Below are 54,916 nucleotides of genomic sequence, written 5' to 3' on the forward strand. Positions count from 1 at the left end.
AGCTGGCCGTTCCGCTGCCCGTGGCCGAAACCATGGCCGCCAATCGCCTGCTTGCCGCCGCGGACCTGCCGCTGGCCGAAGGCGCGGCCGGACTGGCCCGCGCCGACGATCTCAAGTTGGAAGGTGGCCGCCTGACGGGCACGGTTGCCCGCGTCGCCTGGGGCGAGAATCTGGATTGCCTGGCCCTGGCCGTGGGGGACACGCTGTACCGCGTCCCGCGCAGTGGCTGGTCGCTGGCCGAAGCGGGCACCTCGCTCAATTTCCATCCCCGTCCCACCCTGGCGATCGACTGGACGGTCGATGCATCGGCACCGCTGCCCTATTGCCCGCTGGCGGCAGGTGCCACCGTGCGCGCCTTCCAGATCGCCGGCGCGCTCGAATCGGCGCTCGACATGACGCTCGACCACACTGCCACCCGGGTTCAGTTCGGCAAGCCGCTGCAGAAGAACCAGGTGGTCCAGCACGAGCTGGCCAAGTTGGCCGGAGAGCTGGCCTGCGCCACCGCCGCGGCCGATCTGGCCGGCGAGGCCTTGGCCCGCGGCGACGTGCTGGGGGTTGCCGCCGGATCCCTGCGCGCGCGCGAAGCCGCGGGCAACGGCGCGGGGATCGCAACGCAAATGCATGGCGCCATCGGCTTTACCCGCGAGCATCGCCTGCACCTTTACACAACTTCCCTGTGGACCTGGCGCGATGAGTTCGGCGGTCAGGTTTTCTGGGCAACGCAACTGGGCCGCGCTGCGATGGCGGCTGGCGGTGATGGATACTGGCCGATGGTGACATCCCTATGAGCGCGATACCCTTCCCCGCCCCGCCGGCCGACAGCGACGAAGTCCTCGCGCTGCGCACCGAGTTCCGGTCCTTCCTCGATCAGCAGCTGGGCCACCGCAGCCCGCGCCAGCGCAGCGACAACTGGTACGGTTTCAGCCGCGAATTTTCGCTGGCCATGGGTCAGGCCGGATACCTTGGCATGACCTGGCCCAAGCAATACGGCGGTCATGAGCGCAACGCCTACGAACGCTACGTCATCGTGGAGGAATCGCTCGCCTATGGCGCTCCGGTCGGCGCGCACTGGATCGCCGATCGCCAGTCCGGTCCATCGATCATCAAGTTCGGCACGCAGGAGCAGAAGGAAACGATCCTGCCGCGCATCGCCGCGGGCGAGCTGGCTTTCGGCATCGGCATGAGCGAGCCCGATTCCGGCAGCGACCTGGCCGCCACGCGGACCAAGGCGGTGCGCGACGGCGATATCTATCGCGTCACCGGAACCAAGGTCTGGACCAGCTTCGCGCACGAGGCCGACTATGTCATCCTGTTCTGCCGCACCAGCGGCACCCCGGCCGACCGGCACCAGGGCACCAGCCAGCTTTTGGTCAACCTCAAGAACACTCCAGGTTTGACAATCCGGCCGATCATCGACCTGGCCGGACAGCATCATTTCAATGAGATGCACTTCGAAGATGCCGTGGTTCCTGCAAAGAACCTGCTCGGCGCAGAAGGCGATGGCTGGAACCAGGTGATGAGCGAACTGGCCTTTGAACGCTCCGGCCCGGAACGGTTCCTGTCCTCGATCGAGCTGATGTACCAGCTGCTGAACGCGCTGAAGGGCCGCGAAGACGATGCCGCGCTGGCGACCATCGGCCGGCTTACCGCGCAGCTTGCGGTGCTGCGCCGCCTGTCGCGCTCGGTCGCAGCGATGCTGCAGAACAAGCAGGATGCGGGACTGCAGGCTTCGATCGTCAAGGATGTTGGCGCGGTGTGGGAACAGACCCTGCCCGATTTCGCCCGCCAGTTGGTCGACGCCGAACCCGATCCGCGCAGCCAGGCGGCCTATGCCGGTGTGCTGGCCAACATCGTCCACAACGCACCCAGCTGGTCGCTGCGAGGCGGCACGCGAGAGATCCTGCGCGGGATCATCGCGCGCGGTCTCGGCACCCGCTAATCCGGTTGCATTGGTAACCGGTTCGGTCGATGGTCGCGCCATGACCGAACCCATGACCTATGCGCGCTATCTGGCGCTCGATGACCTGCTGGCCTGCCAGCATCCGCGGTCCGATGCCGATGATGAACTGCTGTTCGTCATCATCCACCAGACCAAGGAACTGTGGCTCAAGCAGATGATCCGCGAGCTGCGGCTGGCGGTTGCCGAGGTCCGCGCCGATCAGCTGGTCCCGGCCTACAAGGCACTGGCCCGGGTCAGCCGGATCCAGGCGGTGATGACGCTGAGCTGGGACGTGCTGGCGACAATGACGCCGAGCGACTACACCCGCTTTCGCGACGTGCTGGGTCCATCGAGCGGGTTCCAGTCGGACCAGTTCCGAACGGTCGAATATATGCTGGGGCTGAAGGACGCGCGGTTTCTCGACTATCAGAATGATCGTCCTGAAGCTCGCGCGGCGATGGAGCAGGCGCTCGCCGCGCCCAGCTTGTGGGACGAGGCGATTGCCGCCGCTGCCCGCGCCGGACTGGCGATCCCTTCCGAAGTGCTGGAGCGCGATGTGACCCAATCCCATGCCCCGCATCCAGGAGTCGAGACGGCCTTTTTGGAGGTCTATCGCGACACGCAGCGCTATTGGGAGCTGTACCAGCTGGCCGAAAAGCTGGTCGATCTCGACGATGCCATGGCCACCTGGCGGCACAAGCACGTGCTGACGGTCGAGCGCGTCATCGGCGGCAAGCGCGGCACCGGCGGGACCGCCGGGGCCAGCTATCTCCAGTCGACCCTGGGCAAACGCGCCTTCCCCGAGCTGTGGTCGCTGCGGACCGCGCTGTGAGCTGGAAACACCTGTTCTCCCGCAGTCTGTCCGCCGCACCCGGCCGCCTGCATTTTGCCGCGCACAGCCATCACCTGTGGCCCGATGCCAGCTGGGACGGACAGGCGCAGGCCTTGGACGATGCTGCACGGCTGGCTGATTACAAATGGGACCACATCTTTGCCGAAGTGATCCCCGAAGCCCAGCAGCACATCGTGCGCGAGCTGGCGCTGCCCGATCCGGCATCAATCGCCTTTGCGCCGAACACGCACGATTTCCTGGTGCGGATCGTGTCGGCCCTACCAATGGCGCAGCCCCGCGTGCTGGCCAGCGACGGCGAGTTCCACTCGTTCCGCCGTCAGGCGCTGCGCTGGGCCGAAAGCGGGCGGATCGCCCTTACCACGGTGCCACTGGAACGACTGGCTGCCGAGGCCGAAGGCGGCGCTTACGACCTCATCTTTGCCAGCCAGGTCCAGTTCAATTCGGGGCAGGCACTGGACGGGATCGAACGGCTCGCCACGCTGGCCCGCCCAGAGGGACCGTTGGTAGTGATCGACGGCTATCACGGCTTCATGGCCACGCCGACCGACCTGTCGGCACTGGCCGAGCGGATCTTCTACCTGTCGGGCGGATACAAATATGCCATGGCGGGCGAAGGCGCGTGCTTCCTTCATGCGCCGCCAGGCTTTGCCCCGCGCCCCGAAGTGACCGGGTGGTATGCCGCCTTCGACGATCTGGCCGCACGGCAGGGCGGGGTCGGCTATGCCCCGGACGGGCGCCGTTTTCTGGGCAGTACCTTCGATCCATCGGGGATCTACCGCTTCAACGCGGTCCAGCGGATGCTGGCCAGTGAAGGCCTGACGACCGCACAGATCTCGGCCCATTGCAATACGCTCAAGGCGCGGTTTCTGGCGGCCGACCCCTATCCCGATCTTCACGTCATCAGCGGCAAGCAGGCGCGGTTCTTAGCGTTGCAGGGTAGCCGAGCGCCCGAACACTATGCGAGCCTCAAGGCTGCAGGCGTCGTCACCGATCTGCGCGGCGACGTGCTGCGCATCGGCTTTGCACTCTACCAGGACGATGCCGACATCGATGCGCTGCTGGCGCGGATCGCACCGTGAAACGAAAAGCCCCGCCGGATCGCTCCGGCGGGGCCTGCGTTCAGCCGTTCGGCCGGATCAGAACTTGACGCCGACCTCGACCCCGAACACGCGCGGTTCGTTGACCATCGCGGTCAAGTTGTTGAAGTCGATCCCCGACACAGCCGAGACATCGTTGGTGACGTTGCGGGCAAAGCCGGCGATGTCATATCGCCCGGTGCGATAGCCCAGGCGGACCCCGCCTTCGAGCATGTTGTCGTCGCTGAATTCGACCGATTCATACAGGAAGAACTGGATCTTCGAGCGATAGGCCCAGTCGGTGAAGACATAGACTTCGCCATTGCCGACCGGGGCGGCGTAACCTGCCGTCCAGTTGGCGGTCCACCGCGGGCTCTGCGGCAGCTGGTTGCCGTTGATCGAAAAGACCCCCGGGCTGCCGACGCGGACCGGATCGAGCACGGTACAGGCGGCGGCGCAGCCAGCGACGTAAAGGCCCGGATCCTTGATCTCGTTGTGGTTGTACGAAACCCCGGCGGTCAGCGTCAGGCCGCGGAGCGGGCGGGCTTCGAGTTCCGCCTCGAAGCCATAGCCGTCGACCTTCTTGGCATTGAGCAGCGTGGTGAAGTTCGACGCACCGCCCACCGCGGTCAGCTGCATGTTGTCGGTGGTGAAGTAGAACCCGGTCAAGTTGAACCGCGCCTTGCCGCCGGCGAAGGACGACTTGAGGCCGCCTTCATAGCTCATTGTAGTTTCGCTATCGGCCACCGAAAGCGTGCGACCAAACACCAGGCGGCCCTGGATCGACGGCGCGCGGTAACCCTTGGCGACGCGGGCGAACAGGTTGACCTGCTCGTTCAGCGGCATGGTTGCGGCCAGGTCCCAGGTCAGCACATCATCGCCGACGCTGGCGGTCTGCGGCGCAACCGGTCCGCCAAAGCCCAGGAAGCCGGGGCGGACATCAAGCGGGCGTGACGCGGTCAGCGTGCGCTTGTCATGATTGTACCGTGCTCCGGCCTGCAGCTTCAGTCCGGAATCGAATTTGTAGTTGAGCGACCCGAACACGCCCAGCGCATCGCTGTCCTGGCGCTGGAACGCCGCGGCTGCCGGCGTTACATCCGTCGGGCTGCCATAGTCATAGCTGGCGATATCGAGCTTCTCGTTGAAGTAGAAAACGCCGAGCTGGTAGCCAAGCCCGCCATCGTTGTTCGAGGCGATCCGCAGTTCCTGGGTGAACTGGTCAAGGCTGGGCACGTCATCGCGCGACTGGGCCGAAAACGGGATGATGCCCGGGCCCATCGTCGGCGCGAACTGGTTGCCAAAACCTCCATCGATATCGCCGCGGCTCTGCAGGTTGCCGTTCCACAGGCTGCTGACCGAGGTTATGGTTACGGGGCCGGCATCGTATTCGGCGGTAAAGGCACCATTGATATTCTCCAGGTTCTGGAAATTCAGTCCATCGGCGCGGGTCTTGCTGCGGTCGAAGGTCGACGTGGGACCAGTCAGGCCAATCAGCTTGTTGCTACCGGTGGCGAAGGCATTGGCGCGGAACAGGCGCGCGGTGCCTTCGAACAGGCGGGCCTGCAGCACGGCGCGCAGGGTCAGCGCATCGCTCGGCTTGGCCTGGATCTGGAAACGTGCGGCAAAATCGTCGAACCCTTCAAGGTTCTTGTCACCGGGCTGGTCGATATTGTCGACCCAGTTGTCGCGGTGCTGGTAGATCGCCGAAACGCGGGCCGAAATCACGTCACTGGCATCGCCGCTGCCAATACCGGCTTCGGCATTGATCGTGTTGAAGCTGCCATAGCTGGCCTTGACGTAGTTGCGGCCCACGGCGTCGGGACGAACGGTGTCGAACTTGACGATACCCGCCGGGGTGTTGCGGCCGAACAGCGTGCCCTGCGGCCCGCGCAGCACTTCGACCTGCTTGACGTCGAACACCGGAAAGCCCTTGAGGATCGGGTTTTCGAGCACGACGTCGTCATAGACCAAGCTTACCGGCTGCGACGCATTAAGGTCGAAGTCGGTGTTGCCCAGACCGCGGATGTAGAAGCGCGGGAAGGTGCGGCCGAACGAGCTTTCGATGTTCAGGCTGGGGACGCGGCCCGCCAGGGCGCGGATATCGGCGCCGGCACCGGTTGCAGCGGCCAGCGCGTCGCCGCTAAGCGTCGCGACCGAGACGGGGACGTCCTTCTGGTTTTCCGACACCCGCTGGGCGGTGACGATGATTTCCTGCAGGCCTTCCTCATCGGCCGACTGGGCCAGCGCCGGGGCTGCGGCCGCGATGGAAAGAACCAGCGCCGACATGGCGCTCGACTGGCGAAGAATTGCGTTGAAGGTCATGGCTTGGCTCCATTCGACCGGATTTCGGGGAAATTGTGCGATGCCCGATAGTCGAGTCGCAGCCCGCGGCCAAGCATAAGCCCGCTGCCGAATGTGCATTATGCCACACCTGTGGCCGCAGTGCCGCAGTGCAGCAATGGCCCAGGTCGGCCCTGTTCAACCGCGGCCTCGGTAGCCGGAGACGCCCTGGTCCGGCACCCACAAGCCAGAGGGCGCAGGTCCGCTTTGCCAGAAGACGTCGATCGGAATGCCGCCGCGCGGGTACCAGTATCCGCCGATACGCAGCCATTGCGGCGCCATCTCGGTAAACAGGCGCTGGCCGATGCCGACGGTCACATCTTCGTGAAAGCCGCTGTGGTTGCGGAAACTTCCCAGGAACAGCTTGAGGCTTTTGGATTCGACGATTGTGGCGCCGGGTGCATAGTCGATCACCAGATGGGCGAAGTCGGGCTGGCCAGTCACCGGGCACAGCGAGGTGAACTCTGGCGCGGCGAAGCGCACCAGGTAGAGCGCACCGCCGCGCGGATTGGGCACATAGTCGAGAACGGCGTCGTCAGGCGAAGCCGGAAGCGTGCTGGTCTGGCCAAGGTGCAGCGGTTGCGGCGCGCCTGAGGATGGTGTGTCTGCCATGCAACGCGCCATGCCTCTATCGCGCGCCCGGCACAAGTCACCGGTTGGAGTTGGACAGTTCACTTCCTATTCACGGCCAGCGGCGCTAGCGCGCGCGATCGTTGATGGGGATTGAAGGTTTGATGCAGCGTTCGGGGGGCAAATTCAAAGCGGCGCGGGGTGCGCTCGTGCTTGGCCTGGCGCTGGTAGCGCAAGCGGCCAGCGCGCAGTCGGTCAGCGACTATCGCTTGCCCGGCGCAACGTCGACGCCAGATCCCAAGGCGCAAGGCCCGGTTGATCCCGATGCGCCTGTTGTCCGCCGGGCAATACCGCCCGCAGCGCAGCCCAGCGCGGCGCCGACGATCACCCCTTCTCCCGTGGTTACTGCTGTGCCGCCTGCGCGGTCCCAGCCCGTACCGCGCCCGCAGGCCACGCCTGCGCCGTCCCCGCGCGCTGCCGCCGCACCGATCAGCCGGCCCGGCCTGGCCACCGGCGCGCCTGCCGCGCCGGTGCCGACAGAGACCGCGCCCGGTCCATCGGCTGAAACAGTGCCCGCCCCCGGCTTTGGCATGCCCAGCGCGCCGCTGAACGACACCCCGACCGCCGCAGCACCCGCGCAAGGAACGCAAGGCCCGGGCATTTGGCCGTGGATCGCCGGCGCAATGGCGGTGCTTGCCGGCTTGTTCGCTGCCCTGTGGTGGTGGCGCGGTCGCAGCGCCCGCGAGGTCGAAGTGGCCTTCGAACCGCCAGTCGTTCGTGCGAAAGAGCCAGAGCCGGTCAAGGCCGATCCGGCCACAGCGCATGCCCAGACGCCGGCCCCTGCTTCGGCACCCGGGCCCATTCCGGCACCGGTCTTTGCCCAGCCAAACGGGCTCGACATCGCGCTGGTGGCCACGCGGATGAGTGCCTCACTGCTGGCCACAACGCTCAACTACCGGCTGACCGTGACCAATCGCGGTGACCAGGCGCTGTCGGCGCTGGCCGTCGAAGGCGACATGGTTTCGGCCCATTCTTCACTGCCGCCCGAACAGCAGATGGCCAACGGTGCGCACCGGCTCGAGCTGCGCCACGCCCTTGTCTCGCTGGCCCCGGGAGAAAGCGCAGAGTTCACCGGTGACTTCCGCCTGCCGCTGACCTCCGTAACGCCGATTCGCGCCGGAGAAGCCGCCTATTTCGTCCCGCTGGCGCGTTTGCGGGTCGAAGCAAGCACCCCATCGGGCGGTCCGCTGGTCAGCGTGCAGACCTTCGTCGTCGGCGAACTGCCCGAAAACCCCGGCGCGGCGCTGCGTCCGTTCCGGCTTGACCTGGGTCCGCGGACCTATTCGCGGATCGGCCAGCGCGCGGTCAGCTAAACCCGGATTCCCCCCTCGACGCCGCGCGTCCGGGTCGCTACCCTTTTCGCAAGTGCAGCGAGAGGAGCGCTGCCGGTCACACATCCTGCACGGCAGGAACGCGAGGAGGACGCGAACACATGGATAGTCTTGTATCGACCGAATGGCTGGCCAACGAGATGGGCGCCAGCGATCTCAGGATCGTCGACTGCACCAAGCACCTGGCCGGAACCGGGCGCGATGCCCTGGCCGAATATGAAGGCGGCCACATCCCCGGCGCGGTGTTCATGGATCTGTCGGACCTGACCGATACGGCCAACCCGGTCGAGAACATGCTGCCCCCGGCGGAAAAGTTCGCCAGCCGGATGCAGACGCTGGGCCTGGGCGATGGCAGCCGGATCGTGCTTTACGATGACAGCGCAGTGAAGACCGCAGCGCGCGCCTGGTTCATGCTCAAGATGTTCGGCGCGCACGATGTCGCGATCCTCGACGGCGGGATTGCCAAGTGGAAGGCCGAAGGGCGTCCGCTGACCCAGGGCAAGGAAGTGCTGCGCCACCGCCACTTCACCGCCTGGCAGGACGACAAGGATGTCCGGACCAAGGCCGACATGCTCGCCAACCTGCACAGCAAGGCAGAGCAAGTGGTCGATGCACGCGGCGCGGCGCGCTTTACCGGCGAAGATGCCGATCCCCGCCCCGGCATTGCCGCTGGCCACATTCCGGGATCACGCAACGTGCCCTTCACCGCACTGTACAACGCCGATGGCACCTTCAAGTCGAAGGACGATCTGAAGCAGGTCTTTGCCGACGCTGGGGTCGATCTGTCCAAGCCCGTCGTCACCACCTGCGGCAGCGGCGTGACCGCTTCGGTCGTGCTGTTCGCCATGCACCTGCTGGGCAAGGACGACACCGCGCTGTACGACGGCAGCTGGAGCGAATGGGGCGCCGATGCCGATACCCCCAAGGAAATCGGCGCGGCGGCGTAGGGTGGTAGGGGCCGACAGCGACGACCATTCTCCGGCGACTAGGCTGGTAACCGGTGGGCGCCGTGCCGACTGGACCGGTACCCCGTCCGAGCCGGGCGCTGTCGTCAGTCCGCCGGTCTGGCGCGCCTCGACACATCTCTACCCCGACATTGCCGCGCTCAATGCCGGCAAGCCGAACGAGGACGGGCATTTCTATTACGGCCGCCGCGGATCGCCGACGCAGTGGGCGCTGGCCGACGCGCTGACCGCGCTGGAGCCGGGTGCGGCGGGGACGGTGCTTTATCCCTCGGGCGTGTCGGCGCTGGCCGGCGCGCTGATGGCGGTGCTGCGCCCCGGCGACGTGCTGCTGATGACCGACAACGCCTATGAGCCGACCCGCAACCTCGGGCGCGGCCTGCTCAGGGATTTCGGGATTGAGACCCGCTGGTTTGATCCGCAGGATCCTGCGGCGTTCACAGCGGCAATCGATGATCGCTGCAAGGCGGTGCTGCTGGAAAGCCCGGGCAGCCTGACGCTGGAAGTGCAGGACGTCCCCGCTCTGACCGCCGCCGCCCGCGCCAGTGGGCTGGCGGTGGTACTCGACAACACCTGGGCCGGGCCGCTGGGCTTTGCCGCGCTGGAACACGGCGCCGACATCAGCGTGATGAGCCTGACCAAGCACGTCGGCGGCCATTCCGACCTGATGCTGGGCAGCGCCAGCGCGGGCGAGGCATTCTACGCCAAACTGCGCCGCACCGCGCAAGGGCTGGGGCTGGTGGTGTCACCCGATGATGCCTCGCTGGCGCTGCGCGGCCTGCGAACCATGGGGGTTCGGCTCGAACGCGAAACGGCAAGTGCCGCGGCGCTCGCCGCCTGGCTCGAGCAGCAACCGCAGATCGCCCGGGTGCTCTGTCCGATGCTGCCCGGATCACCCGGCCACGCGCTGTGGGCGCGCGATTTCACCGGCGGCTGCGGTCTGTTCTCGATCGTGTTCAAGGGCAAGGACGGCAAGGCGCGCGACGCCTTCATCGATGGCCTGGGCCTGTTCGGGATCGGCTATTCGTGGGGCGGGTTCGAAAGCCTGGTCACCCCGGTCGATCCGGCCAAGCTGCGCACGGCCAGCCCGTGGCCGCTGCGCGACATGGACAATGCCGATCGCTTTGGCGTGCGGCTGTCGATCGGGCTGGAGGATCCGGCCGATCTGCAAGCCGATCTGGCCCACGGGCTGGCGGCATGGGACGCGGCCTAAAGCTCTCCTAGTCTGGCCCCAAGGCATTGTCGCTGGCGTTTGCCGCCGGGTCTGGCCATTTCGTAACAATGAGCAGCACTCCCCTTTCTCAGCCCGGTAAGGTCTGGCTGGTCGGCGCCGGTCCCGGCGATCCCGATCTGCTGACCCTGCGCGCCGCGCGGCTGATCATGCGCGCATCGCTGATCGTCCACGACGGGCTGGTTGATCCCGCCATTCTCGCCATGGCCCCGCCTTCGGCCCGGATGATCTCGGTTGCCAAGCACCGCGCGCGCCACACCATGCAGCAAGGCGAGATCAACGCCCTGCTGGTGCGTGAGGCGCTGGCCGGGCGTGAGGTGATCCGCCTCAAGGGCGGCGACCCGTTCATTTTCGGCCGCGGCGGCGAAGAGGCCGAGGCCTGCCGCGCCGCTGGGGTGCCGGTTGAGGTGGTTCCCGGGATCAGCGCGGCAATCGGCGCTGCCGCCGCGGCGCAAATGCCGCTGACCCATCGCAATGCCGCCTCCGTGGTCAGCTTCGTCGCGGGTCAGTGCAAGGGCCTGTCCGACCAGAATTGGGCCGGTCTGGCCGGCGTCGGTCGGACGCTGGTGATCTACATGGGCGTGGCCACGGCAGAGGCGATCGCCGAAAAACTGATCGCTGACGGGCTTTCGCCCGAAATGCCTGTGGCCGTGGTCGAAAACGCCACCCGCCCCGCGATGCGCGTGCTGCGCGCTTCGCTCGCCGGCCTGCCCGATCTGGTCGCCACGGCCAAGGTCAAGAGCCCGGCAATCATCATCATTGGCGAGGTTTGCGCCGCGCCGGAACTCGAGACACTGCGCGCCCTGGCGCTGGAGGCACAGGCATGAAGATCCTGACCGGAAACGACCTCAAGTCTGGTGCGGTCACCTGGTGGGACGGCGTGCAATGGTCGCTCCACGTCGAGGATGCAGTCGACGTCGGGGATCACGCCGATACGATCCTGGCCCGCGAAGAGGCGGCACGGCGGGTCAATGCCGCCTATGCCATCGACGCGGTCAGGGATGCCGACGGCGGGGTGCGCCCGGCCCACATCAAGGACCGCATCCGCGCGCTCGGCCCGACCGTGCGCCCTGACCTGACCCTCAAGCCAGCCGACGCCGACGCGCGCGAATGGGTGATCTGATGTACAAGTACGACAACTACGACCAGGCGATGGTCGATACCCGCGTCGAGGAATTCCGCGATCAGGTGAAGCGCCGGATCGAGGGGCACTTGTCCGAGGACCACTTCAAGCCGCTGCGGCTGCAGAACGGGCTCTACCTTCAGCTTCACGCCTATATGCTGCGCGTCGCCATTCCCTATGGCACGTTGAGCAGCGCCCAGATGCGCGCGCTGGGCGACATCGCCGAGAAGTACGACCGCGGCTATGGCCACTTCACCACCCGCCAGAACATCCAGTACAACTGGATCCAGCTCGACCAGACCCCTGACCTGCTGGCCGAGCTCGCCGCGGTCGAAATGCACGCGATCCAGACCAGCGGGAATTGCATCCGCAACATCAGTTCGGACCAGTACGCCGGTGCCGCCGCCGACGAGCTGGTCGATCCGCGCCCCTACGCCGAGCTGCTGCGCCAGTGGTCGAGCTTCCACCCGGAATTCCTGGTCCTGCCGCGCAAGTTCAAGATCGCGGTGATCGCCAGCGAGACCGACCGCGCGGCGATGAAGCTGCATGATATCGGCATCCGCATCGTCCGGAACGCGGCCGGCGAGATTGGCGCGGCATTCTATGTTGGCGGTGGGATGGGCCGCACCCCGATGATCGCGCCGCTGATCCGTGAATTCGTTCCGCTCGATCAGTTGATAACCTATTCGGAAGCCTGCCTGCGGGTTTATAACCGATATGGACGGCGCGACAACAAGTACAAGGCGCGGATCAAGATCCTGGTCCACGAACTGGGCAAGGACGAATATACCCGCCAGGTCGAGGAAGAGTTCGCCCACCTGCTGACCCAGAACATCGAACCGCCGCTGGCCGAACTTGAGCGGATCAAGACCTATTTCACCGACCCGCCGTTCGAAGTCGGGGCAACGGACGCCGTGGACCGCTCCGACCCCGACTTCGCGCTGTGGCTCGACAGCAACGTCGAAGCGCACAAGCAGCCCGGCTATGCCATCGCCACGATCAGCCTCAAGTCGGTCGGCGGCATTCCTGGCGATGCCAGTGCCGATCAGATGCGGCTGATGGCCGACCTTGGCCGCACCTACAGCTTCGACGAGCTGCGCGTGACCCATGCCCAGAACATCGTCCTGCCGCATGTCCGCAAGGCCGATCTTTATGCGCTGTGGCAGCAGCTCGAGGCCAACGGCCTCGGCACCCCCAACCTCGATGCGATCGACGATATCATCGCCTGCCCGGGGCTCGACTATTGCAGCCTTGCGAATGCCCGCTCGATCCCGGTGGCGCAGAAGCTCAGCGAGCGGCTCGCCCCGCGCCGCGCCGAGATCGGCGAGCTCAAGCTCAAGATTTCGGGCTGCATCAATGCCTGCGGCCACCATCACGCCGGCCACATCGGCATCCTCGGCGTCGATCGCAAAGGCACCGAGAACTACCAGTTGCTGCTCGGCGGCTGCGAGGGCGACGACACCTCGCTCGGCACGATCACCGGTCCCGGCTTTTCCGAGGACGGGATCGTCGATGCGGTCGAAAAGGCCACCGAAGTCTACCTGACCAACAAGCAGGGCGAGGAACGCTTCCTCGACACCTACCGCCGCCTTGGCATGGCGCCGTTCAAGGAGGCGATCTATGGTTGACGTGCAGTTCCGCTTCCGTGACGACGAGCCGGTGGCTGATCCCGGCGTGACGGTCGACGTCTTCGCCAGCCAGACCAATGCCACCGCGGTCCGGCTCGAACCCGGCGACGATGCGCGCGATCTGCTGCCGTTCCTCGACCGGCTGCGGCTGATCGAGGTCAACTTCCCGGTCTTCACCGACGGGCGCGGTTTCTCTGCCGCGCGGGTGCTGCGCGAAGCCGGTTACTCCGGTGAGCTGCGCGCGGTGGGCGCACTGCCGGTCGATCACCTCGCGCTGTTGCGGCGCTGCGGGTTCGACGCGTTTGCGCCCGAACCGCCGGTCAACCCGGCCGATGCCGAAACCGCCTTTACCCGCTGGGACGAGGTCTATCAGGCCACCGGCGACGGGCGCGTGCCCATCTGGGCCAAACGGCATGGCTGAACCGGCGCGCCGCATCGACCTGCTCGACACGGGCCCGCGGTTTACCGCGGACGATGCGGCCGCGCTCAACGCGCGCTTTGCCGGCGTATCGACCAGCGAGATGCTGGGCGTGGTCCTGCATGAAGGGCTGGCCGGGCGGATCGCTGCGGTTTCCAGCTTCGGCGCGGAAAGTGCCGTGCTGCTGCACCTGCTGGCAGCGATCGATCCGGCGGTGCCGGTGCTGTTCCTCGACACCGGCAAGCATTTCCCCGAAACGCTGGCCTATCGCGACGAGCTGGTCGCCCGGCTAGGCCTGACTGGGTTGATCAACCTGACCCCCGACGCCCAGGTGCTGGCCAAGCGCGACGAGAACGGGCTGCGCTGGTCCTACGATCCCGATGGCTGCTGCGAAATCCGCAAGGTCGTGCCGCTGGCGGGGGCGCTGACCCAGTTCGACGCCACGATCACCGGGCGCAAGGGCTTTCAGAGCGCGACCCGCGCCGGGCTGCCCCGCTTCGAGATCGATACCAGCGATGCCGCCGGACGCCTGAAAGTGAACCCGCTGGCCGACTGGTCGAGCGACCAGATCTCTGCCTATTTCGCCGCGACCGGCCTGCCCGCGCACCCGCTGGTCGCGGAAGGCTATCCCTCGATCGGCTGCATGCCCTGCACCAGCAAGGTTGCGCTGGGCGAAGACGCCCGCGCCGGACGCTGGCGCGGCTGGGACAAGACCGAATGCGGCATCCACGTCGACGGCGCGGCCAGCGAACTGCCTCCAGGCTTCGATCCGGCGTTCTGACCGCTGCGCCTGGTCGGGCGCAAATTCCTTTTGCAAAATGACCTGGATCGGTTCCTCCTGCGCACAGCATCTGGGAGGGAGCACGAATCATGAAAGACTTTGCAGGCAAGATCGCCGTCATCACCGGCGGCGGCACCGGGATGGGGCGCGAGCTGGCGCGGGCATTGACCGCTGAGGGCTGCTCGGTGTTCATGTGCGACGTTTCCGAAGCCAACATGGCCGAAACCGCACGGCTGTGCCGCGATGGCGCGCCGCAGGGCACCAAGATCGGCACCTTCCGCGCCGACGTGGCGATCGAGCAGGAAATGAACGCCTGGGCCGAGGCGGTGCGCCGCGAGTTCGACACCGACAAGATCCACCTGCTGTTCAACAATGCCGGGATCGGCGGCGGCGGCAGCTTCGTGGCCGGTGATCGCGCGGCGTGGGAACGGACCTTCGGGATCTGCTTCTACGGCGTGATCAACGGGGTGCGCGCCTTCCTGCCGCTGCTGAAGAATGCCGATGAAGGCCACATCGTCAACACCTCCAGCGTGAACGGATTCTGGGCTACACTCGGCCCGGGCCGGCCGCACACCGCCTATTCGGCGGCCAAGTTCGCGGTGAAGGGCTTTACCGAAGCGCTGATCGTCGACCTGGCGATGCACGCGCCGCACATCCATTGTTCTGTGGTCATGCCCGGCCACATCGGCACCGAAATCGCGGGCAACTCGATGCTGATCCAGGGCGGGGTTTCGGACGAACTGGTCTTCGCCATCGAAGCCCAAGGCATCGACCCCAAGGCGCTGAGCGAGGCGCAGATGATCGAACTGGCCAACGCCGGATTCCGCGATACCGCGCCGACGTCCGCTGCAGAGGCCGCGGCGATCATCCTTGCCGGGGTTCGTGCCGGGCGCTGGCGGATCCTGGTTGGCAAGGATGCCGAATTCCTTGACCAGTGCGTCCGCGACGATCCGGAAAACGCCTATACCCCGGGCTTTATCGACCGGCTTCACCAAGCCGGGCACATGGGGCTGGTCTGACGCCGATTGGGGCAAGGCACGGCGGCAAAGTCGTACCGTTCCGAACCACGCCGCGAATTTTCGGGGCAATCGCGGCAACCTGTTGTATGATCCGCCTCACGGGTAGCCATACGACTCGGCACGAAGCCGGGCGATGGATAGGGGAATTCGCATGGTTTCAACCGGCGATCCTGCCCGCATTGGCAGGATAACGTGCATTGCGATCGCTGCCTGGCTGCTGGCCGGTACAGCGACTGCGAACGCGCGCGAGGCTGCTGCAGCGCCGGTCGTCGAAGCGCTCGATGCCGATGCCGATTGGAACGACGAGACGCCCGAAGCCGCCCCCGGCGTCACGGTTGGCCGCGCGCTTGACCTGGTTGGTCGTCCAGTCGATATCGTCGCCGCCACACGCCGCCGCGATGACCTGGAGAACCCGGGCAAGCGCGGCGCCAGGGGCAATCTGGGCAGCGGCACCCTGCCTTTCGGCATGCCGGTCAACGCCAGCTACATATCCAGCGGCTTCGGCGTGCGCACTCATCCGCTGCTGGGGATTGTCCGCGGCCATTCGGGCGTCGACCTTCCAGCGGCCTATGGCTCACCGATCCGCGCCACTTCGGATGGCGTCGTCGACAGCGCCGGCTGGCGCGGCGGCTATGGCCAGGCGGTCGAGATCGATCACGGCAAGGGCGTGCAATCGCGCTATGCCCACATGTCGCGCATGGCGGTCTATCCGGGGCAAGCCGTCAAGCGCGGCGACGTGATCGGCTATGTCGGATCGACCGGCCTGTCGACCGGCCCGCACCTGCACTATGAGATCCGCATAAACGGCGCGGCCGTCAATCCGTATCGGACGCTTTCGGGGCGTTAGCCGTAATATCCAGCAGATCTTCGAAAAACAGGCTGACCAAGCCGGCCTGGCTGGAAACACCGGCCTTGGCGTAGACCTGGCTAAGCTGTGCCCGGACGGTGCCCTGCGCCGCCCCTCGCAGCCGGGCAATCTCGGCAGCATCGCAGCCCTTGAGCGCAAATAGCGCCACATCCGCTTCTGCCGCAGTCAGTCCCCAGTCGGCAAAGCGCATTGCGACATGATCGGCCAGTGCGCCCGAGGCTATGGCCAGGGCCCGCTCGCGCCGCCTGGCGTCGGCCAGCAATTCACGCATGTGCCAGGCGCCAAGGAAAACACCGGCAAGGAGGGCGAAGGCGATCAGCGCCTCGATCGCGATGTGCCGGGTCAGGCCATCAGCCGTCAGATCACCCAGCGCATCGGCAACAAAGAACGCAGCCGCGACTGACTGCAGCACGATCACCGCCGCAACCAGCATCGTTTGCTGGTCACGACGGCGGATCAGGGCAGTCGGGCTGTGCATCATCCTTTATTCCGTCAGGCCCTGTCGCCGGCGCCGGGCAACATTGCCGTGACAACCCTGCGGCCAGTGCGGCGGGTTTCGAACAGCACGCCACCCAGGTGCAGCGCGATCAGGACATAGAGAAGGTTCACTGCCACCTCGTGAATCTCCTCCAACATGTCATCTCCCTCGCCTTCTGCTTCGGCCTCTGCGCCTTCATCGGCCCGCGCAGGAGGGATGACAAGCGCGCCGAGCGGCGAAGGGCGGTTCGCGGCGGCACTATCGCCCTCCCGTGCTTCGTTATCGTCGCCGCTGTCGCCCGCTTCGCCGCGCTGCGCCGTGGGATCAGCCGGCGGCGGCCCTGACATTGCGATACCGCTGGCCGATATGACCAGCAGCGTCGCCCAGATCGCATAGACCATCAACGCGCCCAGTGGATTGTGTGAACGGTGGTGGACCACGTCCCCCCGGCGAATCGCGCCGATATGAGCAAGAGCGCGCGCCGGGCTGGGTGGGAAAGCGGCAAAGCGCGCTTCCGCCGGGCCTATCACGCCCCACAGCAGACGCAGGGCGAACAGCGCGGCAAGGCCATAGCCGACCCAGATGTGCCAGCCTGATCCTTCTTCGGTCACCAGGGCATTGCCGATGACTGCGGCGACAATGCCCCAATGGGTCACTTTGACAATCGGATCCCAGCGTCGGGGCTGGCCGGTGCTGACTTGCATGATGCTTCTCCTGCGAAAGATGACTGCAGGTGATCGCAATCCGTGTCGCACGCGAGGGACAGACGCTTAGCTGCTTGCGTCTAAGCACCTGCTTAGGCCCAGGATCAGAGCCAACCGTTGTCGCGGTACCACTTTGCCGTGGCTTTCAGTCCGTCCCGGGTCGGCACTTGCGGCTTCCACAATTCTGGCGCAGGGCGCGCCATGTTGGACACCACCCAGTCGGGGTGGGCCATATAGCCGACCCGGTCGAGCGTCAGTTTGGCCTTTTCGCGGCGCAGAAAGCGGTCGGCCCGGGCCACGCGCTCCAGTGCTCCGCGCGACAGGTGGAGCACCTTGGGCCTGCGCCCCACTGCCCAGCCGATCGCGCGGGCCAACTCGTAGTGGCTCCACCCGCCCTTGTGTCCGTCGTCGGGCTCGAACACCTGATGCGACACGCCTTCACCCCCGGGAACCAGTACCAGCAGCAGGCGGGCCAGATCGTCGACATGGAGCAGCGAGCTGCGGCCGTTCTGCGGCGGCACCGGTAACACCCCCCAGCGTGCCAGCTTGAACATGTCGAGGTATTCGGTATCGCGCGGACCATAGATTCCGGGCGGGCGTACAATCGTCCAGTCAAGCCCGCTGGCCATGACCAGCTTTTCGCCGCGCGCCTTGCTGGCACCATAGACCGACAGCTCCGGCTCGCGCGCGGATAACGATGACACGTGGATGAAGCGCTGGACCCCTTCGGCAAGGGCGGCCTCGATAACATTCAACGTGCCGGCAACATTGCCACTTTCAAACCCGGCTGGGTCGGGCGCATTGACCACGCCCGCGACATGGATCACCGCTTCAGCCCCGCGCACCAGTTCACGCAATTGGCCAGAATCGGCCAGACTCCCGCCGATCCATTCCACTCCGGTGCGAACCGGCTGAGGCTGCCGGGCCAATGCCCGCACATCAACCTTCGCCTGTACCGCCCGGTCGACCAGCGCCTGCCCGACAAAACCCGTTGCCCCGGTAACCGCCAGCGTCACAGCATCACCATCTGATCGCGGTGAACCACTGCCGATCGCGGGGCATATCCCAGGATCGCAGCGTGGTCGGCAGACTGCCGGCCCATCAGGCTGGCGCATTCCGCCGCGTCGTATTCGGCCAAGCCATGGGCCAGTATCGTGCCATTCTCGCTTTGCAGCGCCACAGCGTCGCCGCGCTGAAACGCACCCTCGACGCGCGTGATCCCGGCGGCCAGCAGGCTCGATCCCTTGGCCAATGCGCGCGCCGCCCCGGCGTCGACCACCAGCGCGCCCTTAAGCCGCAGTCGCCCGCCCAGCCAGGCCTTCCGCCCCCCGTCCTTGCGCCGCGGCAGGAACAGCGTGCCCACCCCCTGCTCGGTCGCCCGGGCGATCGGCGCATCATGCAGACCCGAGGCGATGGCCAGGGCGATCCCGGCGCGTTCGGCGATCTCCGCCGCCTGCAACTTGCTGGTCATCCCGCCCGAGCCCATGCCCGACGAGCTGCCGCCGCTGGCCATGGCGTGGATTTCCGCCGTCACGCCGCGCACTTCGGGCAGCAGCGCGGCAGAAGGATCGGCCGGGTTGCGATCGAACAGGCCATCGACGTCGGACAGCAGCAGCACCGCGCTGGCTTGCGCCGCCTGGGCAACGCGCGCCGCCAGCCGATCGTTGTCGCCAAAGCGGATTTCCTGGGTGGCGACACTGTCATTCTCGTTGATCACTGGCACCGCACCGGCATCGAGCAGCCGGGTCAGTGTTGCCGTAACGTTGAGGTAGCGGCGGCGATCCTCAAGATCTTCCAGCGTCAGCAGAAGCTGCGCCGCAGTAAGCCCATGCGCGCCAAGCAGTTCGGCCCACAGCCCCGACAGGGCGATCTGGCCCACCGCTGCCGCCGCCTGGGCATCGGCCAGGCTGCCGCGCCCGCCCTTGTCCAGCCCGAGCCGAGCCGCGCCGAGCGCAATCGACCCCGAGGAGACGACGATCACCTGTTGCCCTCGCGCCTTGGCTGCGGCGATTTCTGCCACCAGCCCTTCGAGCCATTGGCGCCGTACGCCGTCCTGGCCAACCAGCAGCGACGATCCGACCTTGACCACCAGGCGCGGACAGGCGGCCGTTTCGGCGAGTTGCGACAGGCGGGCAATGGTCATGACCTAGCGCTTACGGATTTGCGAACGGGATGCAACCGGGGTTGATCGAACGGCGTCAGTCGGCGCCATCGTCAGGCTGCTGCACAAGCACTGCGCCGACATGCGCGCGGCCCTGTGCAGCGGCGCGCATCTCCTGTCGGTGGCGTTCACGATAGGAGGCGCGTTGCGCATCGGTCCGCTCGGCATGGCAGGCAGGACACTGTACACCGGCTTCGAAGAGGGGGGATTCCTGATCCTCGGCGCTAACCGGGCGGCGACAGGCATGGCACAGCGCGTGGCTGCCTTCGGCAAGGCCGTGACCGATCGTCACCCGCTGGTCGAAGACGAAGCATTCGCCCCGCCACAGGCTGAGCTCCGCAGGCACCGTCTCCAGATATTTCAGGATTCCGCCCTTGAGATGATAGACTTCGTCGATCCCTTCCTGCTTGAGGAAGGCCGTCGATTTTTCGCAGCGAATGCCGCCGGTGCAGAACATCGCCACCCGGGGCGGCTTGCCGGTCCCAAGCAACCGTTCGCGCTCGCTGCGAAACCACGCCGGAAAATCGCGAAAGCTGGCCGTCTTCGGGTCGATCGCACGTTCGAACGTGCCAACCGCCACTTCGTAATCGTTGCGGGTATCAATCACGATGGTCTCGGGATCGGCGATCAGTGCGTTCCAGTCCTGCGGTTCGACATAGGTTCCGGCGCTGGTTCGCGGATCCAGGTCAGCCTGGCCCATCGTCACGATTTCGTGTTTGATCCGCACTTTCAGGCGGTGGAACGGCATCGTCGACGCGGTCGACATCTTGACGTCAAGGTCAGCGCAGTCCGGCAAGGCGCGGATGTGCGCCAGCACCCGGTCAATACCTGCGGACGGCCCGGCGATTGTGCCGTTGATGCCTTCGGCCGCAAGCAGCAGGGTGCCGCGGATGCCGTGCTTGCGGCACAGCTGCTCAAGCGGTTGGCGCAGGCCCGCGCAATCGTCGAACCACGTAAACCGGTACAAGGCGGCGACGCTTAGGGATTCAGAATGTTCGCGGTGAGGAGCGGGCATTGCCGATCCCTGGCCTAACGTCGTGGCAGTGCCCGCTAGCGCAGCGCCCATGCTAGACCGGCGACCACGGCGTATCGTCGCCTTCTTCCTGCTCACCAGCCGGACGCTCGGTCCCGGTAGCGGCAGGCAGGAAGGTGGTGACGGCGTTAAGCAGGGCGGTCATGCCTTTGCCGGTGGCCCCGGATATCGGATAGATCTTGTCCGCCCCCGCTGCCTTCAGTTCCTTGATGAAGGCATTGACCAGTTCGCGGTCGACCGTGTCGATCTTGTTCAGCGCGATCAGCCGCGGCTTTTCATCCAGACCTTCACCATAGGCGGCCAATTCGTCCTCGACGATTTCCAGCGCCTCGGCGGGATCGGTGCCGTTGATGTCGATCAGGTGGATCAGCACGCGGCAGCGCTCGATATGGCCAAGGAAGCGGTCGCCCACCCCGGCACCTTCGGCTGCGCCGGCGATCAGGCCGGGGATGTCGGCCAGCACGAATTCACGGTTCTTGTGGCGGACCACGCCCAGCTGCGGGCGCAGCGTGGTAAAGGCATAGTCGCCGACCTTCGCCTTGGTATTGGTGATCTGGTTGATGAAGGTCGATTTGCCGGCATTGGGCAGTCCGACCAGGCCGACATCGGCCAGCAGCTTGAGCCGCAGCCAGACGTACATTTCCTCGAACGGAATGCCCGGCTGGTGCTGGCGCGGGGCGCGGTTGGTGCTGGTCTTGTAGCTGGCATTTCCGCGCCCGCCCATCCCGCCTTCCAGCAGGATCACGCGCTGCCCGGCCTCGGTCAGGTCGGCCAGCACGGTTTCGCCATCCTCGTCGGAAATGATCTGGGTGCCGATCGGCACCTTGATGACCAGGTCCTTGCCCGCCGCACCGTTACGGTTCTTGCCCGATCCGTGGACTCCGCGCTGGGCCTTGAAATGCTGGGTATAGCGGAAGTCGATGAGGGTATTGAGCCCCGGCACCGCTTCGAACACGATGTCGCCACCCTTGCCGCCATTGCCGCCGTCAGGGCCGCCGTATTCGACGTACTTTTCCCGCCGGAACGAGACCGCTCCCGGGCCGCCTGCGCCCGAACGGATATAGATCTTGGCCTGGTCGAGAAAATGCATGGGGTTTGTCTAACGGGTTTGGAGGCGTCTGTCGCGCGCGGCGTTGAGCTTCGATCCCCTTCGGGACGACAAGCTCAGGCTGAGCGGGTGCGGGCGGACCAGTGCATTGCCATTCGCCTCAGTCCGAGCCGAAAATGGTGACGTTCGAGAACCGGCGCGCAGCGACCATTCGGGTCGTGAGCACCGGAAGCGCAGAAAGTCGCCATTTGCAGGCCGGAATGTGGCGAATGGCAAGGCACTGGTGGAGCCGAGGGGGATCGAACCCCTGACCTCGTCATTGCGAACGACGCGCTCTCCCATCTGAGCTACGGCCCCGTTCCAGTGCGCATGCGAAGGAGCAAGCCCCCCGCGCGAGCGGCCCCCTTAGCGAAGAGGCCGCACGCTTGGAAGAACAATCTGCACTACTTGGTTGCGGTCGACGCGGCCCCGGCCACCGCCACGGCGGGCGGCGAATTCTGCGGCGTAGCGATCACCAGGGTTCCCGGCACAGCGTCCTTGCCCCACTGCGTCTCCCATGCCGCCATGTCGAGGCGGTACTGATCATAGCGCTTGAAGAAATCGTCGAAAACGATCTCCAGGCTGGGCAAGGTGCGCGCGGCAAATGCATTGAGGTCAGCCGGCTTCACCGTCTTGGCATCAATGCTCATCGCCAGCGCAGCATCGCAGAATGCCCGCTGGACCGGCGGGATGGCGAAGTGGTTGTACACTTCGGTCATGAACTTTTCGCGGGCCCGGATAAAGCTGGCACCGTACTTGGCCCGCCATTCGGCGTCGACCTTGGCATTGGCGGCGCGCAATCCCTTGGCGTGCGCCTTGAGGAAGGCGCGGTAATTGACCACGATCGCCGCATGCTTGGCATTCTGGCAGTTAAGCGCAGCAACGTTATAGCCCGAACGCAGGTTCCAGGTGGTCTGCGCCGGGGAAATGTTGCGATTCACGCTGGGCCTGAGGCCATCAGCGCCAAGCGCGGGATAGGCCAGAGCCGGCGCCGCATGTTCGGGCGGGATCGGCTTCCAGGTGACATAGACCATCCGCGGTGCCGGCGGCGGCGGTGGCGGCGGTGGTGGCTTTTTCTTCCCTGCGTAAGCCGGCGCGGCTGCCAGCAGTGCCGCGGCAATGGCGCCCCCGAATAACCCATAGACTTTTGAATAATTCATCGATCAACCCGTTGATTGCGCCAAGGCGGAACACCCACGGCGCTGTGCTTGCCATATCCTGTTTGTCTAGCGCAGGCGCGGCGCAAAGCAAATGCCCGGCGCGCGATGTAGCGCACCGGGCACGATTGCCTGCACTCTGCGTGCGTTCAGCGGTGCCAGCGACTAGCGACGGTCGCCAAGGAACTGCAGCAGGAACTGGAACATGTTGACGAAGTCGAGATAGAGCGTCAGCGCGCCCAGGATCACGGCTTTGCCGGCCATGTCGGAGCCAGCCACCTGGTAGTAGGTATCACGCAGACGCTGCGTATCCCAGGCGGTCAGACCCGCGAAGATCAGGACGCCAAGGATCGAGATGGCCATGGCCAGTCCGCTCGACTGCAGCCAGATATTGAGCAGCATGGCGATAATGATGCCGATCAGGCCCATCATCATGAAGCTGCCCATCGCCGAAAGGTTGCGCTTCGTGGTGTAGCCATAAAGGCTGAGACCGGCGAACGAAGCAGCTGTTGCGAAGAAGGTCGTCGCGATCGAGGGCCCGGTGTAAATCAGCAGGATGGCCGAAAGCGACAGGCCCATGACGGCGCAGAACGCCCAGAACATCACTTTCAGCGTGCCTTCATCGCGGCGCGGGCTGAAGAAGAAGATAAAGGCCAGCGGCGCCAGGGCGATAACCCAGCGCAGCGGCGTGTTGAACACCTGCGCGGCCATCCCCGACATGACGAAGAGCAGCGCAACGACGCCCGACAGCAGCACGCCCGACGCCATGTAATTGTAAATCGACAACATATAGCGACGCAGACCCTGGTCACGCGTGTCGGCGCCAAGAACCTGGCCGTTGAGGGCCGGGCCTCCGCCAAATCCGGTGCGGGTCGACTGCGGATCGTTCCAGTCAGCCATGATTTTCAAGCTCCTTGTGCCCAAAATAGGGCATAAGGCGAATATCGGGGCGATTGCTCCGGCTTTCAAGTAAAACCGGTGGGCGGCGCTGTATCGATTTGTAACTCAGCCGCGCGCCTGCGCGGCCATTTCGGCATTGCGATCGCGCGCGGCGCGCAGCGTCGCTTCGACCAGACGCTTGAGCGCCTGGTCCTGATCGAGCACATCGAGCCCCTTTTGCGTACTGCCGCCGGGGCTCGCAACGCGCCGGGCCAGCTCTGCCGGGCCATCGGGCGATGCAGCGGCCAGCTGCGCCGCGCCTTCGACGGTCGCCACCGCCAAACGCTCCGCCAGTTGCGCGTCGAGACCGAGAGAGGCCGCGCCTTTGGCCAGCGCCTCGATAAACCGATAGACGAAACCAGGTCCGCTTCCGGCAAGCGCGGTGACCAGATCGAAGTCGCTCTCACTGGCAAGCCATTCCGGACTGCCGAGCGGTGCCATCAGCGACGTCACTGCGCGGCGTCCCGCGTCGTCCAGCCCCTGATCGAACAGGGCAATCGGTGATTTGCCAATCGCCGCGGCCAGATTGGGCATGACTCGCACCAGCGCCTTGGCCGCGGGGAAACGCCGTGCCAGGCTGTCCAGCTCGACCCCGGCAAGGATCGACAGCAGCACCGTGTCTGCGCCGACTACGGCATTGAGCACCGGCGCGACATCGTCCAGCAGTTGCGGCTTGACGCTGAGCAGCACGGCATCGAAGCGCTCATCCGGCAAGGCGCGCAACAGGCGCACGCCCACTGGTGCCTCGGCTAATGCCGGATCGACCACGGTGAAGTGCGCCGGGACGATCCCGCCGGCCAGCCAGCCGGCCAGCATCGCCCCGCCCATATTGCCGCAGCCGAGGATAAGAATGGATTGAAATGCCATGGGCGTCATTTGTCCGCAGGCTGACGAATGTCCAGTGCGAAACGCTCAGGCCTCGCCCGCGGCGTCGACCAGCGCGCTGGTCAGGGCTTCGGCCGGGCTCTTATCGCCCCACAGCACGAACTGGAACGCGGGATAGAAGCGGTCACATTCTTCAACCGCCGCTTCGACCGCGACCTGGGCCTGGGCCAAGCTGAGCAGACCATCATCGCCGAGCAGCAGGCCGTGGCGATAGAGCAGCACCGATCCGTTCGACCAGATGTCGAAATGGCCGACCCACAGCTGCTCATTGACCAGCGCCAGCAGCTCGTAGACCGCGGTGCGCTTGTCGTCAGGGATGCGGATGTCGGGCAAGCACAGCAATTGCAGCACGTGATCCTCGCGCCGCCAGACCCCGCGCAGGGTATAGCTGGCCCAGCTGCCCTTGATCTCACCCGAGATCTCGTCCTCGCCGACGAATTCGCACGGCCAGCCGCGCGCTTCGAAAAGGCTGGCGAGCATGTCGACGGGTGCAGCGTCGTCATCGTCCCGTTCGTAGTCGCGGTGGCCCTGCATCATGCAGCGTGGATGCGTCGGCAAGGGGTGGCGCGACAATCCGCGGCCCCGCCGCGGTTGCGCAAAACTCGACAAGTCTGTTTACAAGGTGTGGAAAAGGCGGTGCGCGGCAGAATCGCGCTCACGATCCGGGCAGCGCGTCGACCACCTGGCCGGCCGGGCTGTTCCACGGAAAAGCACCGTCGACCCCCGCCTTCTTGAGCTGGCTCACGAAGGTGTTGGCCTGTGCAGCCGTATCAAAGGGGCCGGTCAGCAGACGGTTGGTCTGTCCCCAGGCGCTGATGAAGGGTTTGCGCCCCTTGAACAGAGCGGCTTCGTCCTTGGCCAGGCGGCGCCAGTCGAACGCCAGCGCCTTGCGGTCGCGACCGGTTGCCACCTGGACCCAGATCCGGCTGGGGCTGTTCGGCCCCTTGGCCTTTTCGTCCTTGGTGTCCTTGCATTGCGCAGGAAGTGCCTTGATTGCAGGCTTGCCCTTGGCGCCCTTGGCCGTTTTGGCGGCTTTGGGATCGGGAACGTCGCAAGACGCATCACCCGCTTTTGCCGCCTTGGCCTCGGCCGCGGTCAGCTTTGCCGGAGTGGCTGCTACCTTGATCTTGCGCAGGTCGACCGCGCCCGCCTTGGGCTCGGCCTCGCGGCTGGGCGGGGAAAGGTCGGCAAAGACTTCGGCCAGGCTGCGTGCCTTCACTGCCGGGACAGGTTTGGCGGCGGCAGGCCTGGATGCGGGCACCGGCGGCGCAGCGACGGCTACGGGCTTTGGCGCAGGTGCCACCGATGCAGGTGCGGCAGACGCCAGGGCCGGCGTAGACGGCTTGAGATCAAAGCGCAGTGCCGGGTTGTCGAGGGTCGCGAAACCGGGCTGGGGTTTGACTGGCGCGGGGACGGGAAGCGCTGGCGCGGTTGCCGTCGATGCGGGAACTGGCGACCGCGACATGACTGATGGCGCTGGTGAAGGCAGCGTTGGTGCCAGTGCCGGCGGGGCGGTGTTCACTGCCGGCTTGACCGGCTGCGGCATAGCGGTAGCCAGTGTTGCGCTGCGCACCGGCGGCAATTCCCCGGATGCCGTGAGTGCGACAGGCTCCGGCGTGCTTTCAACGCGGTTGACGATAGGCGCGATGGGAGCGTCGGCTTGCTGCGCCTTGCGGTCCTTGCGGTCCTTCTTTTCGTCACGTTGAGCCAGCCTGGTCGTCGCAGCGCGCGCCGGGGTGGCGCTGGCCAAGACCGGACGGCTGCGCACCAGCATGGCAAAGCGCGGATCGTCACGGCCGATCTCGGCGGCGCGCGGAAACTGGCCAAGGTTGGCCGCCGCCGCCTGCTGCGCCGGGGTCAGCTTGGTCATGTAGCGCAGGTAATTGGTCATCGCCGCCGCCATGTCTGCCGGCATGGTCGAACGTGCGATCGATTCGGCTTCCGCAGCCTGGCCAAGGATCGACAGGGCAAAGGCCCGGGTGCGCCACGCCGCCTTGTCCTGGCGCTGCAGCAGCGGACCCAGCGTGACTTCCATGCCGCGGCGATCGCCGGAAATGGCCTGGCTGAGCGCCAGACGGCGGCTGGTCTCATCGTTCGGACCAGCCATCAGGGCTTCATGGTAGTAGCGCTGGGCGGTGACGGCGTCCCCCACCATATCGAAAGCCAGCGCCCGATCGGCCACGCGCGCTCCGTCAATCATCCCCAACCGCTCGGCCGCGTCGAACAGCGGCAACGCGCTGACCGGATCGCCGGTCAGGACATAGGCCCCGGCAAGACCGGCCTTGATCCGCGCCGTATCGGGCGAAAGTGCGTCGGCCTTCTGGTAGAATCCGATTGCCGCTTCGCCGTCCCCCGCTGCCAGCGAGGCGACACCGGCTTCGATCAGGGCGTCAATATCGCGCGGATTGCGGGCCAGTCGGCTAAGTGCGGCGTTGAGTCCGCCGCCAGGCACCGCCTGCACCACCGGCCGGGCAACCTGCGCCGAAAGCGGCACGGCGAGAGCGGTCGATGCCAGCGCACAGGAGATCAGCAGAAAGCGGATAGGGGGCATCTGGCACTACCGAATGGGCCGCCGGATCGGCCGCCGTCCGCACCGGGCTAAGGCTCCTTGCCTTAACCCTGCACGAATGAAACGACCCGGCCCGGCAGGCGGACGTTACTGGTTGTTCTGGCGCCCAAGGAAGCGCGGAATGCTGAGCGAAGCGCCGCCGCCATCGTTGCCGTCGTCGCCGTCCTCGTCCTCGTCCTCGCTGGCCGTGCGGCCGCCGCGCGACAGGTTGGCCATGCGTTCGAACAATGTCGCCCCGGCTCCGCCGCGCCCGCCGCCCCTGGCGCCGCCTATGTCGCCACCGCCAGACGCCGGCGCAGCCGCGGGAGCAGGTTCGGCAGCGTCTGCGGCGGAAACCGCGCCAGGCTCAACCCCTTCGTCGCTGTCGCTGGCAATCAGGCCGCGGCGGCGTCCGGGCAGGGCACCGCCGAGCGGCCCGTCTTCTTCATGCAGGCGCGAGGCGTCGAGCAGCAGCTCGTCACCATCGCCGCTTTCGCCGTCGCCCGCCCCCGCACCGACAGCGTCGGAAGCGTCAAGGTCAAGCTCAAGCGGATCGTTTGCTTCGGTTTCAGCCGAAGCCGGAATGTCCCAGTCGTCGTCGGACGGGCTGGCCACGGCAGGCGATTCAACCGGCACGGGCGCTACGGCTGGCTCCGGCTCGGCCGCCGGGGCTGCGCTGCGCTCGAACAGCGGTTCGACCGCCGCAGCGGGCGCTGCCATGGCCGGGCGCACCGGCCCGCGCGAGGCGGTCAGGTTAAGCGGGCGCGATGCCTGCTCGGCCATTTCGGCGCTCTGCTCGATCCCGGTGGCAACCACCGAAACGCGGATCTTACCCTGCAGATCGGGGTTGAAAGCACTGCCCCAGATGATGTTGGCATTGGGATCGACCAGTTCGCGGATGTGGTTCGCGGCCTCGTCGACTTCGAGCAGCTTCATGTCGTCGCCGCCGATGATCGAGATGATCACGCCCTTGGCACCTTGCATCGAGACACCGTCGAGCAGCGGGTTGGCAATGGCCTTTTCCGCAGCTTCGAGCGCGCGGTTCTCGCCGCTGCCCTCGCCGGTACCCATCATCGCCTTGCCCATTTCGGCCATGACCGAACGGACGTCGGCAAAGTCGAGGTTGATCAGGCCCGGCATGACCATCAGGTCGGTGATCGAGCGGACGCCCTGCTGCAGCACTTCGTCGGCCAGCTGGAAGGCTTCCTTGAAAGTGGTTTCCGCCTTGGCGACCAGGAACAGGTTCTGGTTGGGAATGACGATCAGGGTATCGACGTGCTTCTGCAGTTCTTCGATCCCGGCTTCGGCGCTGCGCATGCGCCGGGTGCCTTCGAACAGGAACGGCTTGGTCACCACGCCCACGGTCAGCACGCCCTTTTCGCGCGCCGCCTTGGCCACGACCGGGGCTGCACCGGTGCCGGTGCCGCCGCCCATGCCCGCGGCGATGAAGCACATGTGCACCCCGTCGAGCGCGCGGTCGATCTCGGCCAGGGTTTCCTCGGCCGCGGCGCGCCCGACTTCGGGGCGCGATCCGGCGCCGAGGCCCTGGGTGATGTCCGGGCCGAGCTGGATGCGGTGTTCGGCCACGGCGTTGTTGAGCGCCTGGGCATCGGTATTGGCGACGATGAAATCGACCCCTTCGATGCCCGCGCCGATCATGTTGGCGATTGCGTTGCCGCCAGCCCCGCCAACCCCGATCACGGTGATCCGGGGACGCAGCTCTTCCACGGCCGGCGGTCCGATATTGATGCTCATGGCGCTCTCCAGTCAGGCACGCAAATACGCGAAAATCTATGACTTTGACTCTTGCACGATGCGAATCGGCGAATCAAAGCGAAATTAACCCTTGTCCACAGGCACCGCCGCAAAAGCGGTGCCTAGAAATACTCCTTCACCGCGCGCACCACGCGGTTGACCAGCCCGACCCCGGTGTAGCGGAACGTCTCCTGATGGCGCGGGCCGAGCGAACGGATGTCGATCGGGTCGGCCGCGGCATAGAGAACCAGCCCCGCAAGCGTGGAAAATCCGGGCGTGGCATGGGCTTCAGCCAGCCCCTTGATGTGCAGCGGCTTGCCGATGCGGACCGGCTTGCCCAGCGCCTGCTGGGCATAGTCGGCCAGCCCCGCTAGCTCTGCCCCCCCGCCGGTGACGACCACCAGCTGCCCGCGCTGACCGGTGAAACCCAAGCCTTTCAAGGCCTTGCCGACCTCTTCCATCCAGCGCCCGAGGTGCCCGGTGATGACCGAGACCAGTTCGGCTCGCGGAATGCGGTTCTTGTCGTCGGCGTGGCGGGCCAGCGGTCCGCTGCCTTCCTCGCCCGGGGCATTGACCGGGATCATCTCGCGGTGATCGGCCGGGCTGGCGATGGCCGAGCCGTGGACGCATTTCAGCCGTTCGGCCTGGAACCGGCGGATGCCGAAAGCGCTGGCGACTGCATCGGTGATATCGCCCGAACCCATCGGGATAGTCACCAGGCCAAGCAGCATCCCGGCGGCATAGACCGAGACGTTGGTCACTTCGGCGCCGAACTCGACCAGCGCGACACCAAGTTCGCGTTCTTCGGCGGTCAGGCAGGCATAGCCTGCGGCAATCGGCGATCCGATCACCGCTTCGACATCGAGGTGGGCATTCTGCACCGCTTCGGTGATGTTGCGCACCGGCGCGCCGTCGGCCAGCATGACGTGGATGTCGACGCCCAGCCGTTCGGCGTGAAGCCCCTTGGGATCGGACACGCCGTCAGCCCCGTCCAGCGTGTAGTGTGCCGGCTGGGCATGGAGCACCATCCGCCCGTCGGGCTGGATCACGTCGCGCGCGGCGATCAACAGGTGTTCGATATCCTCCTGCTCGATCCGCCGCCCGCCGATGTCGACCTCGACCTGGGCGACCTGGCTGGCCAGCCCTGCCCCCGAAGCACCGATCCACACGCTGGTCACCGCGGCATTCGCCAGTTTTTCCGCGCGCTCGACCGCGTCGCGCACGGCATAGGTCGCGGCGGCCATATCGGTGACATAGCCGCGCTTGATGCCCTGGGCGGCGCGGTGGAACGATCCGAGCACGACCATTTCGCCGGTCTCGGTCAGTCCGGCGACCATCGCAGAGATCCGGAACGAACCGATGTTGACCGCGCCAAAGACCTTGGCGATGCGGGGCTGCGCCATCAGTTCTTTTCCTCGTTTTTCTTGGTCGCCGGCGCAGCGCTGTCAGCGGGCTTCTTGGTTTCGGCGGCATCGGCGGTCTTGGTCGAGAGCGGCGGCTGCTCGATCGCATCGGTGCGATTGACCAGGCGGAAATAGATCCGATCGGGCGCGCGCATGTCGAAGGCCAGTGCCTTGCCGCCAAGCAGGCGGTTGACCCCGTCGAGCCGGGCAAACGTCATCAGTGCCTTGGCCGAACTTTCTTCGCCTTCAGGCAGGGCCAGGATCTGGCCGGTCTTGAAGGTCAGGTTCCAGCGGCGATTGCCGACCCATTCGGCCTCGGCAACCTGCGGCTTCATCGCCGGAGCGGCACCGAGCAGGGCGTTGAGCGCTTCGACCTGCTGCCCCGCGCCGGGACCGGCGATCACCAGCTTGCCCTTGGCCCGCGCTGCGGAAACGGCCTGCAATTCGTGTCCCGTGGCGTCGATCAGCACCAGCTTGTCGGGCTTGCGCAGCACCGCGGCAGGCTTGCGCTCGACAATGTCGATCGCCAGCGTATCGGGCAGCTGGCGCGATACGCGCGCGTCCTCAACCCACGACAGCGCCAGCAGCTTGCCCCGCAGCGCCTCGATATCGACCATCGGCATGGCGCGGTGATTGTCGGCCAAGGCAAGCTGATAGACCTTGAGCTCGTTGAGGTTCTTGGTGCCCGAGACATTGACCCGGCGCACTTCGAAGCCGGCATCGTGGCTGATCGCGGCCAGCTGCTGCTGGGCCATGGCCGGAACCCCGGCAAAGCTGGCCACCATCCACGCCAGCACGACCGCCCCGCCCAGGATCATCGCCAGGAAGATCCGGTGGAGCTGGCTTTCGCTGAACGGCACCCAGCTCATCACCGCGTCCATCGCCGATCCGGTCCGCGCCCGCGCCGCCTTGACCTGGCGCGCCTTGCCCTGGGCCGCGGCGGTCTTGCGCACGCTCTTGCCGCCGCGCTTGATCTTCTGGCTCATGCCGCGGCTCCCTTTGCGGCCAGCGCATCGGCGATGATCATCTCGACCAGCTCGCCATAGCTGATGCCGAGGTACCTGGCCTGTTCGGGCACCAGACTGAGTGGGGTCATCCCCGGTTGGGTATTGGTTTCCAGCACGAACAGCCCTTCCACCCCGCGCCCGTCGTCCCAGCGGAAATCGGTGCGGCTGCAGCCCTTGCAGCCAAGCAGCTGGTGGCAGCGCAGCGCCAGATCGAGGCAGGCCTGGGTGATTTCGTCGGGGATCTGCGCCGGGCAGACGTGCTCGGTCATCCCGTCGGTGTACTTGCTGTCGAAATCGTAGAACCCCGACTTGGGCTTGAGCTCGGTCACCAGCAGCGCCCGGTCGCCCAGCACGGCGGTGGTCAGCTCGCGCCCGCGGATATAGGGTTCGGCCAGCAGCCGGTCGAATTCCTGCCACGGCCCCTTGGCATCGCGGCTGATCGGGTTGCCGTAATTGCCTTCCCTGGTGACGATCGCCACCCCGACCGACGAGCCCTCGTTGACCGGCTTCAGCACATAGGGCCGTTCCAGCGGATCGCGTTCGTGGATTTCGGCAACCGGGACGATCCGCCCGCCGGGCATCGGAATCCCGTGGGGGACCAAAGCCTGCTTGGTCAGTTCCTTGTCGATCGCGATGACCGAAGTGACCAGGCCCGAATGGGTATAGGTCAGCCCCATCAGGTCCATCATGCCCTGCACCGTGCCGTCTTCGCCGGGCGAGCCATGGAGTGCGTTGAACACCACATCAGGTGCGGTTTCGGCGAGCTTCTGCGCCACGTCGCGACCCATGTCGATCCGCGTGACCCGGTGCCCGCGTTCTTCCAGCGCGGCGGCAACGCCCTCGCCGCTCATCAGCGAAACCGGCCGTTCGTTCGACCATCCGCCCATCAGGACCGCGATGTGGAGTTTGGGGAGAATCACTTTGCCTTGCCTACTCGCTGAATTTCCCATTCGAGCGTTACGCCCGACTTGTCTTTCACCCGCCGCCGCACTTCCTCGCCCAGAGCCTCGATGTCGGCGCTGGTCGCCTCGCCCAGATTGAGCAGGAAATTGCAGTGCTTTTCGCTGACCTGCGCCTCGCCCACGGTCAACCCGCGGCAACCCGCGTCATCGACCAGTTGCCAGGCCTTCTGGCCTTCGGGGTTCTTGAAGGTCGATCCGCCGGTCTTGGAACGTAGCGGCTGGCTCGCCTCGCGGCTGGCGGAAATGCGGTCCATTTCGGCCTGGATGGCCGCTGGATCGCCGGGCCGCCCCTTGAACCGCGCCGCAACGACGATTGCGCCCTCGGGCAATTCGGAATGACGGTAGGTGTAGTGCAGATCGGCAACCGGCAAGGTTAGCAGCGAACCGTCGCGCAGCACCACATCGCAATCGACCAGCACGTCCTTGACCTCACCGCCGTAAGCGCCGCCGTTCATCCGCACGAAACCGCCGACCGTGCCGGGGATCGAGCGGAGGAATTCCAGCCCGGCGATCCCGTTGTCGCGTGCGGTCGAAGAGACGAGGATGCCGGAGGCTCCTGCGCCGCAATCGAGCGTCAGATCGGCGTTTTTGGTCACCCTGGCAAAGGCCTTGCCCAGCCGCACCACCACGCCCGGCACGCCGCCATCGCGGACGATCAGGTTGGAGCCTAGACCCAGCGGCATGACCGGCACCGCGGAATCGAGGTCGCGCAGAAAGGCTTGCAGGTCAGCCAGGTACTTGGGTTCGAACAGCCACTCCGCCGAGCCGCCCGACTTGAACCAGACCAGCGGGGCCAGTGGGGCATTTTCGGTGAGCTTGCCGGCAACCTTGGGCAGCGTCTCGGCCATCATGCCGCCCTTGCCTTGGCAATCGCATCAGCGAGGCCAGCGGCCCATTTGGTGATGTCGCCCGCGCCGAGGCAGACCACCATGTCACCCGGCTGGACCACGTCGGCCAGGGCCTCGGCCAGTTCGTCCGGCCCTGCGATAGTCTGGGCCGAACGGTGTCCGCGGGCCTTCATGCCCTGGACCATCGCGGCGCTGTCGACGCCCTCGATCGGCACTTCGCCCGCGGCATAGACCGGGGCGGCATAGACCATGTCGGCGTCATTGAAGGCGGCGGAGAAATCGTCGAGGTGATCGCGCAGGCGGGTAAAGCGGTGCGGCTGGACCACGGCGATGACCCGGCCCGTCCCGACCCCTTCGCGCGCTGCAGCGAGCACCGCGCGGATTTCGACCGGGTGGTGGCCGTAATCGTCGATCACCGTCGCCCCGGCGACTTCACCGACCTTGGTGAAGCGGCGCTTGACCCCGGTGAACGTGGCAAAGCCGGTGCGGATCAGTTCGTCAGACACACCCATTTCGACCGCGACCGCGACGGCGGCAAGCGCGTTCTGGACGTTGTGGCGCCCGGGCATCGGCAGGTCGATCCCCTCGATCCGGCGGAATGAACCATCACGCTCACGGATCGCGACGTCGAAGCGGTTGCCGCCGGGGTAGGGGGTGACGTTCTCCCCGCGCACGTCGGCTTGGGCGGAATAGCCATAGGTCACCACGCGGCGGTCGCGGATCTTGGGGATGATCGCCTGGACTTCGGCATGGTCGATGCACAGCACCGCGCAGCCATAGAACGGGACGTTCTCGATGAACTCGACGAAGGCGTCCTTGATCGCGTCGAACGTGCCGTAATGCTCAAGGTGCTCGGGATCGATGTTGGTGACGATGGCAATGGTACCGTCGAGCCGCAGGAACGAGCCGTCGCTCTCGTCCGCCTCGACCACCATCCATTCACTCTCACCCAGGCGGGCGTTGGAGCCGTATGAATTGATGATCCCGCCGTTGATCACGGTCGGATCGACCCCGCCGGCATCGAGCAAGGCCGCGACCAGGCTGGTTGTGGTCGTCTTGCCGTGAGTTCCGGCCACCGCAACCGTGCGTTTGAGCCGCATCAGTTCGGCCAGCATTTCGGCGCGGCGGACCACGGGTATGCGGTGCTCCAGCGCGGCAGCGACTTCGGGGTTGTTGCGCTTGACCGCCGTCGAGGTGACCACAACCGCCGCATCGCCGAGGTTCTCGGCGGCATGGCCGATCGAAACCTTGATCCCGCGCTGGCGCAGCCCTTCGACGACATAGCCTTCGGCAATGTCGCTGCCCTGCACCGCATAGCCCAGGTTGTGCATCACCTCGGCAATGCCCGACATGCCGATCCCGCCGATCCCGACGAAGTGGATCGTGCCGATATCGGTGGGCATCCGCCCGCCGCCGGTCTGACGCAGCGCCTTCTTCACGCCACCTGCTCCTGGCCTTGTGCGGAAACGCTGCGCGCGACCTGGATCACGTCCATCAGCGGCGGCGAGCCAAAACTTTCGACCAGATCGGCCAGATCGCTCGCAGCATTGGGATAACCGCAGTTCCATGCCGCATGGGCCGCCGTCGCCAGCGTTTCGGGGTTCATCGCAATCGCCTGGATCTGCTTGGCGAGTTCCACGGGGGTGAACTTGTCCTGGCGGATCATCCGCGCCCCGCCCAACTGACACACCTCGGCCGTATTATAGGCCTGGTGATCATCGGTGGCGATCGGCAGCGGGACCAGGATCGCCGGGCGGCCGACCGCGGTCAGTTCGGCAATGGTAGAGGCACCGGCGCGGCCAATGAACAGGTGGGCATCGGCCAGGCGGCTGGCCATGTCCTCGAAATAGGTGCCGAGTTCGGCGGGAATGTCGTGGCTGGCATAGCGGCCGCGCACCGCCTCGATGTCTTCCGGGCGGCACTGCTGGGTGACCTGCAGGCGTCCGCGCAGCGACGGCGGCAGCATGGCCAGGCCATCGGGCACGACTTGCGACAGCACCCCGGCCCCCTGGCTTCCACCAGTCACCAGCACGCGGAGCAAGCCTTCCTCGGAAAAGGCCGGAAAGGGTCGGTCGCGCAAGGCCAGCACTTCGGTGCGCACCGGGTTGCCGACCAGGTGGACCTTGCCCGCATGCTTTGCGGCCAGGCGGTGGACATCGCGATACGATGTGGCGATCGCATCAACCCGCCCGGCCAGGAAACGGTTGACCCGGCCCAGCACCGCGTTCTGTTCGTGGATCACGCTGGGTACCTTGGCCGACGTCGCCGCCCACAGCGCCGGCAGCGCGGGATAGCCGCCAAATCCGATCACTGCCGAGGGCTGGAAACTGTCGAACAGACGCAATGCCATGCGCCGCCCTTCCAGAATTGCCGAGATCCCAGCAGGCCATTGCAGCGGATTCTTTCCGATGCGGCCCGCAGGAAGGACATGACTGACCAGCGAGGCCGGACGCCCCGGGAGCTTGGCACCGCGATCGTCGGTGATCAACGCGACGTGATGCCCGCGCTGTTCCAGCTCTGCCGCCAGCGCAAAGGCAGGGATCAGGTGACCGCCGGTGCCGCCGGCGGCCAGAACATAGTGACGGCTGACACCGCTCATCTGCGTGCTCCGGGTTTCTGCATTCCGATCTGGCGCAGGCTGAAGCCCTCGCGCTTGAGGAACGGATTACGCCGGGTGATCGCAATGAGAAAGCCCACGCCCAGACAAAGTGCGATGGTTGACGAACCGCCATAGGAAATCAGCGGCAGGGTCATGCCTTTCGACGGAAACAGCTGCAGGTTGACCAGGATGTTGATGAAGGCCTGCCCCCCCAGCTGCGCGGTCAGCCCCGCGGCGGCCAGTGTGGTGAACAGGTCTTCCTCTTCCAGCAGCCGCAGCATCACCCGCAGCACCAGCGCCAGATAGAGGATCACGATCACCGCGCAGGCCAGCAGGCCGAATTCCTCTCCGATGACTGAGAAGATGTAGTCGGTATGGGCTTCGGGCAGGCCCATTTTCTTGGTGCCCAGCCACAGCCCCGCACCGGTCCAGCCGCCCGACAGCAGGGTGCGCTGGGCCAGGTCAACCTGGTCGAACGCCGTGCCGCCGCCCAGGAAGGCGTCGATGCGGTGGCGGCCGTTTTCGTAAAAGGTATAGGCCAGTACCACCGCGGCCATGCCCCCGCCGATGGCCATCATGATGCGCTTCACCGGGATGCCGCACATCAGGATCATCACGAACCACACCCCTGCAAACAGCACGGTCGATCCGAAATCGGGCTGCATCATCAGGAACATGGCGATCACACCCATGATCCCGGTCGAGATCGCGATCACCGGTATTTTGGGATCGCGCGCGCGCCAGCTGAGGATCCAGGCGAGGCCGATGGCGAAGCACGGCTTGAGCGCTTCGGAAGGTTGCAGCGAGAAGCCCAGGTTGATCCAGCGCCGCGCACCATTGACAGAAAAGCCGATCACCGGAACCAGCATCAGCGCGACGAGCATCGCTGCGCCCAGCAGGATCCCGGCCTGTCGCGCCCGCTCACGCGGAAACATCGAGGCGCCGAACATCGCGATCAGCCCCAGCACCTGCCAGCGCAGGTGGATATAGAAGAAGTGCAGATCGTCGAGCCGGACCTTGGCGGTCGACAAGCGCCGCGCCGAAGCCGGCGACGAAGCGGCGACGGCAACCGCTCCGATCGTCATCAGCGAAAGCACCAGGAACAGCAAGACCCGGTCGATCTCGCGCCACCAGATCGCCAGTTCGCTGCGCCGGGTGCGCCGCTGCCGCGCGCCCTGCGCGGCTTCGGGCGCTATCCGTCCGGCACTGGGAATGAAGGGCGGGTTCGACGCCATCAGCTTTTCACTCCGGGGGGGCAGGCCGCAGCCAGTGCCGCGCGGTCATCCTCTATCAAGGCCAGGACGATCTGGCGAAAGGCATCGCCGCGCGCTTCGTAGTCGCGGAACTGGTCGAAGCTGGCACAGGCGGGCGACAGCAGCACGACATCGCCGGGCTGCGCAGCGGCGCGCGCCTGCTGGATCGCATCGCACATCATCTCGCTGCGATTGACCCTCATGTGCGGGGCAAGCAGTTCGGCATAGAGCGGCCCGGCATCGCCGATGGTATAGGCGGCCGCGACATTGCCGAACCACGGTGCGCATTCGTCCAGGCGGTCACCCTTGGGCAGCCCTCCGACGATCCAGTGAACGCGGCGTTCCGGCTGCGGCGGAAAGGCGGCCAGGGCCGGCGCGGTCGAGGCCGGGTTGGTCGCCTTGCTGTCGTTGATGTACATCACGCCGCCGTCCTCGGCGACGCGTTCCATCCGGTGCGGCAGCCCGCGGAAGCTGGCCAGCGCGGGCAGCCACTGCTTCTCGCTCAGCCCCAGTGCCTCGGCAATCGCCACGGCGACGGCGGCGTTCTGCAAGTTGTGCGGCCCCTGCAGCGATGGCCACTGCCCCTGCAGGGCGATCAGGTCCTTGCCATCGACAATCTGGACCTTGCCCGGGGCGCGCAACTGCGCCTCGCGCTGGGCCAGGGCGATGGTCTTGGGATCGCTCATCCCGAAAACCGCGACCTGATCGGGCCGCTGCATCGCGAACAGCCGGGCCTTCGACGCGGCATAGCCGGCAAAGCCGTCATAGCGATCGAGATGATCGGGCGTGATGTTGAGCAGGGCGGTGACTTCCGCCTCAAGGCTGTAAGTCAGGTCGATCTGGTAGCTCGACAGTTCCAGGACATAGACCCCGCCCGGATCGAGCGGGTTCTGGCCCAGCACCGGAAGCCCGATGTTGCCGCCCATCCGCACCGGCAAGGCGGCCGATTGTAGCAGGTGATGGACCAGCGCGGTGGTGGTCGACTTGCCGTTGGTGCCGGTGATCGCCACCACGCGGTGCGCTGGCAGCGCAGGGCGGGCCAGCGCGAACAGTTCGATATCGCCGATCACCGGAACGCCATAACGCGCCGCATGCGGCGCGATCGGATGGGTATTGAGCGGCACCCCTGGAGATACAACGACACCGGCGTAGCCGGTCAGGTCGATCGCCGCCGGATCGGCCAGATCGGCGCGGCCTTCCAGTGCGCGGCGCGGTTCCTCACGCGTGTCCCAGGCCGTGATCTGTGCGCCGCTGGCCAGAAGGCTTTCCGCCGCGGTCATCCCCGACCGGGCAAGCCCGAGAACGGCATAACGCTTGCCGGAAAAGATCGGCGAGGTGATCATCGGATCTTCAGCGTCGACAATCCGATCAGGGCCAGGACGATCGAGACGATCCAGAAACGGATTACCACGGTCGATTCCTTCCACCCAAGCTGCTCGAAGTGATGGTGGATCGGGGCCATGCGGAAAATCCGCCGCCCGGTGCGCTTGTACCAGAACACCTGGACGATCACCGACACCGCCTCCATCACGAAAAGCCCGCCGACGATCGCCAGCACGATCTCGTGATGCGCGGCAACCGCGATCGCCCCCAAGGCCCCGCCCAGGGCCAGGCTGCCGGTATCGCCCATGAACACCGCCGCAGGCGGCGCATTGAACCACAGGAAGGCAAGGCAGGCGCCCATGATCCCGGCGCAGAGGATTGCCAGCTCGCCAGCGCCGGGCACGTGCGGAATGCCCAGGTAGTGGGCAAAGTCGGCGCGGCCCGCCAGATAGGCGATGATCGCAAAGGTTCCGGCGGCGATCACCACCGGCATGGTGGCGAGGCCATCGAGCCCATCGGTCAGATTCACCGCGTTGCCCGCGCCAACCATTACCACCGCGGCGAACACGTAATAGAGCGGGCCCATCGGGATGTAGTGATAGCTGAGGAAGGGCACATAGAGGTTGGTATTGATCTGGCTGACGATCAGCCAGGCGGCAATCCCGGCCACACCGAACTCGGCAAGCAGCCGCATCCGGCTGGAAATCCCGGCGGTGCTGCGTTTCTTGACCTTGTCGTAATCGTCGAGGAACCCGATCAGCCCGAACCCGCCGGTCACCGCCAGGCAGGCCCAGACGAAGGGGTTGGTCAGGTCCATCCACAGCAGCATGGAAATGACCAGCGCGACCAGGATCATCAGCCCGCCCATGGTCGGCGTGCCGCGCTTGGCCAGGTGGCTTTGCGGTCCATCCTCGCGGATCGGCTGACCCTTGCCCTGGCGCAGGCGCAGCATGTTGATGAAACGCGGCCCGATCCACAGCCCGATGATCAGCGCGGTCATCAGCGCGGCACCGGCGCGGAACGTCTGATACCGAATGAGGTTCGCCAGCCCCTCGAAATGAAAATACATCGCGATCAGGTAAAGCATGCCTGATCTAACCTTCCTGCTTGGTCAGTGCGGCGACGACTGCGCCGAGCCCGACCGAATTCGATCCCTTGATGAGCAAGGCGTCACCGCCCTGCACCCCAATCTGCGTCAGCGCGTCAAGCGCCTGCCCCGCCGTGCCGCAATGCGCGAAGGCAATCACCTTGCCAAGCGCGGGGGGCACCGCTTTCCCCAGTTCGTCGGCCAGCGCCTGCATCTCGTCGCCAACCAGGATCAGCTGGTCGACCCCGGCGGCGGCGATCGGTTCGGCCAGCGCGGCGTGATAGGCCGGGCCGTGTTCGCCCAGTTCCTTCATCGCGCCCAGAACCGCAATCCGCCGCCGCGCGGGGGTAACGCCCAGCTGGGCCAGGGTCGCGCGCATCGAGGCGGGGTTGGCGTTGTAGCTTTCATCGATCAGCAGCGCGCTGCCCGACCCGTCGCCGCCAGGCGCGGCTATTGTGTGACGCTCACCGCGGCCCTTCAACCCCCGCATCTCGGCCAGGGCCAGCCCGGCTGCACCCATATCGCCGCCGGCAGCGCGCACCGCCGCGATGACTGCCAGCGAATTGAGGATCCAGTGTTCGCCGGGTTCGGCCACGGTGTAGCAGATCCGCCGGTCGCCCATATCTGCGGTGACCAGCGATCCGCCGCCTGGCGCCGGCACCGCATCAAGCAGCCGGACGTCGGCATGAACTGCCCGGCCGAAGGAAACGACGGCGCCCGCGTATTGTTCTGCCGTTTCCCTCAGCCGGGCATGATGGGGGCTGTCTGCCGGGATGATCGCGACCCCGCCGGGCTCCAGCCCCTCGAATATCTCCGCCTTGGCCCGGGCGATCGCATCCTCGCTGCCCAGGTTCTCGATATGTGCCGGGGCGATCGTGGTGATCACCGCGACGTGCGGGCGGACCAGCGCGGTCAGCGCGCGGATTTCGCCGGCGTGGTTCATGCCCATTTCGAACACGCCGAACTTGCTGCGCGCCGGCATCCGCGTAAGGCTGAGCGGCACGCCGACATGGTTGTTGTAGCTTTTGACCGAACGATGCGCGCGGCCCCGGCTCGAACGGTCGAGCGCGGCGAAGATCGCTTCCTTGACCCCAGTCTTTCCGACCGAGCCGGTGACCCCGATGATCCGCGCTTCGGCGCGGTTTCGTGACAGTTTCGCCAAGGCCTCAAGCGCGCTTGAGGTATCCTCGACCAGCACATGTGGGCCTTCGACCGGGCGTTCGACGATGGCCGCGGCCGCACCCTTGGCAAAGGCCTTGTCGACGAACAGGTGTCCATCCATCGCCTCGCCCTTCAGCGCGAAGAACAGGTCGCCCTCGGCCACGTCGCGGCTGTCGATGTCCGCACCGGCTGCCTGGAAATCGGTCGAAGGCGTGCCCCCGGTCGCCGCAGCGATCTCACCGGCGCTCCATAGCGCCAGGGCCGTGTCGTCGTCGGGCATGATCGGCCATTCAAGGATCCGGGCGAAGGCATTCATGCAGCACACTCCCTGGCGACGCTGACGTCGTCGAATGGCAGGACGCGGGTATCCGCGCCCGACCCGATGATTTGACCCTGTTCGTGGCCCTTGCCAGCGATCAGGACGATGTCCTGCGCCCCGGCTTCGGCAATCGCGGCGGCAATGGCGGCGCGGCGATCGCCCACGTCGCGCAGCTTGCCCGCGCCGCCTGCAAAGATCATGGCACGGATCGCGGCCGGATCTTCGCTGCGCGGGTTGTCGTCGGTGACTATGCCCAGATCGGCCTGCTCGGCAGCGATCCGGCCCATTTCCGGGCGCTTGCCCTGGTCGCGGTCGCCGCCGGCACCGAAGGCAACGATCAGGCGTCCTCTGCAGTGCGGGCGCAGCGCGGCAATGGCGGCTTCCAGCGCATCGGGCGTATGGGCGTAATCGACATAGATCGGCGCGCCCGAGCGGGCGATCGCGGCGCGCTCCAGCCGCCCGCGCACCGGCTGCAGCCGGGTCAGCGCGTCAAAGGTCTTGTCGGCGTCGCTGCCGGTGGCGATCACTAGTCCCGCCGCGACCAGCGCATTAGCGGCCTGATAGGCCCCGATCAGCGGCAGGGTAAGCTTGCGCGCCTGGCCCTGCCACTCAAGCTCGAGCACCTGGCCGAGCTGGGTCGGGGTGCGGGCGAGGAGGCGGATCGCCTCCCCGCCCATTCCCACGGTGAACGGACGCAGCCCCCCGCTGCGGGCCCGTTCGACGGCGCGGGACGACCATTCGTCATCGGCCCAGATGACTGCGGCTCCATCCTTTTCGACCACTTCGCCGAACAGCCGCATCTTGGCCGCGAAATAGTCTTCCATGTCCTTGTGGTAATCGAGGTGGTCGCGGCTGAGGTTGGTAAAGGCCCCGGCCTGCACCCGCAGCCCTTCGTTGCGGTACTGCGACAGCCCGTGGCTCGACGCTTCGTAGGCGACATGGGTCACCCCTTCGCGGGCCAGGCCGTGCATATTGGCCAGAAATGTGACGATGTCCGGCGTGGTCAACCCGGTCGAGACGCTCTCATCGCTCGTGGTCACCCCCAGCGTGCCGATCGAGGCCGAGCGTTCGCCCAGCATCCGCCAGATCTGCCGGACCATCTCGACAGTGCTGGTCTTGCCATTGGTCCCGGTCACCGCGACCAGCGTTGCGGGCACGGGCTGATAGAAGCCGGCGGCCAGTTGAGCGAAGGCGCGGCGCGGATTGGCATCGGCGATATGGATCGCGCCATCGACCTGCGCCTCGGCCCGGGCGACGACGGCAACCGCACCGGCGGCAATCGCGGCGGGGATGAAGTCCTCGCCGTTGACAGCGCTGCCCTGGAACGCGCCGAATACCGTGCCGGGGGCAACCTTGCGGTTATCGATGGCGAAGCCGGTGACTTGCGCTTCGGCCCCGCCCGGTAGCGCAATTCCGGCAGCCGCGGCGAGCGCCGAGAGCTTCATTCGCCGTCCCCGCTGCCCACCAGCGGGGCCAGGTCGGAAATGTCCACGTCGCGCGTGGCATCGGGCATGATGCCGAGCAGCGGCCCGATCCGCGGCACCACCCGGCCGACGATCGGCGCGGCGTTGAAGGCGGCGGTGCGCTGGCCCGAGGTGGCCGCCGTACCCTGCGGCTCGTCGAGCATGGCGATGATCACATAGCGCGGGCGGTCCATCGGGAAAGCCGCAGCGAAGGTCGCCACCAGCGAGGTCTTGCGATAGCCGCCTGCCCCGGGCTTTTCGGCCGATCCGGTCTTGCCGCCAACGCGGTAGCCAGGGGCATTGGCCTTGCGGCCGGTGCCGAGGTCGACGATCATGCGCAGCAGCTGGCGCATCCGCGCGCTGGTCGAAGCTTTCCATACCCGGCGGCCCGGATTGACGTGGGCCGGATCGACTTTCATCAGCGTTGCCGGGCGCCACACGCCGCCATTGACCATCGTTGCATAGGCGCTGGCCAGGTGCAGCGGGGTGACGGCAATGCCATGACCATAGGACACGGTCATCGTGGTGATGCGCGACCAGTTGCCGGCGGGCCAGATCGGAAAGCCCTTGGCCGGCAGTTCGATCCCGGGGCGCTGGTTCATGTCGAGCGCACGCATGGTCGCATTGAGGCGATCCGCGCCAAGCTGGTCGGCAACCTGCGCCGTGACGATATTTGAGGAATGGATCAGCGCTTCGGGAATGTTGAGCGACGCGCCGAAGCTGTGGCTGTCGTGGATCTGGAAGCCGCCGATCTGCAGCGGCCGGTTCGACTGGTAGCGGCGGCTGAGATCGGTAACGACCCCCGCGTCGATCGCCGCAGCGACCGTCAGCGGCTTGAAGGTGGAACCCAGTTCATAGACTTGGTTGGTTACCCGGTTGAAGATATTGGGGGTGCTGGCCTGGTCGATCAGGTTGGGATTGAACGAGGGCAGCGAGGCCAGCGCGACGACTTCCCCGGTATCAACGTCAAGCACGATTCCCGCCGCGCCCTTGGCAGCGGAATCGAGCATCCCGCGGTGCAGTTCGTCTTCCAGCGCGCCCTGGACGCGGGTGTCGATCGACAGCATGGCCGGCGTCCCCCGCGTGGCCGGATCGGTGAGATAGCGGTCGAACACCTGCTCCATGCCGATGTGGCCCTTGCCGTCGGCTCCGACGAAACCGAGCACGTGTGCGGCCATCGACCCCTGCGGATAGAACCGCTCCACCTCGCGCGGGAATTCCAGCGCCGGTTCGCCCAGCGCGTGGATCCGGTTGGCATCCTCGGGCAGGATGCGGCGGCGCAGATAGCCGGGTTTGCCGTCGGCCAGCCGCGCGGCCAGCTGATCGACGTTCATGTCGGGGAAGATCGCGACCAGCGCCTCTGCCACCTGGCGCGACCCGTGGACCAGCGGCGGACCGTCGCCGCCCAGCGCCGCCGGATTGTACCACAGTGCATAGGCGGGGAAGGCACGGGCCAGCGGCACGCCGTTGCGATCGACAATGTCGCCGCGCGCGGGGAGCAGCGCGGCCAGGCCATCGACACGCTTTGGCGCACTGTCAAACAGCCCAAGCCAGGCGATGCGAAACAATGCGATGATGGCGACCAGGGCAAAGGCCGCGACCACCCACAGCACCCGCCACTTGGCCATCAGCAGCGTGCGCTGCCGCACGTTGACGAGTTCGCCCCGGCCCGATGAAATTGCGGTCGAGACGGTGATCGCGGTCATTCGTGCGCGGCCTCCGGCTTTTCAACCGTGCTCAGCCGATCGCGCAGATTGGCGGCCGTCATCCTGGCCTTGGGAGCCGTCCTGGGCAATTCAGCGGCCATCGCCTTGCCGGTCAGCGGCGAAACCATTGCCGGAAAGGCGCTCTCTTCGGTCGCTTCGGCGGCGCTGGCAACGCGGATCGGGCTGGGTGCACCCGCGGCACGCGGCTTGCCCAGCGAGGCCAGCTGGCGCTCGCCTTCAAGATACTGCCCGGCTGTGGGGGCCTGATAGCCGAACTCAACCTGATTGAGCGAAGACAGCTGCTGCTGGTTGGCGCGCGTCTCGAACTCGGTTTCCAGGAACATCGTTTCCTGCTTGAGCGCGACGATCTTGCGCTCGGTCAGCCGCACCTGGCTTTTCACCGCGTTGACCTTGAAGGTCAGCGCCAGCGTAAAGGCCGCACAGGTCAACAGCACGGCAAGCCAGCCGACCTGGCGCAAGCGATCGCGAGTGAGGTTCATGCGGCCCTCCTTTCCCTGGCGGGAGCGGCAGTGCGGATTGCAGCGCGCAGCGTCGCCGACCGCGCGCGGGGATTGCGCGCCAGTTCGGCTTCGGACGGACGCACAGCCTTGGCGACGGGCGAATAGGTCGGCGCGGCAGCCGGGGCGGACTGCGGCAGATGGCGCGAGGCATTGGCCGCGGCGCCGCCGGCTTCGCGCAGGAACTGCTTGACGATGCGGTCTTCCAGGCTGTGGAAGCTGACCACGGCGAGCCGGCCGCCGGGACGGAGCAGCTGCTCGGCGGCGTCCAGCGCGGCGCGCAGCTCGTCCAGTTCGGCATTCACGTGGATGCGGATCGCCTGGAAGCTGCGGGTCGCGGGATCCTTGGGCGCGCCGGGACGGTGGCCCAGCGCCTTGCGCACCACATGGGCCAGCTGGCCGGTGGTTTCCAGCGGACGCGCCGCGACGATCGCGCGGGCGACGCGGCGCGACTGCCGCTCTTCGCCATAGTGGAACAGCACGTCGGCGATCTGCGCTTCGGGCGCGGTGTTGAGGAAATCGGCGGCGCTTTCGCCGTCCTGCGCCATGCGCATGTCAAGCGGGCCGTCGCTGGAAAAGGCAAAGCCGCGCGCGGCCTGGTCCAGCTGCATCGACGACACGCCGATATCCATCACCACCCCGTCGACCCGCGACACCCCGGCTTCGGTCAGGCTGGCGACCATCTCGGAAAAGCGCCGCGGGTGCAGCACCAGCCGCGGCGGGTCTTCCTGCGTTTCGGGCCAGGTCCGGGCGGCGGCGATGGCATCGGGATCGCGGTCAAAGGCGTGGACCGTGGCGCCCGCATCGATGATCCGGCGGGCATAGCCCCCGGCACCGAAGGTCGCATCGACGATCAGCGCGCCGGGCTCTGGGGCCAGCGCGGCGATGACCTCGTCAAGCAGTACCGGAATGTGCGGGGCGGGGCTCATCGCGCACCCTTTCCGTTGCGCGCCTTGGCCGCCAGATCGAGGCAGGCTTCCTGCGCGTCTTCCCAGCCTGCGCCCAGTTTGGCCAGCTCGTCCGGGTTCCAGATGGTGAACTGCAGCCCGCCGCCCTGGAAATAGATCGAGTCGGCGATCGCCCCCAGCTTGAAGAAGCGTTCGGGCAGCACGAAGCGCCCGCTGTCGTCGAAGGGAATCTGGGTAAAGCCGTAGAGCTGCGACGCGCGCAGTTCGCGATCGAAATCGGCCCCGCGTTCCAGCGCGATGCGCTCTTCGCGGTCAAGTTCGGCTTCGAACTGCGATGCCCGGCCCAGGCCAAAGCCGGTCAGGCACTTCCACCGCGGATGCTTGGTCAGGCACAGCACGCGCTCGCCCTTGCCGCTATCGCGCACGGCTTTGCGAAAGTCGGGGGGCAGCACGAACCGACCCTTTTCGCCGAGGAGCGAAAAGCCCTGACCGCTGTAACTGATCGGCCGTGCAGCCTCCACGTCGTCCCGCCCTTGTTCCGGGTTGCCCCGGTTCCCCAAAATAGCCCTCCCCCGCCTGGTCGCGCGTCCTTGCGGCCAGAACCGCTCCAACCGGAGCGCGGCGGTGAATTGTGCTGTCGATGAAGTGGTTCATTACCGGCGCTGCACCGGGGAAGAAAGGGAAAATTGCGGGATTTCACGGGATAACTTGGTAAGTAATTGATTTATAGCTCAATCAATCGAAACGTGTTGCGCCATGACAAGGCATGTTTTTGGTTTGTTCCATACGAAAATCAGCGGTTTAGCACGCGACTCTGCGATGACGGGCGAAGCAGTCCCGCAATTTCCCGTGACTCGTGGAATCAGTCGTTGATGGCGCGGTCCAGCAACGCTGAAAAGGCCGCGGCACGGCTGCCGTCGGCATCGTCCTGTGCCAGCACTGCAGCATCGGCCAGCGCGGTGACACGGCCCTTGCCAATCCGGCAGGTTGCGAGCAGCCCTTCTCCCTCGACGGAGCAGGTCCCGCCGGATCGCACGGCGAAATGCCCGGACAGGTTGACCGGCAGCGCAATGGCACCGACCCGGATCGTCCTGTCGCCATAGGGCTGGGTTTCATCGAACAACAGGTCGAGTCCCCAGCGCTTCAGGATCGGCGACAGCAGGACCACGGCCTGCGGACGCCGCGGATCACCGATGGCAAAGTTCGATTCCTCGGTCAGCGCCGGATCGGCGAGCAACAACAGGTGCCCCCCGCCGCGCACCCAGTTATCCAGCGCAACATTCTCGTCAGGGCCCAGCGGGCGCGGCTGGGCCAGGATCAGGCGCTTGGTCCGCCCGAGCGGGGCGGCGTCGCCGGGGGCGGCCAGCCGATCGAAAGCCGTGACGGTCCCGCGTTCTGCCAGCACTTTGCGCGCCCAGTGCGGCACCGCCTGCGCCTTGAGAATGGCACCGACGTCCGGATCTTCGCTCCACAGGATCGGCAAGGTGGTGAAAAGGCCCACCGGCCCGCGATCCGCGGCAGAACGCCCGCCTGCCAGCACCGCCGCGCCGACGCCCAGCGCCATGGCGGTCGCGGCTATCAAAACGGTCTTGGGCTTAATTGCCATTCCTGGGCGGCGGCGCCGTGGTGGCGGAAGCCGCGTCATTCGACATTGCCGAGGGCACCACGCCGATATCGGCCAGCGGATCGTTGGCCTTGGTCGCGGCCTCGGGCGAGGCGACGGCAACGGGACGCAGGCCGTCTTCATTCAGGCGCGCGCGATCCTTGATGATATTGGCGAGACCGACAATCAGGACGATCGCGGACAAACCGAACAGGCCGGCCTGCAGCCGCTGAACGGCATAGGCGCGCATTTCCCGCGCATTCGGCGGTGTGTAATGCTGCGGAGCCATCGACTCCAGGACCCGATGTGGCGGTTGTGTAGCCATCGCCGCACTCTTTAGCCGATCAGGTCAGCCAAGGAAAGACCGGCAGACCCTTGGATTTCAGCCATTCCGCATTGTAGAGGCTGGACAGGTAGCGGAATCCGGTGTCGCACAGAATCGTCGCCACCCGCGCGTCGCGGCGACCTTCGGCGACCAGCTGGCGCCCCAATGCCACCGCCCCGGCAACGTTGATGCCCGAGGACAGGCCCAGGCACAGGCCTTCGTCGCGCAGCAACCGGGCGACCCATTCCAGGCCTTCCTCGTCCGAAATGCGGAACTGGGTGTCGATCGGTGCGCCTTCGAGATTGGCGGTGATCCGCCCCTGCCCGATCCCCTCGGCAACCGAAGAGCCCTCCGCCCGCAGTTCTCCGCAGGCGTAATAGTTGAACAGCGCCGCGCCGTGCGGATCGGTCAGCGCGATGCGCACCTTTTCGTCGAAGGCCTTGAGGCCAAGCCCGACCCCGGCGATCGTCCCGCCGGTACCCGCGGCACAGGTGAAGCCATCGATCCGCCCGCCCAGCTGTTCCCAGATTTCCGGCGCGGTGCTTTCGATGTGGGCCTTGCGGTTGGCGATGTTGTCGAACTGGTTGGCCCAAACTGCGCCCGCGGTCTCTTCCGCCAGGCGGCGCGAGGTGTGGACGAAATGCCCGGGGTTGGAGAACGGCGCAGCAGGGACCAGCACCAGCTCGGCACCCAGCGCGCGCAGGGTGTCCATTTTCTCGCGGCTCTGCGTCTCGGGCATGACGATCACCGTCTTGTAGCCCAGCGCATTGGCGACCAGCGCCAGCCCGATCCCGGTGTTGCCGGCAGTGCCTTCGACAATTGTCCCGCCCGGCTTCAGCGTCCCGCGCGCTTCGGCATCGCGGACGATCCACAGCGCGGCGCGGTCCTTGACCGAGGCGCCGGGATTGGCAAATTCGCACTTGCCCCAGATCTCGCACCCGGCGGCCGCGCTGGGCCCCTTGAGCAGAACCAGCGGAGTATTGCCGATCAGATCGAGCGTATCGGTGCGGGAAAGCGGAGCCGTCATGGCCTGAGACTTAGGTATCGCCCTGCCGCTGCGCAAATCAATTGCGCTTGGACCGGGTAAAGCCGAACTCAATCCTCGGGCGCGATCGCGACTTTCAGCCCGTCAAGCGCGTCGGTCAGCTGGATCTGGCACGACAGCCGCGAATTGGCACCGCGGTGGTCCGAACTGTCGAGCAGGTCGTTCTCGTCCTCGCTCATCGCCGGCAGCTTGTCGGCCCATTCGGGGTCGACGTGGACGTGGCAGGTCGCGCAGGAGCAGCACCCGCCGCACAAGGCCAGCAATTCGTCGAAGCCGTTGTCGCGGATCGCTTCCATCACCGACAGGCCGGACGCGGCATCCACCGTCGACTCTTCACCGGCACGATTGACAATAACCAGCTTCGGCATCGCAACTTTCCTTTGCTTGGCGGCTTCCCGCGCTTTGGCCGGGCTGCTAACCGGTCGGCTAATCCTTTGCAAGCGAGAGAACGATGGGGCTGAGCGCAGAACAGATCAAGCAGGGCCTCGATGCGGTCGCGGCGATCGAGCCGGGCATTGCCCGCGCACTGGACAAGGCCGGCTATCCCGAACCGCGCATCCGCGAACGCGGCCACGGCACGATGATGCGCACCATCGTCGGCCAGCAGGTCAGCGTGGCCGCGGCAGCTTCGATGTGGCGCAAGTTCGAGGCTCACGTCGGACCCGAACTGAGCCCGCACCGCGTCCTCGAATCCGATTTCGACACCCTGCGCGCCTGCGGCCTTTCCCGCCAGAAGCAGGGCTATATGCGGTCCTTGTGCGAACTGGTCGCCAGCAATGAACTCAGCTTCGACGCGCTGCCCGCCGACGACGAGGAAGCGATTGCCGAGCTGACCAGGATCAAGGGCATTGGTCGCTGGTCCGCCGAAATCTACCTGCTGTTCGCCGAAGGCCGCCCCGACATCTGGCCGGCGGGCGATCTGGCGGTCCAGGCCGGCTTGGGCAAGCTGCTCGGCCTGGCAGAACGCCCGAGCGAAAAGCTGACCCGCGAACTGGCCGAACCATGGCGCCCCCACCGCGGCGCCACGGCGATCTTCACCTGGCATTGCTATAACAACCCGGCGCTGTAGACTGTCTTTGGGTCGCGCCGGAGGGGGAACCATGGCGCACGTGGCAAGCGAACTGACAGATAGGCCGACGTACACTTTCGCGCAGACCCATCCGGCTGACCGCGACGCCGTGGCTGTCGCCATTGGGCTGTGCTGGTTCGGGCTGCTGGCGGGTTTCATTCCCGACATGCTGCGGCAATTCAACGAAGGCCATGCCTATGTGCCGGCGGCCCATGTCCACGCGGCCTCGGCCTGGGGATGGTTGAGCTTGCTGACATGGCAGGCGTTCAAGGTGCGCAACGGCGATATGGCCGGCCACCAGCGCAACGGCCGCCGCCTTGCACCGATCATCGCCGTTATCCTGGTCATCAGCGCGCTGGTCACGATCTGGACCGCAGACCGCGCAGCTGCGGCGATCAACCCCGCCTACAACCCGGCACGTCTGGCCTTCCAGGTCGGGCATATCATTCCGTTCGCGGTCCTGACCGCAATCGGACTTTCGCGGACGGACCGCCCCGATCTGCACAAGCGGCTGATGCTGCTTGCCGTGTTCGCGATCCTCGATACCGGCATCGCGCGCTGGCTGGGTCCGGGATTGAAAGAGGCGCTGAAGCCAGGCCCGGTCCTGGAGATCCTGGGCCGCTTCCCACTGACTTGGGCCTTGATGGCCGGTATGGCGGTGTTCGACATTCGCACCCGTGGGCGCCTGCATCCGGGCTTCGTCCCCGCAGTGGCGCTGATCCTGGTAACCGAGTTCGGCGCTGCAGCCCTGTTCTTCACGCCTGGCTGGACCCCGATTGCCCGCGGCTTGCTGGGGATCTGACCTGCGCGATTGCCACCGGACGCCTTGCCTGCCACTGTTGCTGACATAAGTGTTAGTGAGATTCGCGAGGGAGAGCTGGGCCATGGCGCAAAAGACCATCTTCATCACCGGTGGCGCATCGGGAATCGGCCGCGCCGTGGCGCAGCGCTTTGCTCGCGAAGGCTGGTTCGTCGGGATCGCCGATGTCAACGAGGCCGGGATGCGCGAAACCGCGGCGCTGCTGCCTTCCGGGATGAGTTCGCTCCACAGGCTCGACGTGCGCGATCGCGCCGCCTGGGACGCTGCGCTGGCCGATTGTGCGGCCGCAGCGGGCGGGCGGATCGACGTGGTGTTCAACAACGCCGGGATTGCGTTGGGCGGACCGCTGATCGAAAATTCGGCGGCGGAAATCGAACGCTGCCTCGACATCAATCTCAAGGGTGTGCTGTTCGGGGCGCAGGCCGCCTACCCTTGGCTTAAGGCCAGCGCGCCGGGATCGTGCCTGCTCAACACCGCCAGCGCCGCCGGGATCTATGGCACGCCGGGCGCTTCGGTCTATTCGGCGACCAAGTTCGGGGTGCGCGCGCTGACCGAAAGCCTCGACGCCGAATGGTTTGCCGATCGCATCAAGGTGGCCAGCCTGATGCCCGCCTTCATCGATACCCCGCTGCTCGATCAGGCGCCGAACCACGCCAGCAATGAAGGGATCCGCGAACGGGTCACCGCCTCCGGGCTGGAGATCACGCCCGTCGGCGCGGTGGCCGATGCGGCCTGGGCTGCGGTCCACGGCGATGCACTGCACGTCCGCGTCGGCAAGACCGCGCACCGTTCGGCCTTCGCCGCGCGCTGGCTCCCCGGAACGATGCGCAAGGGCAGCCGCAAGCGCGCCGCTCTGGCCTAGAGCATCCCTTCGATCGCGCGCGCCATTGCCGCATCGCGCGTGCTCAGCCCACCGGCGTCGTGGGTGGTCAGGGTGATTTGCACCCGGTTGTAGACGTTCGACCATTCGGGGTGGTGATCGACCTTGTCGGCATAGAGCGCGACGCGGGTCATGAAGCCGAAGGCGGCATTGAAATCACCGAATTCGAACGTGCGTTCGATCGCAACGCCATCGCCGCGCAGCGTCCAGCCGGGAAACTCGGCCAACAGCGCGGCCACTTCGGGTTCCGAAAGGCGATGTAAGGGCATGCGGCTCTCCTTGGCAGGAACGCAGCTTTCCCTTATCGCGCCTGCCTATGCAAGGGGCCAGCCTGACAGTCAGCGACATCGCCTGCCGCCGCGGCGACCGCTTGCTGTTCCGCGGGCTGTCCTTCGCGCTGGCCAGTGGCGGCGCGGTGCAGCTGGTCGGGGCCAACGGGATCGGCAAGTCCAGCCTGATCCGCATTCTGGCCGGACTGATGCCGGCCTATGCCGGGTCGGTCGAGCGGAGCGGCGCGGTGGCGCTGCTCGACGAGCGCCCCGCGCTCGATCCGCACCTGCCGCTGGGGCGAGCGCTGGCCTTCTGGCAGAAACTCGACGGGCCGGAAGACAACCAGGCGGCGCGGCTCGGACTGGCCGACCTGATCGACGTGCCGGTGCGCTATCTCTCGACCGGGCAGAAGAAGCGCGCCGCGCTCGCCCGGCTGATCGGCCAGCGCGCGCTGCTGTGGTTGCTCGACGAGCCGCTCAACGGGCTGGATTCCAAAGGAATGGCACTGGTCGAGGAACTGGCGGCGGAGCATTGCCACGGCGGCGGGATCTGCGTGGTGGCATCGCACCAGCCGTTTGGGTTGGCGGGGATGACGCAGATCGACCTCAAGGATTTCGCGGCGTGAGCGTCCTCCTCACCCTGCTCGCCCGCGACCTGCGCCAGCTGCTGCTCGGCGGGCGGCGCGGGGGGACGCTGCTGCCGGTGCTGTTCTTCCTTGCCGTGGCGATGCTTTATCCCTTCGCGGTCGGACCCGATGCGCCGGTGCTGGCGCGGACCGGCGGCGGGGTGCTGTGGGTCGCCGCACTGCTCGCCGCGATCCTGCCGCTCGACCGGCTGATCGAGCCCGACCTGGAACTGGGCCTGTTCGACCAGTGGGCGCTGCGCGGGGTCGCCGAGGAAGCGGTGGTCGCGGTGCGGGTGCTGGCCCACTGGCTCAGCTTCGCGCCGCCGCTGATGCTCGCCGCCCTGCCCGGCGCGGCGCTGGTCGGGATCGACGGACCGACCCTGCGCACGGTTGAGCTGGGCCTGCTGCTCGGCACCCCGGGCCTCGCCGCGCTCGGCGTCACCGTCGCCGCGCTGACCGCCGGCCTGCGCGGCGGCGCGGCGCTTGGCGGCCTGCTGGTGATCCCGCTGGCGGTGCCGCTGCTGGTCTTCGGCGCGGGGAGCCTGGCGACCGGCGGGACAAGCGGGCTTGCGCTATGCGGCGCAGTGAGCCTGGTGCTGCTGGCGATTGCGCCCTTTGCGGGCGGCGCGGCGATCAGGGCTGGGCGGGGGAACTGAAGGTGAAATGGCTTGATGAGCAAAGGGCGCTTTATCAGACTTTAGGCCCTCTGAGGTTCGTGGGAATATACACCGCAATCAGCGTCTATTTGGTTGCCTTTGTCTGGCTGCTGATATGGCTCTCGGATGAAACAGGCTGGCCTGAAGCTTATGGTTCACGCTGCCACGGCCGAGGCTGTTGGCCAACGTACCTGTGGCATAGCTTCGGGCTGCTCAACGGAGCGACGGGATACGAGATTGCTCTGTTCGCGTTGCTTTGGCACCTGCCGGTGATTGTCGGATCAATTATCGCAGTCGTGTTAGTTCGGCGTGGGCTGAACCGTCGTCGCAATCGCATTCATCCAATGGACGATTGATCAGGCGTAAGGCGGCCTATCCAACCCCTTCGGGCTCGCAGTAAAAATTTCGCAGCCGTCCTCGGTAATCCCGATCGAATGCTCGAACTGCGCCGAGAGCGAGCGGTCGCGCGTTACCGCGGTCCAGCCGTCTTCCATCATCCGCACCCCCGGCTTGCCCAGGTTGATCATCGGCTCAATGGTGAAGAACATCCCCGACTTCAGCTCCGGCCCGGTCCCGGCGCGGGCGGCGTGGACCACTTCGGGGGCGTCGTGGAACAGGCGGCCGAGGCCGTGGCCGCAAAACTCGCGCACCACGCCGTAGCGGTGCTTTTCGGCATGGGCCTGGATCGCCGCGCCGATATCGCCCAGCCGCGCGCCGGGCTTGGCCTTGTCGATCCCGATCATCAGGCATTCGTAGGTCACGTCGATCAGCCGCCTGGCCTTGAGCGGCACGTCGCCGACCAGGTACATCCGGCTGGAATCGCCGTGCCAGCCATCGAGCAGCGGGGTCACGTCGATGTTGATGATATCCCCGTCGCGCAGCACCTTGTCGCCCGGGATGCCGTGGCAGATCACCGCGTTGACCGAGGTGCAGCACGAATGGGTATAACCGCGATAACCCAGCGTCGCCGGAACCGCGCCGCCGTCCAGCGTCATCTGCCGCACCACGTCGTCGATCTGCCCGGTGGTCACCCCCGGCTGGACCAGATCGACCATCGCGTCGAGGATTTGGGCGGCGAGCCGACCGGCCTTGCGCATCCCTTCGAAGCCCGAAGGCCCGTGCAGCTTGATCGTGCCGTCACGCAGCTGCGTATCGGCTTCGGTAACGGTCTGGTACATGGTCATGCCCGCCTATGTAGCGGACGAAGGGCCAAATTGCGAGGGGGTCAGCGCCCCGCCGCAAAGGCCGTGCGGTATTCGGGCCTGACGACCTTGAGCACCGCATCGGTCACCGGCACGGTCACTTCGTAATTGCCCTCGGCATAGGGGCCCGCCTCGTAAGGCCCGACCAGCACGCCGATGCGGGTGAAGTGCGCCTTGTCGCTCGAGCCGAGGATCAGCACCGATTTGACCGGATCGAGGCATTCGCTGAACGGATCGCCGCTGTCGCGCTTGATCGTCCCGCCCCGGCGCTTTTCCCGCTGGCGGTCGAGCGCGTCGCAGAACGGGCCGCGGATTGCTGCCGACAGCGCCGCGGGTGAGGTGAACAGGTCGAGCGCGGCGCGGCGCTTGTCTGCCGCCTTGTCCCACAGCAGCGCGCCGAAGAACGGATTGCCGTGCGCCCCGCCGGTATATTCCCAGCGCTGCGCCGAAAGCGAAAGCCAGCCGGGCAGGTCGGTCACCACCTGCCACTTCGTCGAATGGGCATAGGCGTGATAGGGAAACCCGCCCTTCTTGGTCTCCGTCTGCCACGCCTTCGCGCCTTCGATCAGCTTGGCCTTCTGCGCCGCCAGATCGCCTTCGAGCCAGGCCTTGAGCGCGGGGATCCCGCCGGCCGCGGCAGGCCAGGCATAGTCGAATTCATAGAGGTCGTTCTTCTCCGAAACCGCCATGGCCGATCCGGCGCTGGTGGCGGAACTGGCGGCCTCGCTGGCGCTGGCGACGGGTGCGGCCTGACTGGGGGCAGCCGTGGTCGCGGCCTGCTCGGGCGCGCTTTGCCCCTTGCACGCGGCGAGCAGCAGCACGGCGATCACGATCGGGCTGGAACGCATGGGTACAATTCCTCTCGCACAAGCCGCGCCGCTGCGGCTAAGGATGGGCCAGCATGACCGACAAGAACGC

At 66.4% G+C, this 54,916-nt stretch carries 57 protein-coding genes and 1 tRNA gene (2 of these 58 running past the window's edge); 21 read left to right on the plus strand and 37 right to left on the minus strand.

What is annotated here, in order from left to right; translation table 11 throughout:
- The 4 genes in view from ACFFF7_RS02965 to ACFFF7_RS02980 are tightly spaced (at most 40 nt apart) and all read left to right on the plus strand, a layout consistent with a single transcriptional unit that may run on beyond the window.
- On the plus strand, positions 1-788 hold the 3' portion of the coding sequence (locus ACFFF7_RS02965) for an acyl-CoA dehydrogenase family protein (protein WP_379479867.1). Its footprint begins 202 nt before the window's first position; 788 of the gene's 990 nt are visible here — the last part of the coding sequence; its start codon lies off the left edge, out of view; it ends in the stop codon at positions 786-788.
- Positions 785-1,939, plus strand: coding sequence for an acyl-CoA dehydrogenase family protein (locus ACFFF7_RS02970; RefSeq protein WP_379479868.1), 1,155 nt, complete (start codon positions 785-787; stop codon positions 1,937-1,939). Before ACFFF7_RS02965 ends, ACFFF7_RS02970 begins: the two co-directional genes overlap by 4 nt.
- Positions 1,940-1,979: 40 nt before the next feature.
- Positions 1,980-2,771 (plus strand): tryptophan 2,3-dioxygenase, encoded by a 792-nt coding sequence (locus ACFFF7_RS02975; RefSeq protein WP_379479869.1) that lies wholly within the window; start codon positions 1,980-1,982, stop codon positions 2,769-2,771.
- Positions 2,768-3,871: a PLP-dependent aminotransferase family protein gene (locus ACFFF7_RS02980; RefSeq protein WP_379479870.1), complete on the plus strand. Its 1,104-nt coding sequence runs from the start codon at positions 2,768-2,770 to the stop codon at positions 3,869-3,871. The genes ACFFF7_RS02975 and ACFFF7_RS02980 overlap by 4 nt, the downstream gene beginning before the upstream one ends.
- Before the next feature lie 57 nt (positions 3,872-3,928).
- Here the strand turns inward: ACFFF7_RS02980 and ACFFF7_RS02985 are convergent, their stop codons facing one another.
- A complete protein-coding gene (locus ACFFF7_RS02985) occupies positions 3,929-6,190 on the minus strand; it encodes a TonB-dependent receptor (protein ID WP_379479871.1) in 2,262 nt (753 codons plus the stop codon).
- A gap of 156 nt (positions 6,191-6,346) precedes the next feature.
- The gene (gene queF, locus ACFFF7_RS02990) at positions 6,347-6,820 is read right to left on the minus strand and encodes a preQ(1) synthase (RefSeq protein WP_379479872.1); all 474 of its coding nucleotides are present in this window, start codon (positions 6,818-6,820) and stop codon (positions 6,347-6,349) included.
- Between the two features lie 104 nt (positions 6,821-6,924).
- Here queF and ACFFF7_RS02995 point away from each other — a divergent pair, with 104 nt between their 5' ends.
- From ACFFF7_RS02995 to ACFFF7_RS03040, 10 genes are all read left to right on the plus strand, one after another.
- Complete coding sequence (locus tag ACFFF7_RS02995; protein ID WP_379479873.1) at positions 6,925-8,151, plus strand: hypothetical protein; 1,227 nt, start codon at positions 6,925-6,927, stop codon at positions 8,149-8,151.
- A 119-nt stretch (positions 8,152-8,270) separates the two neighbouring features.
- Positions 8,271-9,116, plus strand: coding sequence for a 3-mercaptopyruvate sulfurtransferase (sseA, locus tag ACFFF7_RS03000; RefSeq protein WP_379479874.1), 846 nt, complete (start codon positions 8,271-8,273; stop codon positions 9,114-9,116).
- A 1-nt stretch (position 9,117) separates the two neighbouring features.
- Complete coding sequence (gene metC / locus ACFFF7_RS03005; protein ID WP_379479875.1) at positions 9,118-10,344, plus strand: cystathionine beta-lyase; 1,227 nt, start codon at positions 9,118-9,120, stop codon at positions 10,342-10,344.
- Positions 10,345-10,412: 68 nt separating this feature from the next.
- Complete coding sequence (gene cobA, locus ACFFF7_RS03010; protein ID WP_379479876.1) at positions 10,413-11,189, plus strand: uroporphyrinogen-III C-methyltransferase; 777 nt, start codon at positions 10,413-10,415, stop codon at positions 11,187-11,189.
- Positions 11,186-11,485, plus strand: coding sequence for a DUF2849 domain-containing protein (locus tag ACFFF7_RS03015; protein WP_379479877.1), 300 nt, complete (start codon positions 11,186-11,188; stop codon positions 11,483-11,485). Before cobA ends, ACFFF7_RS03015 begins: the two co-directional genes overlap by 4 nt.
- Positions 11,485-13,113, plus strand: coding sequence for a nitrite/sulfite reductase (locus ACFFF7_RS03020; RefSeq protein ID WP_379480457.1), 1,629 nt, complete (start codon positions 11,485-11,487; stop codon positions 13,111-13,113). Before ACFFF7_RS03015 ends, ACFFF7_RS03020 begins: the two co-directional genes overlap by 1 nt.
- Positions 13,106-13,534, plus strand: coding sequence for a DUF934 domain-containing protein (locus ACFFF7_RS03025; protein WP_379479878.1), 429 nt, complete (start codon positions 13,106-13,108; stop codon positions 13,532-13,534). The genes ACFFF7_RS03020 and ACFFF7_RS03025 overlap by 8 nt, the downstream gene beginning before the upstream one ends.
- Positions 13,527-14,312, plus strand: coding sequence for a phosphoadenylyl-sulfate reductase (locus tag ACFFF7_RS03030; protein ID WP_379479879.1), 786 nt, complete (start codon positions 13,527-13,529; stop codon positions 14,310-14,312). Before ACFFF7_RS03025 ends, ACFFF7_RS03030 begins: the two co-directional genes overlap by 8 nt.
- 89 nt (positions 14,313-14,401) lie before the next feature.
- Entirely contained in the window at positions 14,402-15,331 is a 930-nt protein-coding gene (locus tag ACFFF7_RS03035; RefSeq protein WP_379479880.1) for an SDR family NAD(P)-dependent oxidoreductase, read from the plus strand.
- A gap of 151 nt (positions 15,332-15,482) precedes the next feature.
- The gene (locus tag ACFFF7_RS03040) at positions 15,483-16,178 is read left to right on the plus strand and encodes a M23 family metallopeptidase (RefSeq protein ID WP_379479881.1); all 696 of its coding nucleotides are present in this window, start codon (positions 15,483-15,485) and stop codon (positions 16,176-16,178) included.
- On the opposite strand, the gene ACFFF7_RS03045 is transcribed toward ACFFF7_RS03040, so the two are convergent.
- From ACFFF7_RS03045 to ACFFF7_RS03200, 32 genes are all read right to left on the minus strand, one after another.
- On the minus strand, positions 16,147-16,680 hold the full coding sequence (locus ACFFF7_RS03045) for a helix-turn-helix transcriptional regulator (RefSeq protein ID WP_379479882.1): 534 nt from the start codon (positions 16,678-16,680) through the stop codon (positions 16,147-16,149). The two genes, ACFFF7_RS03040 and ACFFF7_RS03045, sit on opposite strands and share 32 nt — an antisense overlap.
- An 11-nt stretch (positions 16,681-16,691) precedes the next feature.
- A complete protein-coding gene (locus tag ACFFF7_RS03050; protein ID WP_379479883.1) occupies positions 16,692-17,381 on the minus strand; it encodes a cytochrome b/b6 domain-containing protein in 690 nt (229 codons plus the stop codon).
- A 104-nt stretch (positions 17,382-17,485) separates the two neighbouring features.
- The gene (locus ACFFF7_RS03055; RefSeq protein ID WP_379479884.1) at positions 17,486-18,397 is read right to left on the minus strand and encodes an NAD-dependent epimerase/dehydratase family protein; all 912 of its coding nucleotides are present in this window, start codon (positions 18,395-18,397) and stop codon (positions 17,486-17,488) included.
- Positions 18,394-19,524: a glutamate 5-kinase gene (proB, locus tag ACFFF7_RS03060; protein ID WP_379479885.1), complete on the minus strand. Its 1,131-nt coding sequence runs from the start codon at positions 19,522-19,524 to the stop codon at positions 18,394-18,396. Before proB ends, ACFFF7_RS03055 begins: the two co-directional genes overlap by 4 nt.
- Positions 19,525-19,579: 55 nt before the next feature.
- Positions 19,580-20,557: an oxygen-dependent tRNA uridine(34) hydroxylase TrhO gene (gene trhO / locus ACFFF7_RS03065; RefSeq protein ID WP_379479886.1), complete on the minus strand. Its 978-nt coding sequence runs from the start codon at positions 20,555-20,557 to the stop codon at positions 19,580-19,582.
- Positions 20,558-20,609: 52 nt separating this feature from the next.
- Positions 20,610-21,665 carry a GTPase ObgE gene (gene obgE / locus ACFFF7_RS03070; protein WP_379479887.1) on the minus strand — a complete coding sequence of 352 codons (1,056 nt, stop codon included), beginning with the start codon at positions 21,663-21,665 and terminating at the stop codon, positions 20,610-20,612.
- A gap of 239 nt (positions 21,666-21,904) precedes the next feature.
- Positions 21,905-21,980, minus strand: a tRNA-Ala gene (locus tag ACFFF7_RS03075).
- A gap of 86 nt (positions 21,981-22,066) precedes the next feature.
- On the minus strand, positions 22,067-22,822 hold the full coding sequence (locus ACFFF7_RS03080) for a hypothetical protein (protein ID WP_379479888.1): 756 nt from the start codon (positions 22,820-22,822) through the stop codon (positions 22,067-22,069).
- A 162-nt stretch (positions 22,823-22,984) separates the two neighbouring features.
- Positions 22,985-23,719 carry a Bax inhibitor-1/YccA family protein gene (locus ACFFF7_RS03085; RefSeq protein WP_379479889.1) on the minus strand — a complete coding sequence of 245 codons (735 nt, stop codon included), beginning with the start codon at positions 23,717-23,719 and terminating at the stop codon, positions 22,985-22,987.
- 105 nt (positions 23,720-23,824) lie between these two features.
- Entirely contained in the window at positions 23,825-24,625 is an 801-nt protein-coding gene (gene proC, locus ACFFF7_RS03090; RefSeq protein ID WP_379479890.1) for a pyrroline-5-carboxylate reductase, read from the minus strand.
- 45 nt (positions 24,626-24,670) lie between these two features.
- The gene (locus tag ACFFF7_RS03095; protein ID WP_379479891.1) at positions 24,671-25,180 is read right to left on the minus strand and encodes a type III secretion system chaperone family protein; all 510 of its coding nucleotides are present in this window, start codon (positions 25,178-25,180) and stop codon (positions 24,671-24,673) included.
- 118 nt (positions 25,181-25,298) lie between these two features.
- Positions 25,299-27,194 (minus strand): SPOR domain-containing protein, encoded by a 1,896-nt coding sequence (locus ACFFF7_RS03100; RefSeq protein ID WP_379479892.1) that lies wholly within the window; start codon positions 27,192-27,194, stop codon positions 25,299-25,301.
- Between the two features lie 105 nt (positions 27,195-27,299).
- Positions 27,300-28,946, minus strand: coding sequence for a cell division protein FtsZ (gene ftsZ, locus ACFFF7_RS03105; RefSeq protein WP_379479893.1), 1,647 nt, complete (start codon positions 28,944-28,946; stop codon positions 27,300-27,302).
- 122 nt (positions 28,947-29,068) lie between these two features.
- Positions 29,069-30,349: a cell division protein FtsA gene (gene ftsA, locus ACFFF7_RS03110; RefSeq protein ID WP_379479894.1), complete on the minus strand. Its 1,281-nt coding sequence runs from the start codon at positions 30,347-30,349 to the stop codon at positions 29,069-29,071.
- Positions 30,349-31,335 carry a cell division protein FtsQ/DivIB gene (locus ACFFF7_RS03115; RefSeq protein ID WP_379479895.1) on the minus strand — a complete coding sequence of 329 codons (987 nt, stop codon included), beginning with the start codon at positions 31,333-31,335 and terminating at the stop codon, positions 30,349-30,351. Before ACFFF7_RS03115 ends, ftsA begins: the two co-directional genes overlap by 1 nt.
- Entirely contained in the window at positions 31,332-32,276 is a 945-nt protein-coding gene (locus ACFFF7_RS03120) for a D-alanine--D-alanine ligase (protein WP_379479896.1), read from the minus strand. The genes ACFFF7_RS03115 and ACFFF7_RS03120 overlap by 4 nt, the downstream gene beginning before the upstream one ends.
- The gene (gene murB, locus ACFFF7_RS03125; RefSeq protein ID WP_379479897.1) at positions 32,273-33,169 is read right to left on the minus strand and encodes a UDP-N-acetylmuramate dehydrogenase; all 897 of its coding nucleotides are present in this window, start codon (positions 33,167-33,169) and stop codon (positions 32,273-32,275) included. Before murB ends, ACFFF7_RS03120 begins: the two co-directional genes overlap by 4 nt.
- Positions 33,166-34,569: a UDP-N-acetylmuramate--L-alanine ligase gene (gene murC / locus ACFFF7_RS03130; protein WP_379480458.1), complete on the minus strand. Its 1,404-nt coding sequence runs from the start codon at positions 34,567-34,569 to the stop codon at positions 33,166-33,168. Before murC ends, murB begins: the two co-directional genes overlap by 4 nt.
- 32 nt (positions 34,570-34,601) lie before the next feature.
- A complete protein-coding gene (gene murG / locus ACFFF7_RS03135) occupies positions 34,602-35,765 on the minus strand; it encodes an undecaprenyldiphospho-muramoylpentapeptide beta-N-acetylglucosaminyltransferase (protein ID WP_379479898.1) in 1,164 nt (387 codons plus the stop codon).
- A complete protein-coding gene (locus tag ACFFF7_RS03140) occupies positions 35,762-37,000 on the minus strand; it encodes an FtsW/RodA/SpoVE family cell cycle protein (protein WP_379479899.1) in 1,239 nt (412 codons plus the stop codon). Before ACFFF7_RS03140 ends, murG begins: the two co-directional genes overlap by 4 nt.
- Entirely contained in the window at positions 37,000-38,361 is a 1,362-nt protein-coding gene (gene murD / locus ACFFF7_RS03145; RefSeq protein ID WP_379479900.1) for a UDP-N-acetylmuramoyl-L-alanine--D-glutamate ligase, read from the minus strand. Before murD ends, ACFFF7_RS03140 begins: the two co-directional genes overlap by 1 nt.
- The gene (mraY, locus tag ACFFF7_RS03150; RefSeq protein ID WP_379479901.1) at positions 38,358-39,428 is read right to left on the minus strand and encodes a phospho-N-acetylmuramoyl-pentapeptide-transferase; all 1,071 of its coding nucleotides are present in this window, start codon (positions 39,426-39,428) and stop codon (positions 38,358-38,360) included. Before mraY ends, murD begins: the two co-directional genes overlap by 4 nt.
- A 7-nt stretch (positions 39,429-39,435) precedes the next feature.
- On the minus strand, positions 39,436-40,905 hold the full coding sequence (locus ACFFF7_RS03155) for a UDP-N-acetylmuramoyl-tripeptide--D-alanyl-D-alanine ligase (RefSeq protein ID WP_379479902.1): 1,470 nt from the start codon (positions 40,903-40,905) through the stop codon (positions 39,436-39,438).
- The gene (locus ACFFF7_RS03160; RefSeq protein WP_379479903.1) at positions 40,902-42,353 is read right to left on the minus strand and encodes a UDP-N-acetylmuramoyl-L-alanyl-D-glutamate--2,6-diaminopimelate ligase; all 1,452 of its coding nucleotides are present in this window, start codon (positions 42,351-42,353) and stop codon (positions 40,902-40,904) included. The genes ACFFF7_RS03155 and ACFFF7_RS03160 overlap by 4 nt, the downstream gene beginning before the upstream one ends.
- The gene (locus ACFFF7_RS03165; protein ID WP_379479904.1) at positions 42,350-44,077 is read right to left on the minus strand and encodes a peptidoglycan D,D-transpeptidase FtsI family protein; all 1,728 of its coding nucleotides are present in this window, start codon (positions 44,075-44,077) and stop codon (positions 42,350-42,352) included. Before ACFFF7_RS03165 ends, ACFFF7_RS03160 begins: the two co-directional genes overlap by 4 nt.
- Complete coding sequence (locus ACFFF7_RS03170; RefSeq protein WP_379479905.1) at positions 44,074-44,577, minus strand: hypothetical protein; 504 nt, start codon at positions 44,575-44,577, stop codon at positions 44,074-44,076. The genes ACFFF7_RS03165 and ACFFF7_RS03170 overlap by 4 nt, the downstream gene beginning before the upstream one ends.
- Positions 44,574-45,524 (minus strand): 16S rRNA (cytosine(1402)-N(4))-methyltransferase RsmH, encoded by a 951-nt coding sequence (rsmH, locus tag ACFFF7_RS03175; protein WP_379479906.1) that lies wholly within the window; start codon positions 45,522-45,524, stop codon positions 44,574-44,576. The genes ACFFF7_RS03170 and rsmH overlap by 4 nt, the downstream gene beginning before the upstream one ends.
- On the minus strand, positions 45,521-46,024 hold the full coding sequence (locus tag ACFFF7_RS03180; protein ID WP_379479907.1) for a division/cell wall cluster transcriptional repressor MraZ: 504 nt from the start codon (positions 46,022-46,024) through the stop codon (positions 45,521-45,523). Before ACFFF7_RS03180 ends, rsmH begins: the two co-directional genes overlap by 4 nt.
- Before the next feature lie 341 nt (positions 46,025-46,365).
- A complete protein-coding gene (locus ACFFF7_RS03185; protein WP_379479908.1) occupies positions 46,366-47,109 on the minus strand; it encodes a DUF4350 domain-containing protein in 744 nt (247 codons plus the stop codon).
- Positions 47,099-47,395 (minus strand): hypothetical protein, encoded by a 297-nt coding sequence (locus ACFFF7_RS03190; protein WP_379479909.1) that lies wholly within the window; start codon positions 47,393-47,395, stop codon positions 47,099-47,101. Before ACFFF7_RS03190 ends, ACFFF7_RS03185 begins: the two co-directional genes overlap by 11 nt.
- Positions 47,396-47,450: 55 nt before the next feature.
- Positions 47,451-48,458, minus strand: a complete 1,008-nt coding sequence (locus ACFFF7_RS03195; protein ID WP_379479910.1) for a cysteine synthase A — start codon at positions 48,456-48,458, stop codon at positions 47,451-47,453.
- Positions 48,459-48,526: 68 nt separating this feature from the next.
- On the minus strand, positions 48,527-48,844 hold the full coding sequence (locus ACFFF7_RS03200) for a 2Fe-2S iron-sulfur cluster-binding protein (RefSeq protein WP_379479911.1): 318 nt from the start codon (positions 48,842-48,844) through the stop codon (positions 48,527-48,529).
- 83 nt (positions 48,845-48,927) lie between these two features.
- On the opposite strand from ACFFF7_RS03200, the gene ACFFF7_RS03205 reads away from it, so the two are divergent.
- The 3 genes from ACFFF7_RS03205 to ACFFF7_RS03215 all read left to right on the plus strand — a co-directional run bounded on the left by ACFFF7_RS03205 (position 48,928) and on the right by ACFFF7_RS03215 (position 51,227).
- Positions 48,928-49,545: a DNA-3-methyladenine glycosylase family protein gene (locus ACFFF7_RS03205; protein ID WP_379479912.1), complete on the plus strand. Its 618-nt coding sequence runs from the start codon at positions 48,928-48,930 to the stop codon at positions 49,543-49,545.
- Between the two features lie 31 nt (positions 49,546-49,576).
- On the plus strand, positions 49,577-50,347 hold the full coding sequence (locus ACFFF7_RS03210; protein WP_379479913.1) for a hypothetical protein: 771 nt from the start codon (positions 49,577-49,579) through the stop codon (positions 50,345-50,347).
- Positions 50,348-50,429: 82 nt separating this feature from the next.
- Entirely contained in the window at positions 50,430-51,227 is a 798-nt protein-coding gene (locus ACFFF7_RS03215; RefSeq protein ID WP_379479914.1) for an SDR family oxidoreductase, read from the plus strand.
- Here the strand turns inward: ACFFF7_RS03215 and ACFFF7_RS03220 are convergent.
- Entirely contained in the window at positions 51,224-51,514 is a 291-nt protein-coding gene (locus ACFFF7_RS03220) for a 4a-hydroxytetrahydrobiopterin dehydratase (protein WP_379479915.1), read from the minus strand. The two genes, ACFFF7_RS03215 and ACFFF7_RS03220, sit on opposite strands and share 4 nt — an antisense overlap.
- A 47-nt stretch (positions 51,515-51,561) precedes the next feature.
- On the opposite strand from ACFFF7_RS03220, the gene ccmA reads away from it, so the two are divergent.
- The 3 genes from ccmA to ACFFF7_RS03235 are packed head-to-tail and all read left to right on the plus strand — an operon-like array spanning position 51,562 to position 53,152.
- The gene (gene ccmA / locus ACFFF7_RS03225) at positions 51,562-52,140 is read left to right on the plus strand and encodes a heme ABC exporter ATP-binding protein CcmA (RefSeq protein ID WP_379479916.1); all 579 of its coding nucleotides are present in this window, start codon (positions 51,562-51,564) and stop codon (positions 52,138-52,140) included.
- Positions 52,137-52,796, plus strand: coding sequence for a heme exporter protein CcmB (locus tag ACFFF7_RS03230; RefSeq protein WP_379479917.1), 660 nt, complete (start codon positions 52,137-52,139; stop codon positions 52,794-52,796). Before ccmA ends, ACFFF7_RS03230 begins: the two co-directional genes overlap by 4 nt.
- A 2-nt stretch (positions 52,797-52,798) precedes the next feature.
- A complete protein-coding gene (locus tag ACFFF7_RS03235) occupies positions 52,799-53,152 on the plus strand; it encodes a hypothetical protein (protein WP_379479918.1) in 354 nt (117 codons plus the stop codon).
- On the opposite strand, the gene map is transcribed toward ACFFF7_RS03235, so the two are convergent.
- Both map and ACFFF7_RS03245 read right to left on the minus strand, forming a co-directional pair.
- On the minus strand, positions 53,153-53,980 hold the full coding sequence (gene map, locus ACFFF7_RS03240; protein ID WP_379479919.1) for a type I methionyl aminopeptidase: 828 nt from the start codon (positions 53,978-53,980) through the stop codon (positions 53,153-53,155). It lies immediately after the preceding gene.
- A 41-nt stretch (positions 53,981-54,021) separates the two neighbouring features.
- The gene (locus tag ACFFF7_RS03245; RefSeq protein ID WP_379479920.1) at positions 54,022-54,846 is read right to left on the minus strand and encodes a DUF4163 domain-containing protein; all 825 of its coding nucleotides are present in this window, start codon (positions 54,844-54,846) and stop codon (positions 54,022-54,024) included.
- A gap of 53 nt (positions 54,847-54,899) precedes the next feature.
- Between ACFFF7_RS03245 and ACFFF7_RS03250 the strand changes: the two genes are divergently transcribed.
- On the plus strand, positions 54,900-54,916 hold the start of the coding sequence (locus ACFFF7_RS03250) for a leucyl aminopeptidase family protein (RefSeq protein ID WP_379479921.1). Its footprint extends 1,366 nt past the window's final position; the window shows 17 of its 1,383 coding nt (coding positions 1-17); the start codon lies at positions 54,900-54,902; its stop codon lies off the right edge, out of view.

Source organism: Novosphingobium aquiterrae, assembly GCF_042434435.1.
Lineage (GTDB): Bacteria > Pseudomonadota > Alphaproteobacteria > Sphingomonadales > Sphingomonadaceae > Novosphingobium > Novosphingobium aquiterrae.

What these genes read in the sequence shown, in the direction of transcription:
- ACFFF7_RS03220 (WP_379479915.1), bottom strand. Translation starts at nt 51,514, where the DNA reads ATGCCCTTACATCGCCTTTCGGAACCCGAAGTGGCCGCGCTGTTGGCC.
- ACFFF7_RS03200 (WP_379479911.1), bottom strand. Translation starts at nt 48,844, where the DNA reads ATGCCGAAGCTGGTTATTGTCAATCGTGCCGGTGAAGAGTCGACGGTG.
- ACFFF7_RS03035 (WP_379479880.1), top strand. Translation starts at nt 14,402, where the DNA reads ATGAAAGACTTTGCAGGCAAGATCGCCGTCATCACCGGCGGCGGCACC.
- ACFFF7_RS02995 (WP_379479873.1), top strand. Translation starts at nt 6,925, where the DNA reads ATGGGGATTGAAGGTTTGATGCAGCGTTCGGGGGGCAAATTCAAAGCG.
- ACFFF7_RS02975 (WP_379479869.1), top strand. Translation starts at nt 1,980, where the DNA reads ATGACCGAACCCATGACCTATGCGCGCTATCTGGCGCTCGATGACCTG.
- ACFFF7_RS03205 (WP_379479912.1), top strand. Translation starts at nt 48,928, where the DNA reads ATGGGGCTGAGCGCAGAACAGATCAAGCAGGGCCTCGATGCGGTCGCG.
- queF (WP_379479872.1), bottom strand. Translation starts at nt 6,820, where the DNA reads ATGGCAGACACACCATCCTCAGGCGCGCCGCAACCGCTGCACCTTGGC.
- ACFFF7_RS03040 (WP_379479881.1), top strand. Translation starts at nt 15,483, where the DNA reads ATGGTTTCAACCGGCGATCCTGCCCGCATTGGCAGGATAACGTGCATT.
- ACFFF7_RS03195 (WP_379479910.1), bottom strand. Translation starts at nt 48,458, where the DNA reads ATGACGGCTCCGCTTTCCCGCACCGATACGCTCGATCTGATCGGCAAT.
- trhO (WP_379479886.1), bottom strand. Translation starts at nt 20,557, where the DNA reads ATGCCCGCTCCTCACCGCGAACATTCTGAATCCCTAAGCGTCGCCGCC.
- murC (WP_379480458.1), bottom strand. Translation starts at nt 34,569, where the DNA reads ATGCCCACCGATATCGGCACGATCCACTTCGTCGGGATCGGCGGGATC.
- ACFFF7_RS03030 (WP_379479879.1), top strand. Translation starts at nt 13,527, where the DNA reads ATGGCTGAACCGGCGCGCCGCATCGACCTGCTCGACACGGGCCCGCGG.
- ACFFF7_RS03015 (WP_379479877.1), top strand. Translation starts at nt 11,186, where the DNA reads ATGAAGATCCTGACCGGAAACGACCTCAAGTCTGGTGCGGTCACCTGG.
- proC (WP_379479890.1), bottom strand. Translation starts at nt 24,625, where the DNA reads ATGGCATTTCAATCCATTCTTATCCTCGGCTGCGGCAATATGGGCGGG.
- proB (WP_379479885.1), bottom strand. Translation starts at nt 19,524, where the DNA reads ATGACCATTGCCCGCCTGTCGCAACTCGCCGAAACGGCCGCCTGTCCG.
- obgE (WP_379479887.1), bottom strand. Translation starts at nt 21,665, where the DNA reads ATGCATTTTCTCGACCAGGCCAAGATCTATATCCGTTCGGGCGCAGGC.
- ACFFF7_RS03100 (WP_379479892.1), bottom strand. Translation starts at nt 27,194, where the DNA reads ATGCCCCCTATCCGCTTTCTGCTGATCTCCTGTGCGCTGGCATCGACC.
- ACFFF7_RS03245 (WP_379479920.1), bottom strand. Translation starts at nt 54,846, where the DNA reads ATGCGTTCCAGCCCGATCGTGATCGCCGTGCTGCTGCTCGCCGCGTGC.
- ACFFF7_RS03085 (WP_379479889.1), bottom strand. Translation starts at nt 23,719, where the DNA reads ATGGCTGACTGGAACGATCCGCAGTCGACCCGCACCGGATTTGGCGGA.
- ftsZ (WP_379479893.1), bottom strand. Translation starts at nt 28,946, where the DNA reads ATGAGCATCAATATCGGACCGCCGGCCGTGGAAGAGCTGCGTCCCCGG.
- murG (WP_379479898.1), bottom strand. Translation starts at nt 35,765, where the DNA reads ATGAGCGGTGTCAGCCGTCACTATGTTCTGGCCGCCGGCGGCACCGGC.
- ACFFF7_RS03050 (WP_379479883.1), bottom strand. Translation starts at nt 17,381, where the DNA reads ATGCAAGTCAGCACCGGCCAGCCCCGACGCTGGGATCCGATTGTCAAA.
- rsmH (WP_379479906.1), bottom strand. Translation starts at nt 45,524, where the DNA reads ATGAGCCCCGCCCCGCACATTCCGGTACTGCTTGACGAGGTCATCGCC.
- ACFFF7_RS03160 (WP_379479903.1), bottom strand. Translation starts at nt 42,353, where the DNA reads ATGAAGCTCTCGGCGCTCGCCGCGGCTGCCGGAATTGCGCTACCGGGC.
- murD (WP_379479900.1), bottom strand. Translation starts at nt 38,361, where the DNA reads ATGATCACCTCGCCGATCTTTTCCGGCAAGCGTTATGCCGTTCTCGGG.
- ACFFF7_RS03115 (WP_379479895.1), bottom strand. Translation starts at nt 31,335, where the DNA reads ATGAGCCAGAAGATCAAGCGCGGCGGCAAGAGCGTGCGCAAGACCGCC.
- ACFFF7_RS03025 (WP_379479878.1), top strand. Translation starts at nt 13,106, where the DNA reads ATGGTTGACGTGCAGTTCCGCTTCCGTGACGACGAGCCGGTGGCTGAT.
- ACFFF7_RS03165 (WP_379479904.1), bottom strand. Translation starts at nt 44,077, where the DNA reads ATGACCGCGATCACCGTCTCGACCGCAATTTCATCGGGCCGGGGCGAA.
- mraY (WP_379479901.1), bottom strand. Translation starts at nt 39,428, where the DNA reads ATGCTTTACCTGATCGCGATGTATTTTCATTTCGAGGGGCTGGCGAAC.
- murB (WP_379479897.1), bottom strand. Translation starts at nt 33,169, where the DNA reads ATGATGGCCGAGACGCTGCCCAAGGTTGCCGGCAAGCTCACCGAAAAT.
- ACFFF7_RS03045 (WP_379479882.1), bottom strand. Translation starts at nt 16,680, where the DNA reads ATGATGCACAGCCCGACTGCCCTGATCCGCCGTCGTGACCAGCAAACG.
- ACFFF7_RS03080 (WP_379479888.1), bottom strand. Translation starts at nt 22,822, where the DNA reads ATGAATTATTCAAAAGTCTATGGGTTATTCGGGGGCGCCATTGCCGCG.
- ftsA (WP_379479894.1), bottom strand. Translation starts at nt 30,349, where the DNA reads ATGGCGCAGCCCCGCATCGCCAAGGTCTTTGGCGCGGTCAACATCGGT.
- ACFFF7_RS03095 (WP_379479891.1), bottom strand. Translation starts at nt 25,180, where the DNA reads ATGATGCAGGGCCACCGCGACTACGAACGGGACGATGACGACGCTGCA.
- cobA (WP_379479876.1), top strand. Translation starts at nt 10,413, where the DNA reads ATGAGCAGCACTCCCCTTTCTCAGCCCGGTAAGGTCTGGCTGGTCGGC.
- ACFFF7_RS03210 (WP_379479913.1), top strand. Translation starts at nt 49,577, where the DNA reads ATGGCGCACGTGGCAAGCGAACTGACAGATAGGCCGACGTACACTTTC.
- map (WP_379479919.1), bottom strand. Translation starts at nt 53,980, where the DNA reads ATGACCATGTACCAGACCGTTACCGAAGCCGATACGCAGCTGCGTGAC.
- ACFFF7_RS03185 (WP_379479908.1), bottom strand. Translation starts at nt 47,109, where the DNA reads ATGGCAATTAAGCCCAAGACCGTTTTGATAGCCGCGACCGCCATGGCG.
- ACFFF7_RS03155 (WP_379479902.1), bottom strand. Translation starts at nt 40,905, where the DNA reads ATGAATGCCTTCGCCCGGATCCTTGAATGGCCGATCATGCCCGACGAC.
- ACFFF7_RS02985 (WP_379479871.1), bottom strand. Translation starts at nt 6,190, where the DNA reads ATGACCTTCAACGCAATTCTTCGCCAGTCGAGCGCCATGTCGGCGCTG.
- sseA (WP_379479874.1), top strand. Translation starts at nt 8,271, where the DNA reads ATGGATAGTCTTGTATCGACCGAATGGCTGGCCAACGAGATGGGCGCC.
- ACFFF7_RS03140 (WP_379479899.1), bottom strand. Translation starts at nt 37,000, where the DNA reads ATGGCGTCGAACCCGCCCTTCATTCCCAGTGCCGGACGGATAGCGCCC.
- ACFFF7_RS03020 (WP_379480457.1), top strand. Translation starts at nt 11,485, where the DNA reads ATGTACAAGTACGACAACTACGACCAGGCGATGGTCGATACCCGCGTC.
- ccmA (WP_379479916.1), top strand. Translation starts at nt 51,562, where the DNA reads ATGCAAGGGGCCAGCCTGACAGTCAGCGACATCGCCTGCCGCCGCGGC.
- ACFFF7_RS03190 (WP_379479909.1), bottom strand. Translation starts at nt 47,395, where the DNA reads ATGGCTCCGCAGCATTACACACCGCCGAATGCGCGGGAAATGCGCGCC.
- ACFFF7_RS02970 (WP_379479868.1), top strand. Translation starts at nt 785, where the DNA reads ATGAGCGCGATACCCTTCCCCGCCCCGCCGGCCGACAGCGACGAAGTC.
- ACFFF7_RS03215 (WP_379479914.1), top strand. Translation starts at nt 50,430, where the DNA reads ATGGCGCAAAAGACCATCTTCATCACCGGTGGCGCATCGGGAATCGGC.
- ACFFF7_RS03170 (WP_379479905.1), bottom strand. Translation starts at nt 44,577, where the DNA reads ATGAACCTCACTCGCGATCGCTTGCGCCAGGTCGGCTGGCTTGCCGTG.